General features: G+C 62.7%; 49 protein-coding genes, 1 tRNA gene and 3 pseudogenes (2 of these 53 only partly in view). 26 read left to right on the forward strand and 27 right to left on the reverse strand.

Going from position 1 to position 57,671, the window contains the following annotated elements; all coding sequences use genetic code 11:
• Positions 1–659 carry the 5' portion of an arginine deiminase gene (locus tag ACP8LP_RS08460; RefSeq protein WP_063279508.1) on the reverse strand. 553 nt of this gene lie to the left of the window's left edge, so the window shows 659 of its 1,212 coding nt (coding positions 1–659); the start codon lies at positions 657–659; its stop codon lies beyond the left edge, outside the window.
• 57 nt (positions 660–716) lie between these two features.
• Between ACP8LP_RS08460 and ACP8LP_RS08465 the strand changes: the two genes are divergently transcribed.
• Entirely contained in the window at positions 717–1,451 is a 735-nt protein-coding gene (locus tag ACP8LP_RS08465) for an SDR family oxidoreductase (RefSeq protein ID WP_063279509.1), read from the forward strand.
• A 79-nt stretch (positions 1,452–1,530) separates the two neighbouring features.
• Here ACP8LP_RS08465 and ACP8LP_RS08470 read toward each other — a convergent pair whose 3' ends face one another.
• A complete protein-coding gene (locus ACP8LP_RS08470; protein ID WP_016665956.1) occupies positions 1,531–2,334 on the reverse strand; it encodes a hydroxymethylpyrimidine/phosphomethylpyrimidine kinase in 804 nt (267 codons plus the stop codon).
• 1,858 nt (positions 2,335–4,192) lie between these two features.
• On the opposite strand from ACP8LP_RS08470, the gene ACP8LP_RS08475 reads away from it, so the two are divergent.
• The 3 genes from ACP8LP_RS08475 to ACP8LP_RS08485 all read left to right on the forward strand — a co-directional run bounded on the left by ACP8LP_RS08475 (position 4,193) and on the right by ACP8LP_RS08485 (position 5,317).
• Positions 4,193–4,390, forward strand: coding sequence for a hypothetical protein (locus ACP8LP_RS08475; protein WP_484483093.1), 198 nt, complete (start codon positions 4,193–4,195; stop codon positions 4,388–4,390).
• 478 nt (positions 4,391–4,868) lie between these two features.
• On the forward strand, positions 4,869–5,225 hold the full coding sequence (locus ACP8LP_RS08480) for a hypothetical protein (protein WP_484483094.1): 357 nt from the start codon (positions 4,869–4,871) through the stop codon (positions 5,223–5,225).
• 18 nt (positions 5,226–5,243) lie between these two features.
• A tRNA-Ile gene (locus tag ACP8LP_RS08485) sits at positions 5,244–5,317 on the forward strand.
• A 122-nt stretch (positions 5,318–5,439) separates the two neighbouring features.
• Here ACP8LP_RS08485 and ACP8LP_RS08490 read toward each other — a convergent pair.
• Together ACP8LP_RS08490 and ACP8LP_RS08495 are read right to left on the reverse strand one after the other, a co-directional pair.
• The gene (locus ACP8LP_RS08490) at positions 5,440–5,907 is read right to left on the reverse strand and encodes a DDE-type integrase/transposase/recombinase (RefSeq protein ID WP_484483095.1); all 468 of its coding nucleotides are present in this window, start codon (positions 5,905–5,907) and stop codon (positions 5,440–5,442) included.
• A gap of 99 nt (positions 5,908–6,006) precedes the next feature.
• Positions 6,007–6,276 (reverse strand): hypothetical protein, encoded by a 270-nt coding sequence (locus ACP8LP_RS08495; protein WP_484483096.1) that lies wholly within the window; start codon positions 6,274–6,276, stop codon positions 6,007–6,009.
• A gap of 247 nt (positions 6,277–6,523) precedes the next feature.
• Between ACP8LP_RS08495 and ACP8LP_RS08500 the strand changes: the two genes are divergently transcribed.
• The 9 genes from ACP8LP_RS08500 to ACP8LP_RS08540 all read left to right on the forward strand — a co-directional run bounded on the left by ACP8LP_RS08500 (position 6,524) and on the right by ACP8LP_RS08540 (position 15,237).
• Positions 6,524–6,961, forward strand: coding sequence for a VOC family protein (locus ACP8LP_RS08500; protein WP_484483097.1), 438 nt, complete (start codon positions 6,524–6,526; stop codon positions 6,959–6,961).
• A 6-nt stretch (positions 6,962–6,967) separates the two neighbouring features.
• On the forward strand, positions 6,968–7,165 hold the full coding sequence (locus ACP8LP_RS08505; protein WP_484483098.1) for a GDP-mannose 4,6-dehydratase: 198 nt from the start codon (positions 6,968–6,970) through the stop codon (positions 7,163–7,165).
• A gap of 82 nt (positions 7,166–7,247) precedes the next feature.
• The gene (locus ACP8LP_RS08510) at positions 7,248–8,549 is read left to right on the forward strand and encodes an ISL3 family transposase (protein WP_221268287.1); all 1,302 of its coding nucleotides are present in this window, start codon (positions 7,248–7,250) and stop codon (positions 8,547–8,549) included.
• Entirely contained in the window at positions 8,546–9,352 is an 807-nt protein-coding gene (locus tag ACP8LP_RS08515; protein WP_484483099.1) for a GDP-mannose 4,6-dehydratase, read from the forward strand. The genes ACP8LP_RS08510 and ACP8LP_RS08515 overlap by 4 nt, the downstream gene beginning before the upstream one ends.
• Entirely contained in the window at positions 9,349–11,235 is a 1,887-nt protein-coding gene (locus ACP8LP_RS08520) for a TIM barrel protein (protein WP_484483100.1), read from the forward strand. The genes ACP8LP_RS08515 and ACP8LP_RS08520 overlap by 4 nt, the downstream gene beginning before the upstream one ends.
• The gene (locus tag ACP8LP_RS08525) at positions 11,222–12,523 is read left to right on the forward strand and encodes an HAD-IIIA family hydrolase (RefSeq protein WP_484483101.1); all 1,302 of its coding nucleotides are present in this window, start codon (positions 11,222–11,224) and stop codon (positions 12,521–12,523) included. Before ACP8LP_RS08520 ends, ACP8LP_RS08525 begins: the two co-directional genes overlap by 14 nt.
• Positions 12,516–13,085 carry an SIS domain-containing protein gene (locus tag ACP8LP_RS08530; RefSeq protein WP_484483102.1) on the forward strand — a complete coding sequence of 190 codons (570 nt, stop codon included), beginning with the start codon at positions 12,516–12,518 and terminating at the stop codon, positions 13,083–13,085. Before ACP8LP_RS08525 ends, ACP8LP_RS08530 begins: the two co-directional genes overlap by 8 nt.
• A complete protein-coding gene (locus tag ACP8LP_RS08535; protein WP_484483103.1) occupies positions 13,085–14,080 on the forward strand; it encodes a GHMP family kinase ATP-binding protein in 996 nt (331 codons plus the stop codon). Before ACP8LP_RS08530 ends, ACP8LP_RS08535 begins: the two co-directional genes overlap by 1 nt.
• Before the next feature lie 44 nt (positions 14,081–14,124).
• The gene (locus ACP8LP_RS08540; RefSeq protein WP_484483104.1) at positions 14,125–15,237 is read left to right on the forward strand and encodes an MFS transporter; all 1,113 of its coding nucleotides are present in this window, start codon (positions 14,125–14,127) and stop codon (positions 15,235–15,237) included.
• Positions 15,238–15,535: 298 nt separating this feature from the next.
• Here ACP8LP_RS08540 and ACP8LP_RS08545 read toward each other — a convergent pair.
• The 3 genes and pseudogenes from ACP8LP_RS08545 to ACP8LP_RS08555 all read right to left on the reverse strand — a co-directional run.
• Positions 15,536–16,440: pseudogene (locus ACP8LP_RS08545) on the reverse strand (DDE-type integrase/transposase/recombinase); the annotation flags it as partial.
• Between the two features lie 168 nt (positions 16,441–16,608).
• Positions 16,609–16,950, reverse strand: a complete 342-nt coding sequence (locus tag ACP8LP_RS08550) for a hypothetical protein (RefSeq protein ID WP_435917775.1) — start codon at positions 16,948–16,950, stop codon at positions 16,609–16,611.
• Between the two features lie 352 nt (positions 16,951–17,302).
• The gene (locus tag ACP8LP_RS08555; RefSeq protein ID WP_484483372.1) at positions 17,303–17,893 is read right to left on the reverse strand and encodes an HAD family hydrolase; all 591 of its coding nucleotides are present in this window, start codon (positions 17,891–17,893) and stop codon (positions 17,303–17,305) included.
• Positions 17,894–18,097: 204 nt separating this feature from the next.
• Here ACP8LP_RS08555 and ACP8LP_RS08560 point away from each other — a divergent pair, with 204 nt between their 5' ends.
• The gene (locus ACP8LP_RS08560) at positions 18,098–18,832 is read left to right on the forward strand and encodes a DeoR/GlpR family DNA-binding transcription regulator (RefSeq protein ID WP_484483105.1); all 735 of its coding nucleotides are present in this window, start codon (positions 18,098–18,100) and stop codon (positions 18,830–18,832) included.
• Between the two features lie 597 nt (positions 18,833–19,429).
• On the opposite strand, the gene ACP8LP_RS08565 is transcribed toward ACP8LP_RS08560, so the two are convergent.
• Both ACP8LP_RS08565 and ACP8LP_RS08570 read right to left on the reverse strand, forming a co-directional pair.
• Positions 19,430–20,428 (reverse strand): magnesium transporter CorA family protein, encoded by a 999-nt coding sequence (locus tag ACP8LP_RS08565; protein ID WP_484483106.1) that lies wholly within the window; start codon positions 20,426–20,428, stop codon positions 19,430–19,432.
• Entirely contained in the window at positions 20,425–20,943 is a 519-nt protein-coding gene (locus ACP8LP_RS08570; protein WP_279187126.1) for an NUDIX hydrolase, read from the reverse strand. The genes ACP8LP_RS08565 and ACP8LP_RS08570 overlap by 4 nt, the downstream gene beginning before the upstream one ends.
• 258 nt (positions 20,944–21,201) lie before the next feature.
• Here ACP8LP_RS08570 and ACP8LP_RS08575 point away from each other — a divergent pair, with 258 nt between their 5' ends.
• The gene (locus ACP8LP_RS08575) at positions 21,202–22,971 is read left to right on the forward strand and encodes an acetyl/propionyl/methylcrotonyl-CoA carboxylase subunit alpha (protein ID WP_063279512.1); all 1,770 of its coding nucleotides are present in this window, start codon (positions 21,202–21,204) and stop codon (positions 22,969–22,971) included.
• A 56-nt stretch (positions 22,972–23,027) separates the two neighbouring features.
• Complete coding sequence (locus tag ACP8LP_RS08580; protein ID WP_171023531.1) at positions 23,028–23,750, forward strand: hypothetical protein; 723 nt, start codon at positions 23,028–23,030, stop codon at positions 23,748–23,750.
• A gap of 88 nt (positions 23,751–23,838) precedes the next feature.
• Here ACP8LP_RS08580 and ACP8LP_RS08585 read toward each other — a convergent pair whose 3' ends face one another.
• The gene (locus tag ACP8LP_RS08585; protein WP_063279514.1) at positions 23,839–25,218 is read right to left on the reverse strand and encodes an NAD(P)H-quinone dehydrogenase; all 1,380 of its coding nucleotides are present in this window, start codon (positions 25,216–25,218) and stop codon (positions 23,839–23,841) included.
• 177 nt (positions 25,219–25,395) lie between these two features.
• Between ACP8LP_RS08585 and ACP8LP_RS08590 the strand changes: the two genes are divergently transcribed.
• From ACP8LP_RS08590 to ACP8LP_RS08615, 6 genes are all read left to right on the forward strand, one after another.
• The gene (locus ACP8LP_RS08590; RefSeq protein ID WP_484483107.1) at positions 25,396–26,208 is read left to right on the forward strand and encodes a purine-nucleoside phosphorylase; all 813 of its coding nucleotides are present in this window, start codon (positions 25,396–25,398) and stop codon (positions 26,206–26,208) included.
• A 25-nt stretch (positions 26,209–26,233) separates the two neighbouring features.
• Positions 26,234–27,910, forward strand: coding sequence for a phospho-sugar mutase (locus ACP8LP_RS08595; protein WP_138237682.1), 1,677 nt, complete (start codon positions 26,234–26,236; stop codon positions 27,908–27,910).
• Between the two features lie 613 nt (positions 27,911–28,523).
• Positions 28,524–30,368, forward strand: a complete 1,845-nt coding sequence (locus ACP8LP_RS08600) for a DUF2207 domain-containing protein (RefSeq protein WP_484483108.1) — start codon at positions 28,524–28,526, stop codon at positions 30,366–30,368.
• A 266-nt stretch (positions 30,369–30,634) separates the two neighbouring features.
• Positions 30,635–31,153, forward strand: a complete 519-nt coding sequence (locus ACP8LP_RS08605; protein WP_063279554.1) for a nucleoside/nucleotide kinase family protein — start codon at positions 30,635–30,637, stop codon at positions 31,151–31,153.
• A 94-nt stretch (positions 31,154–31,247) separates the two neighbouring features.
• Positions 31,248–32,900, forward strand: coding sequence for an MFS transporter (locus ACP8LP_RS08610; protein ID WP_462581887.1), 1,653 nt, complete (start codon positions 31,248–31,250; stop codon positions 32,898–32,900).
• 729 nt (positions 32,901–33,629) lie between these two features.
• Positions 33,630–34,151, forward strand: a complete 522-nt coding sequence (locus tag ACP8LP_RS08615; RefSeq protein ID WP_231128580.1) for a 3'-5' exonuclease — start codon at positions 33,630–33,632, stop codon at positions 34,149–34,151.
• A gap of 107 nt (positions 34,152–34,258) precedes the next feature.
• Here ACP8LP_RS08615 and metG read toward each other — a convergent pair whose 3' ends face one another.
• The 14 genes from metG to ACP8LP_RS08685 form a co-directional block, all read right to left on the reverse strand.
• On the reverse strand, positions 34,259–36,043 hold the full coding sequence (metG, locus tag ACP8LP_RS08620) for a methionine--tRNA ligase (protein ID WP_063279520.1): 1,785 nt from the start codon (positions 36,041–36,043) through the stop codon (positions 34,259–34,261).
• An 85-nt stretch (positions 36,044–36,128) separates the two neighbouring features.
• Complete coding sequence (locus ACP8LP_RS08625) at positions 36,129–36,350, reverse strand: hypothetical protein (protein WP_484483109.1); 222 nt, start codon at positions 36,348–36,350, stop codon at positions 36,129–36,131.
• A complete protein-coding gene (locus ACP8LP_RS08630) occupies positions 36,347–36,538 on the reverse strand; it encodes a hypothetical protein (RefSeq protein ID WP_484483110.1) in 192 nt (63 codons plus the stop codon). The genes ACP8LP_RS08625 and ACP8LP_RS08630 overlap by 4 nt, the downstream gene beginning before the upstream one ends.
• Positions 36,539–36,601: 63 nt before the next feature.
• Complete coding sequence (locus ACP8LP_RS08635; protein WP_484483111.1) at positions 36,602–37,138, reverse strand: hypothetical protein; 537 nt, start codon at positions 37,136–37,138, stop codon at positions 36,602–36,604.
• A 288-nt stretch (positions 37,139–37,426) separates the two neighbouring features.
• Positions 37,427–38,347: an RNase H family protein gene (locus ACP8LP_RS08640; protein ID WP_063279521.1), complete on the reverse strand. Its 921-nt coding sequence runs from the start codon at positions 38,345–38,347 to the stop codon at positions 37,427–37,429.
• Complete coding sequence (locus tag ACP8LP_RS08645; protein ID WP_063279522.1) at positions 38,344–38,757, reverse strand: cytidine deaminase; 414 nt, start codon at positions 38,755–38,757, stop codon at positions 38,344–38,346. Before ACP8LP_RS08645 ends, ACP8LP_RS08640 begins: the two co-directional genes overlap by 4 nt.
• 1 nt (position 38,758) lies before the next feature.
• On the reverse strand, positions 38,759–40,117 hold the full coding sequence (locus ACP8LP_RS08650) for an ABC transporter permease (protein WP_252908218.1): 1,359 nt from the start codon (positions 40,115–40,117) through the stop codon (positions 38,759–38,761).
• A complete protein-coding gene (locus tag ACP8LP_RS08655; protein ID WP_065673806.1) occupies positions 40,114–41,376 on the reverse strand; it encodes an ABC transporter permease in 1,263 nt (420 codons plus the stop codon). The genes ACP8LP_RS08650 and ACP8LP_RS08655 overlap by 4 nt, the downstream gene beginning before the upstream one ends.
• Positions 41,373–42,962 (reverse strand): ABC transporter ATP-binding protein, encoded by a 1,590-nt coding sequence (locus ACP8LP_RS08660; protein WP_063279525.1) that lies wholly within the window; start codon positions 42,960–42,962, stop codon positions 41,373–41,375. Before ACP8LP_RS08660 ends, ACP8LP_RS08655 begins: the two co-directional genes overlap by 4 nt.
• Before the next feature lie 139 nt (positions 42,963–43,101).
• The gene (locus ACP8LP_RS08665; protein WP_484483112.1) at positions 43,102–44,223 is read right to left on the reverse strand and encodes a BMP family lipoprotein; all 1,122 of its coding nucleotides are present in this window, start codon (positions 44,221–44,223) and stop codon (positions 43,102–43,104) included.
• 192 nt (positions 44,224–44,415) lie between these two features.
• On the reverse strand, positions 44,416–45,654 hold the full coding sequence (locus tag ACP8LP_RS08670) for an aminoglycoside phosphotransferase family protein (protein WP_484483113.1): 1,239 nt from the start codon (positions 45,652–45,654) through the stop codon (positions 44,416–44,418).
• Positions 45,651–47,057 carry a hemolysin family protein gene (locus ACP8LP_RS08675; RefSeq protein ID WP_016665965.1) on the reverse strand — a complete coding sequence of 469 codons (1,407 nt, stop codon included), beginning with the start codon at positions 47,055–47,057 and terminating at the stop codon, positions 45,651–45,653. Before ACP8LP_RS08675 ends, ACP8LP_RS08670 begins: the two co-directional genes overlap by 4 nt.
• Positions 47,058–47,185: 128 nt before the next feature.
• Positions 47,186–48,334, reverse strand: coding sequence for a hypothetical protein (locus ACP8LP_RS08680; protein ID WP_051128947.1), 1,149 nt, complete (start codon positions 48,332–48,334; stop codon positions 47,186–47,188).
• Complete coding sequence (locus tag ACP8LP_RS08685; protein ID WP_484483114.1) at positions 48,331–50,541, reverse strand: NADP-dependent isocitrate dehydrogenase; 2,211 nt, start codon at positions 50,539–50,541, stop codon at positions 48,331–48,333. The genes ACP8LP_RS08680 and ACP8LP_RS08685 overlap by 4 nt, the downstream gene beginning before the upstream one ends.
• A gap of 206 nt (positions 50,542–50,747) precedes the next feature.
• Between ACP8LP_RS08685 and ACP8LP_RS08690 the strand changes: the two genes are divergently transcribed.
• The 3 genes from ACP8LP_RS08690 (at position 50,748) to ACP8LP_RS08700 (ending at position 54,519) form a co-directional block, all read left to right on the forward strand.
• On the forward strand, positions 50,748–51,599 hold the full coding sequence (locus ACP8LP_RS08690; RefSeq protein ID WP_016665968.1) for a formyltetrahydrofolate deformylase: 852 nt from the start codon (positions 50,748–50,750) through the stop codon (positions 51,597–51,599).
• Positions 51,600–51,751: 152 nt separating this feature from the next.
• Entirely contained in the window at positions 51,752–52,735 is a 984-nt protein-coding gene (locus ACP8LP_RS08695) for a malate dehydrogenase (protein ID WP_016665969.1), read from the forward strand.
• 428 nt (positions 52,736–53,163) lie between these two features.
• Positions 53,164–54,519 carry an aldehyde dehydrogenase family protein gene (locus ACP8LP_RS08700; protein ID WP_063279527.1) on the forward strand — a complete coding sequence of 452 codons (1,356 nt, stop codon included), beginning with the start codon at positions 53,164–53,166 and terminating at the stop codon, positions 54,517–54,519.
• Positions 54,520–54,604: 85 nt separating this feature from the next.
• On the opposite strand, the gene ACP8LP_RS08705 is transcribed toward ACP8LP_RS08700, so the two are convergent.
• The 3 genes and pseudogenes from ACP8LP_RS08705 to ACP8LP_RS08715 all read right to left on the reverse strand — a co-directional run bounded on the left by ACP8LP_RS08705 (position 54,605) and on the right by ACP8LP_RS08715 (position 56,818).
• A complete protein-coding gene (locus ACP8LP_RS08705) occupies positions 54,605–54,937 on the reverse strand; it encodes a DUF3017 domain-containing protein (RefSeq protein WP_016665971.1) in 333 nt (110 codons plus the stop codon).
• Positions 54,934–55,797: a bifunctional methylenetetrahydrofolate dehydrogenase/methenyltetrahydrofolate cyclohydrolase gene (locus ACP8LP_RS08710; protein ID WP_016665972.1), complete on the reverse strand. Its 864-nt coding sequence runs from the start codon at positions 55,795–55,797 to the stop codon at positions 54,934–54,936. The genes ACP8LP_RS08705 and ACP8LP_RS08710 overlap by 4 nt, the downstream gene beginning before the upstream one ends.
• Before the next feature lie 14 nt (positions 55,798–55,811).
• Positions 55,812–56,818 (reverse strand): annotated as a pseudogene (locus ACP8LP_RS08715) (hypothetical protein).
• Between the two features lie 85 nt (positions 56,819–56,903).
• Between ACP8LP_RS08715 and ACP8LP_RS08720 the strand changes: the two are divergent.
• Positions 56,904–57,671 (forward strand): annotated as a pseudogene (locus tag ACP8LP_RS08720) (alkaline phosphatase family protein); its annotated part runs 1,459 nt beyond the window's last position; the annotation flags it as partial.

Below are 57,671 nucleotides of genomic sequence, written 5' to 3' on the forward strand. Positions count from 1 at the left end.
ATGACGTCCCCACCTTCCAGGTTCTCCAGCCGCCAGCCGTAACAGTCACCGTGCCCCCGGAACCTCGGATGGTGACGATAGATGAGGTCGGTCAGTTGGGTTTCGCGGCGCCGTGCTGGCATCGTCAGGGATGTCACGGCCGGATGGTTACCCACCCAGACGCTGGAGTCGCGGGTGAAGAGCAGGTTCGGAAGCGGGTCGATGATGAAGTCCTCGGGAGCCAGTAGGCTCGTGACCAGGCTGCGGGGTGCAGCCGGTTCGACGGTGGCCAGTTCACCATTGGACAGACCGGCCATGAGCACCTTCGTCAACATCTCGCTGGACAGCTCTGACAGACGCTGGCGCAGGTATCTGCGCAGCCCGTCGCCATATCTCAAATCGGTGAGCAGATCGTCAAGGGCCTGCTGCCGAGCAACCTCGTCGTCGAGGGTTTCGCGCAGGAGCTCTCCGAGCAGGAGGACCTCGACGCCGCGGTCCTCAAGGATCGAGGCGAAAATGTCGTGGTCACGCTGGGCCTGGTCGACCCACGGCATTGCATCGAAGAGGAGCTTGTCGTTGTTGCGAGGAGTCAGTCTGCGCAATTCGTCGCCAGGGCGATGCAGGATGACTGTCCGTAACCGCCCGACTTCGGATCTGACATCGCACGTGCTTTCTGCCATGACGGTAGCCAACCACAACCCGGGATTGCTCGCTGGCAAGACGAGTACGGTTGCGTCATGGAAACCCCCACGACGTCGGAAACTTCACACAACGACCAGCACACCAAGAAAGTCCTCGTGACCGGGGCGACGCGCGGCATCGGACGGGCGATCGCCGAGGAACTAGGGCGAGACCACCACATCATCGTGGGAGGACGCCACCGCGAGGCCGTCGAGAAGGTGGTCTCTGAACTGCCTGACGCCTCCCCCTTCGTCGTCGATCTGGCTGACGAGGAGGCCACTGCGGCGGCCGTGTCTCAGCTGGACAGTCTCGATGTTCTCGTCAACAGCGCCGGGGTGAGTGCCGCGTCTCCCGGTGAGATCGCAGCTCAGAGCCGTGAGGAGTGGCGTCGAGTGCTGGAGATCAATGTCGTCGCCGTCGCCGACCTCACTCACCTCGTGCTGCCCCTGCTGAGGGCCAGCCATGGCGACATCGTCATGATCAATTCAGGATCTGGTTTCTTGCGGACCCCGGCTGGCGGCGGCGTCTACGCGGCCTCGAAATACGCCTTGCGTGCCCTCACACATGCCCTGCGTGAGGAGGAGCGTGGTGTCGTACGGGTGACGTCAATCCACCCCGGTCGTGTCGACACCGACATGCAGGTGGAACTGCAGGCCCAAGCCGGACGTCCCTACGCCGCCTCCGAGCACCTGCGGCCACAGTCCGTCGCCGTCACCGTCCGCGCGGCCCTGGAGGCCAGCCCCGAGGCCATGATCGAGGAGCTGTCAGTGCGTCCGGTCTTCCGACGCTGACCCCCAACGTCTGTGATTATGACGGATCGAGACATGACTTGACCCCGGCGGATATCCGCCGGGGTCAAGTCATGAATGATCAGGCTCGGTAATTACCTTGGTAGACGCAGTCGAACGGGGCGTTGCCGTGCATCCGGTTCTCGATGGCCGAGACGACGACCTGCTTGGCGGTGCGAGCGGCGTCCAGCGGACTGGCTCCCTTGGCGATCTCCGCGGTGATCGCGGCAGCCAGCGTGCAGCCAGCACCGGAGACGCGCTCCTGACCGACGGCGGGAACCTCGAGGACCTCGCAGTCGTGGCCGTCGTAGTAGACGTCCAGGGCGGTGCCGGTGTTCAACAGGGTGCCGGCCTTGGCGATGACGACCGGAACTCCCTGGTCACCGATCTTCTTGGCAGCGTCCTTGAGGGCCTCGACCGAGGTGATCTCGTCCACGCCGGCGAGGGTCTGCGTCTCGAAGAGGTTCGGCGTGATGACGTCGGCATGCGGCAGGATCTGCTCGCGCAGGGCGTTGTCGGTGTCGAGGGCGGCACCCGTCTCCTGGCCCTTGCAGATGAGGACGGGGTCGAGGATAACCTTGGGGAACTTGTAGGCCTCCAAGGCCTCGGCGACGACGCCGATGGTCGTCGGGGTACCGAGCATGCCGATCTTGACGGCGTCGATCTGGCCGTGGACGGCTGCAGCGGCCTCGATCTGATCATGAATGACCTGCGGATCGACCGGCACGAATCGGTGTCCCCAGTCGTTGTCGGGGTCGAAGGAGACGATGCAGGTCAGGGACGTGCATCCGAACACCCCGAGCTGGTGGAAGGTCTTGAGGTCGGTCTGGGCTCCGGCGCCACCGGAGGCCTCGGACCCGGCAATGGCTAGTGCAATCTTCGTCACGTCGGCCAGTCTAGGAGTCTTGCCCAGTGATGTCGGGAGTTGCCGGGGAGTGACCACGACATCGTCTGAAATTGACGAAACCGCCCATGGCGGCGTCGCCAGGACTCGTTCTTGACCGTCCCCTCAGGTGGGATGAAGTAGTACGCGGCAATCAGCGTGTCGTCTATCCGGCTGGCCGGGACGCGCATGTGGCGGAGAGCGGCCAGATGCTCTATCGACAGTGACCTGGCCGTCGACATGACCTCAACCATGTGCCTCACGTCGGGTTGCCAAGGGGGTCGTCGAGGAAGACGACCTCGGACTGACGGTCCAACTCACCGACTCGGACTGACGAAGCGAAGCACGGCGAGCTTGCAGGCGATCGTGGACGAATCGGCCCGGTGAACGTCGATCCCGTCAACGGTTACCGTCGCGGCCGACGGCTTCTGCAACCGGGCCATGACGGCCAGCAAGGTCGGCTTCCTCGCGTCATTGGGCTCGATGAGGGCGATGACCTTCCCACCTGTCAGGCCGAGTCACCTCATCGAGGACTTGATTGAGGATTCCCGTGGGAAAGCTCATTACTGAAGCCGACAAGGTCCCTTCCGGTTCGTCCACGGTCCCTTGAGTTACATGGGGGCTGCACGTGTCATAAGGTCCTCAAGGGATGCCCCCGTGAGGAGTCGCATAGCGGCCTACGCCCCGGAGGGCCCGTACCCCCTCGCCTCGAAGTGCGCTAGGTATCGGTCTTGTCAGACCTTCCCAAGTTAGGCTACTTCCGGTTCGCGCATAGCCAGCACCATGAGTTCGAGACGCCCCCTGGCTTCTATGTCTTCGCCGGGCATCCACCGTGCCAAGACGTCATCCTCACTCTCTCAGGAAGTGGCACGTATCGGGAGAAGAGAGCGTCCGCCATCGCGAGAACGAAGGCTTCTTGACTACCGAAGTGGCGGCGCATCGAACCATGGGGCGCGCCAGCCACGACCTCCGCAAGTAGGCGGATGCCCGCTTGGAGCAACGTTGACCGCAAGGCTTTCCCCATGCGGAGATTTTACGGCGTAAAGTGTTCTCCATATGGAGAAACAGTGATGCTCAGACGTCGTCGACGCCTCTGGCTCGAGCGTTGCCTCGAGCCAGAGCAGGTGGAAGTGCATAGCCGACTCATTGAGGAACCCGCCCAGGCCGTGTGGGAAGCGCTCTGTAAGCTCGCCCTCAGCGACCTACCGGTTGCCCACATGTTGATGCGGCTACGGGCGGGGGGCAAGAGACATCCGATCCGGGGATCCCCGCTTCTGACTCAGGGGCCTGTCCCCGCGCAGGTGTTATAGCCGCCGCGCTACGCGGTAGGGATCGAGGCTCACCGGCCATGGAGTCGTACCGATGGGCCACCCGCTTCCCTGGACGTCGTTGCCTCCGTGCAGGTCGGCTGGATAGTGACCAGCACCAGCTTCCTTCTCCAGCCCGGGGGTGAAGGCACCCTTTTAACGACGAGTATGCGCTGCCAGGCCACAAATGCCTCGAGCCGTCGCTCAATGAAGCTCTACTGGGGCGCGATTGGCTACCCGAGCGGGGTTGTGAGAAGAGAGATGCTGAGAGGGGTAGCCCTTGAGGCCCAAGCTGTAGCGAGAACGACCCCGCCCGGCACGAGTGCGTAAACGGTCGCTTCCGACCGGGGCAAACCGTGTTGTGAGGTGTCCACACGATTCAAGACAGCGCCACTCCCTAGATCTGGCGCGTGAGCATCCTCAACCGCCGATGACAGCGGGCTGGGGGGCGACGAGCGTAGGCCCGGCCTGGGCAGACATCAGGTGGACGTCTGGTTTCATGAAGTCACCGCGATTGGCACCATAGAGACTCTCGAGATGCGGAGCACCCAGTCATGGAACAGAACACGAACCCGAAGATGAGCACGGCAAGCATCATCTTGTTGTCGATCGCGGCTCTCCCCGGTCTCGTGTCAGGTATTTCGAACATAGCGGATAGGGGCCCGTCGCCGCTGCGGGCGACCGCTCTGGCGCTCCTCTACCTGTCGATCATTGCGCTGGTCGTTTACGCCTCCACGAGTCGCCGTAGTTGAGTGGCGCGTCGCACAACGCGTAGGTCATGCACCAACCGACCCAGCTGTGGCTATTCAGGACCGACGCTGGCAGCGCTCGTTCATGCCACGAGCCTCGCATCTCGTTGCGGGGTTACGGTGCGGGCGACTTACACATGGCGATGTGGCCATCAGCTGAAGGGGTGGCCACTTGCCGGAACCCTGCGCATGTGTGGAGCTTGCGCGCGCGTTCGTTGAAGCAGCGCATGGCCAACTCGAAGACTGCTCCGGGGAAGCGCATCGGGCATTGATCCACGACGATGCCCATGAGTTCGGCGCCGACCCCATGCCCGCACTCGTAAGGTCGAAGCCCACAAGAGAGGGCCACGCGGTCGTCCTCCTCACCACCCACCATCCTCTGCCGTCCCGTTCGCTCGCGAACATTCCGGACACGACCGGGTGACAACCTTCAGCGGTGACGGCAGCTATCTGGCGGTTTCGGTGCGGAGAGGATGTCTTCATGAACAACCTCGAAGCTGGAGGTGAGACGTTCAACGTCTCGCGGGCCAACGGTTCAGACGTTGCAGAGCTCGTGTCCTTGCTGGCGGACGACATTCTTGACAGCACTCGTAAGCCGGGCGAACTCGACATTTATCTCGCTGCGTTCGACGAGATTGACGCAGACCCAAACCAATTCCTCGCCGTGGTGCGTGACTCCACTGGTGACGTGTGTGGCACTTTCCCGCCCATCCTTGGCCTGGCCCGTGGTGGGGCTAAGCGTTTTCAGATTGAAGGGGTACGTCTCGCCTCCTCGGCACGGGACAGGGGCCTCGGTTCTGCCACGTTCGCCTGGGCGTACGACGATGAGAACCGGTAATCTTTCATGCGTCTCGCTGGGGCGTTAGCTCAGCTGGTCAGAGCATCGGACTCATAATCCGCTCGTCGCCGGTTCAAGCCCCACACGCCCCACGCGCTTTTAGCCCAACCGGCAGAGGCACTCGGATTAAATCCGGCCCAGTGTGGATTCAACCCCCCCACCAAGCGCACAGCCATGAACCGCCCCAGGATGTCCGGAGACATGGTTTGGTGGCTCAGGCGGTGAGCTTAAGCCGATGGTAGTGCAGGTGTTCGGCCTGGATTGGGGTGAGGTCGTCGAGGGCCTCGTGGGGTTGAACGGTGTTGTAGGAAGCGACCCCGCGGAGAGTTTCCAACTCGACGTGCTCGACGTTGCGCGACGGGTCTTCGGGGCGGATCAACTCGGCCTTGAACAACCCGATCGTCGATTCCGCGAGCGCATTGTCGTAGGAGTCATGGTTCGACCCGACGGGCGGATCCACACCTTCCCCGATGAGTCGTTGCGTCATGGCGAAACTGACGTACTGACTGCCGGCATCTGTGTGATGAACCAAGCCGTCCAGCCGGTCAACACCGTCCTGGCGGCGTGACCACAAGGCGTGCGCGAACGCGTCCAGCACGAGGTCGGTGGTCATCCGGGTCGCGGCGCGCCAGCCCACGATCCGGCGGCTGAACACGTCGACCACGAACGTGACGTAACCCACCCCGGACCAGGTCGGTACCTAGGAGAAGTCCAAGACCCACAACGTGTTCGGCCGGGCCGCCCAGAACCCGCGGTCGACCCGGTCGGCCGGGCGGGGCGTCTAGTCCGAGGCCATGACCGTGAACGTGCGGCGGCCCTGGTCAACCTCAGCCTGGAGAACCCACTTGCGCAGTTGTTCGGGAGAACCGATCCCCACCATGCTGGCCACGGACTTGATGGCCGCTGTCCCGTGTGGGTAGTCCTTCTCGGGCTCCAACACCACCCGCACAGCTCGCTCCCGCAACTGCGGGGAGTGCTTTGACGGACATGCCTGAAAGTGCTCCTTCCACCGAATCGACTCTCCAGACACCCCGGGGCGGTTCGCGCCCATGCGCTACTCGGTGGTCACCGGGTCGGTTCTACTCAGATGAATCTCTCAACCGCGTCCACGCACTCGTCTATTACCACATTGACCTAACCTATGCAATCCCGATGGCCACAGAACATCCATTTGGGCAAAACTCACGCCCGAAAGACCATAGAAGTCAGCTACGCTACCCGCCGATTGCCAATGTCTACCAAAATAGAGATCGTGCCGCCGACGACTGGCGCACAGTCACCCATCGAAGGGAATCCCAATGTTCCCCATTCCCGACCATATCGGCATAACTGTAACTGACATCATAAGTTCCGGAGATTGGTACTCGAAGCTCTTTGACTTGAAGCTCGTTGCTGAAGAAAACGTGAGCGGAGAGGCGGCCAGCGAACTTTATCGACTCAGCAGCCCGGATGCACGACTCCGGAAGTATCAGGCAGCCAATGGCTTCAGCGTTGAACTCTTCGAGTTCATTAATCCGCGCAGCATCCGGTGTCGAGACACAATTTGGCACAGCACCGGCCCAACCCACCTTGCTTTTAAGGTCACCTCGTTCGACGACGTAGCATCGCGGCTTCACGATCTACACATTCCTTTTATTATTCCTCCACAGCATCTTGAAACCCACACCTGGGCATTCATTGCCGATCCAGACGGCACACTCATTGAGTTTATTCAGTACCACACCCCATTGGAATGAGAGAATATGAAAGCACTAATCACAGGAATTACGGGATTCGCTGGCAGCTACCTAGCCGAGTACATAATCGCCGAGCACCCGGAGTGCGAGGTGGTCGGTCTAAAACGCTGGAATAGTCCTCTTGAAGACATTAAGAGTGTCATGGACAAAATCGAACTTCGAAACTTCGAACTCGGGGATCCCTTTACCGGCTCATCCCAGTGAACGGTGGGTGGTGAGGTTGTAGGCAGGGGTCGAGGCCCTCGATGATGGAGGTTCCTACCCCGTCCATACCGAGAGCCTCGATGTGTTCAACGCTACCTTCTGTCGTCCGGATCTGACTACCTTCCTCGGCTTGGCCGACCTCGGCTTGGAGGCGATCGGGCTCCGTCTCGAGGCTGGTCGTGCTGTGATTGAGTGTGTCCCGATTAGCGACGACAGTTGGTGCCATCGCTGCGGATGTCGGGGTGTTCGGCATGGGGTCGTGGACCGTTGGTTGGCGCATATTCCGTTGGGTTGGCGCCCCACGATGCTGCTGGTTCGCCTGCCCAGGTATCGCTGTCGCGGGTGTGGTTGCTGTTGGCGTCACGACCTGGAGTTGGCTGCTGGGCCGCGAGCCAAGATGACTCGTGCCGCGGTCTGCTGGGGGCTGGAAGCACTGGTGGTGGATCGGCTCTCTATCTCGCGGATAGCGGCGGCGCTCGGGGTCGCTTGGGACACCGCGAACACCGCGATCCTCGACGCCGGGCAGCAGTTGCTCATTGAGCATCCTGGCCGTCTGAACGGGATCGAAGTCCTGGGTGTTGATGAGCATGTCTGGCGCCACACTCGGCTGGGCGACAAGTACGTCACGGTCATCATCGACCTCACACCGGTCCGCGATGGCAGCGGTTCGTCCCGGCTGCTCGCGATGATTCCCGGGCGCTCCAAGGCAGTGTTCAGGACTTGGCTCGATCAGCAGTCCCAAGACTTCCGTCAAGGAGTCGAGATCGTGGCGATGGACGGCTTTACTGGGTTCAAGACCGCGGCCGCTGAGGCGATCCCTGATGCGGTCACGGTCATGGACCCTTTCCATGTCGTCAAGCTCGCCGCAGACGCTTTGGACGCGACCCGACAGCGGGTCCAGCAGGAAGTCCATGGGCATCGCGGCCGCAACCATGATGCGCTCTATCAGGCCCGGCGGCTACTCCATACCGGCTTGGATCTGCTCCGACCACGACAGATCGAGCGACTCGAGGACCTGTTCGCCTGCGATGATCACGTCGGCGTCGAGGTGACATGGAGCGTCTATCAGCAGCTGGTCTCGGCTTACCGGAGCAAGGACGCCACAGCCGGGAAGGCCTCGCTCGCCCGCATCATCGAGTCGCTGGCCCACGGGGTCCCCAAGGCTCTGCCCGAGTTGGCAAGACTTGGCAGGACGCTCAACAAGCGCCGCAGCGACGTCCTGGCGTTCTTCGATCATCCCGGCACCAGCAACGGCCCTACCGAAGCGATCAACGGACGGCTCGAGCACCTCCGCGGGACCGCTCTCGGGTTCCGTAACCTGACCAACTACATCCGAAGGGCAATACTCGACACCGGCGGTTTCAGACCCGCCTTCCACCGATGATTGGGAAGAGCCCCTTTACACTCGACCGCGCTATCACCGAGATCCAACCCGACCTGATCTTCCATCTTGCTGCCCAATCGTACGTGCCAATGAGTTTCCTCGCCCCCCATGAAACCCTTCGTGCCAACGCCCTAGGGACGGTCAGCCTTTTAGAGTCCGTGCGCAAACTCAATACTCCGGCTCGGGTGTTCATTTGCACCTCATCTGAGGTGTATGGTGAGGTACCCCTCGAAGAGCTACCCATCGATGAGAGAACGCGATTTCGACCGCAGAGTCCATACGGGATCAGCAAGGTTGCAGAAGACCTAACCGCGAGGCAATACTACGAGTCTTACGGCATCCACACCGTTCGGTCCAGGTCTTTTACACACACAGGCCCCCGAAGCAAGTCCGTCTTCGTTGCACCCACCATTGCACGGCAGATCGCTCTATGCGAAACCGGAAAAAAAGATTCGATCGAGATCGGAAACACTGAATCAATCCGCACATTTCTGGACGTTCGGGACATGGTCAGAGGCTACTGGATTATGGCCACAGAGTGCCCCGCCGGGGAATTTTACAACATCGCGGGTGACGCAACCATGACAATCGGAGAACTTGTGAGTAAATTCCAGCAGGTTGCAGGTACCAGCTTCACGGTTCGCCACGACCCAAAACTTGAGCGCCCCTCGGATGTTACGCGGCAAATTCCGTCAAGTGAAAAATTTAGAAAAGCAACCGGATGGATCCCTGAGATCCCATTCGAACAGACAATGCAAGAGATGCTTCAGTATTGGCGTAACCGCGTCGGAGTGAGTTCATGAAACAGAATGCACTCCAGTACATCCTTGATATCTCCTGCAGCTCAGGAAAAGACTTCATCTACGCCAAACGACAAGCAGGCCGCATTGCTGCAATCGGTAACGCGGCCGTCCGTCTCGAGTACATCGCTGACCCAGATTCCATCGACCCAACTAAATCTTTGATGGGCCGATTTCCACAAAGTAACCCGTTGGTCCGACCCCGGTTGCAGTTTGACGACCTTGCGACGTTGCGAGAGCACTGCCGTGCGCTACAGCTCCCCTTCATCATTACCCCCCTATCCCGCGCTTCGTTGGAAAGAGTCCTCGAACTCAGCCCCGATGGGATCTACATCTCTGGGATAATTTTCGATGATGTGCCCCTAGTCCAAGCTGCACTTCGTTCAGGAACCCCAACGTATCTATCCACCGCGGGGTTCTCTGAAAGCGACGCGATCGAACTGCTCCGCGGGTATTCTATCAGCGATAGCGACATAATTCTCCATGGCAGTTCTATGTACCCACCGCCGCTAGACTCTCTAGCAATTGGCGCACTGCAACGCCTGAAAGAGAGTGGATTTAACGTAGGATATACCAGCAACGACAATCGTCGCACTACTCTCTACACAGCCGCTGCCTACAACCCGATTGTCCTCTCTCTTCATGTTCACTGTGACCAGGCTGCTGGTGATATCCACTCAGGTTCTTGGCATCTCATGGACCTTTTATCTGAACGCGCGACTATTGATGAGATCGCGAAATCAGCTGCGGGGATCAAGATCCAGACACGTGGGGAGATGCTAGCTCAAGGGCTGATGGGCAGATCCCCTTTCGCGATCCAGTCAATCGCAAAAGGCATCCCCCCTACGGAGCACGAGGTTGATATGAGGATCCCGCCCAAAGGCATCTGCGGTCCAGAGACGCAGAGGTTGTTTCAGAACGGCCCCGCGAAAACAGTCTCGAGCGGCCGATTCGTCAAGCCCAGCGACATGTCCTTGGGCGACTTTAATGAATCCAGTTCTCCTAAATTTATGGCACCCACGGCTCACCCACATGTCAAGCGTGGAGTACCCGCCGTGATCTCGGATTTTGTGATGATGACCGATGCTTATCCTTATGATTACGTCGAGCTCCACCTACCGTCAACGCAGATCCGCCTTGAAGAAGCTGATCAGGTCCGTGCAGCTTCAGATCTTGAAATGTACGTTCACGCTCCCATCGCAGCCGAGGGAACCCTTCTCGATCTGTCGTCTCACGATGACGAATTGCGAAGGTTTTCGGTAGAACACACGCGCAGGGCGCTAGATAACGTTAGAGCGATTCATAAGAGCTTTAAAAATGCCGACTACCCGGTGCCCGTAGTTTTTCACGCGGGAGCGCTAACATTAGAGCCGCGACTGAACGACGACCAAGGATATATTGATCGATTCGCCCAATCTCTCGAAGAACTAAATCTCACAGAAATAGCACCCCTTATCGAAAATATGACGCCGTATGCTTGGAATATTTTGGGTGATGATTGGCGACCGCACCGGGGTCATACTAACGCATTCTTGGACTGCCGCCAAATCCTTGATTTCGCGAATTCATTAGGTTACCAGCTGTGTTTGGATCTCTGCCACGCATTCCTTTACTGTAACGCCTCTTCGTACCCGTATCTCGACTACGTGCGAACTCTAGCTCCAAGCGTTTCCCATGTGCACTTTTCGGATGCCCGCGGCGTTGATGGTGAGGGTTATCAAGTAGGGGCCGGTGATATTCCTTGGAAAGATGTGCAAAAGATCCTTAGGGATAGGCTGCGGAGTTGGACGCCAGAGATCTTTAACGGACATCTCGCGGGTGGCTCAGCCTTTGCTATGGCCCACGAGAAATTGGCGGACCTAGGAGCCTCGAATGAACATAGCTGACGCCGTAATATTGTGCGGTGGAAAGGGGACTCGATTAGAAGCCTCAAATCCTGGTAAGCCCAAGGCCTTGGCTGAGATCGACATCTCAGGAATGACTGTTCTCAAACATCAAGTGGGCATCTTGTATCGGGAGGGGGTCAGGAGATTTTTCCTGCTTGCTGGGTTTCGAAGTGAAATGATTGCAGCTTACGCGTCTACCCTAGAACGACAGTTTCCGGGAATCCACATCAATCTCGCTACTGAGAGCTCACCCTTGGGAACAGGTGGATCGTTGATTGCTTGTAGACATCAGCTATCCGAAGAATTCTTTCTCATCTTCGGCGATGTCGCTTTCGATTGTGATCTGCGAAATCTGGCCGACTTTCATCTTGCGTCTGAGTGGGAGATTACCGCCGTCACACACTCCAGCGACCATCCGAACGACTCTGATAGTCTATCCGCTGATACCCATGGAACCGTCCAGAAGCTTGAATTGCGGGGCACTGATCGTGCGGTGACCGTGGGGAACCGAACATTGGCAGGAATTTACGCGGTCAGTCGCTCCGCCCTGTGCGACCAATCTCGCACGGTACGCTCCTTTGAACGCGACATCTTAGATCCCTTGGTTGCTCAGGGACGCGTCGGTTGCTATCACACAGCAGAATATGTGGTGGACATGGGAACTCCAACCAGACTGAGTAAGGTCCGCCGAGATCTGGCGAATCACGTGCCCAACCGTAGAAGGCGGTTTGGTGGAGCGGGCGCTGTGATTCTGGATCGGGACATGACCCTCTGCCCCTACCCGGGGGAGGTTGTGAAACGTGAGAACTTGGAGGTGGCCCCAGGCGTCGCCCCAGCCATCAGGGCAGCGAATGAAGTAGGAATTAGGGTCTTCCTTGCGAGCAATCAGCCAGCTGCAGCGAAAGGATTCATCTCTCCGGCAGATGTCTGGGATTTGGAAGACCACTTTGAGTACCTCTTGGCCACAGAGAGCGGAGCACGACTGGACGACGTGGAACTGTGCCTACATCATCCTGATCGGGGTTTTGCAGGTGAGAATCCTGAACTCAAAAGGAGCTGCGCCTGTCGTAAGCCGGGCCCAAGAATGGTCGACAGACTAGCTGTTAGACACCACCTACAGCTTCAGGACTGCTTCATGATCGGCGACACAGATAGGGATGCCACGGTGGCGGACATCCGGCACATGAAATTCCTACGGACCGATCTCAACCGAGATCCCTATGACACTGCACGTCATATCCAATCTGCCATTACGGCGCTATTAGGAAGTTGGATGGATTATGGATGAGTATAACTTCAAGCCCATTTTAAAGCAGTATTACAGAGATGAAATTGAAATCCTGAATAATCTTGACTTACGGTCCATCGAGGTTTGCCTCGGCCTGTTGATCGATACCATATCCAGTGGGCACCGAGTATATGTTATCGGCAATGGTGGTAGCTCCAGCACAGCGTCACATATGGTCACAGACTTCAATAAAGGCGCCCGAACAGGAAATGGCAAATTTAGAATGTTCTGCCTTGCTGACAACACACCCTCTCTTACCGCCATTGCGAATGACATCTCATATGAGGAAGTGTTCGCTTATCAACTTTCAGGCTATTTCGAAGACAAAGATGTGCTTGTGGCAATTTCCGGAAGCGGCAATTCGGAGAATGTCGTGCGAGCTGCCGAACTTGTGCATAAGAGCGGCGGTCGCGTGGTGTCCTTCATAGGGTTTGATGGCGGTCGGCTCCTGGAAATTTCGGATGCCTCTGTTCATATTCATAGCCATAACATGCAGGTTGTGGAAGACGTGCATCTATCGCTGGTTCATAGCATGTTGCTCGCTTACCTTGGGGGTATTTGATGCTCCAGTCAGCGATGAGCTCAACTCCAGTTCGAGTAAGTCTTTTTGGTGGCGGAACTGATCTGCCGGAGTACTTCAATGAACGCCCCTATGGGCATGTTATCAGCACCGCAGCAAGTCGACGAGTTCATATTCGCGTCGAAGTCGCTGATAACGGACTCATCTCTTATGTTGATAGTTCTGGAATTATTCATCATGAGGAACGTGAGTCCGTCGCAGATTTGCGAATTAGGGGAAGTCTAGAAGTAGCGAGGTTCCCCTCCGGGGTTGGCTTGAAGATTAGCAGTCATTCTGATTTGCCGAGACAGGGCTGTGGTTTGGGGGCTTCGAGCAGCTTCACGGTCGGTATGCTGGCAGCACTTCACTGTCTTCTCGAAAGGGATACATCCAAAGAGCAATTGGCAATTGACTCCTACCTAGTTGAACGTGAGTTTGCTGGCGAGAGAGTGGGCATGCAGGACCAGGCTGCTGCTACTTTCGGTGGAACAAGAGAGTATTTCTTCCGGCGGGGAAATAGTATCGAACAGCGTCTTGTTGGTGGGATGTGGCTGCCAAAGCAGCTAGCCAGTTCGTTGCTTTATTACACGGGTGGAACCCGGAGGGCAGATAACGTTTTAAGAGATCAAGTGGCGCGTATGCCGAGCTGCTCTGGCTTACAGCAGTTGGATCAAATGTTAACGTGTGTATCTGAATCCCTTATTGCAATTGATCGAAATGACTTTTCTGCTCTAGCCCGCCTATGCACCGAGAGCTGGGAAATGAAGAAGAAGCTTTCTCCACTTATTTGCACGGAAGCCGCAGACACGATTCTTGGCCAAGGTCTGGATGCCGGCGCCCTTGGGGGAAAGCTGCTAGGAGCTGGGGGAGGAGGATATGTTTTATTGCTAGTCACACCAGAAAAGCGATCCAGTGTTCTCAAGGAGTTAAGTTTCTATAAGCGTCTCCCTTGCGGATTTGATGGCAGGGGCAGTTGGGCGAGAGGTGCTGCTGCATGATGGGCAGGGGTAGAGACAGCAGATTGCGACTCGGAATATTAGGCGTGTTCGCGGCTAATGGCTTTGGTAGCGCGTCATGGTCAGCAAGACTCTACCTGCTCAAATCAGCGTTAGAATATTCGAGCTGGCAGGTCGGTTGGTTGATCATGCTGGCTGGCCTAGGTGCCGTGTGCAGCTTGCCGTGGCTAAACGCTTTAGTGTTGCATTTTGGCGCGCGGTGTATCACGCGTTTCGGCTGTATCTTAGGTAATTCTGGTATTATATTGTTAGCTGTTGGGATTACTGATGCGAGTACCTTGATCTCGGCATGTGCGATACTTTGCATCGGCGCCGGTTTCGGTATTTGGGATGGTTCCATGAATGTTGAGGCTGCATGGTTTGGTTCCCAACATGAAGGTTCATCCATGTCAAGGTTCCATGCAGCGTACAGCGCGGGCGCCATATTGGGCGCACTCTTCGCTGCACTTGAAATCCGTCTCGATCTCGGAATCCTGCCGTGCTTTGTAGCGACAGCAGTCTGCCTCGTATCAGCCTGTATCGTGTCAAGCAACGCCTTGCCTCTCGTGATCGACTCGGCAAGCGAACGCGAGCCAACCCCTGATGGACGGCGATACGTGAGGGGGATTTCTGGTGTTTGGGCAATATGTCTGCTAATCGTTGCCGCCGCCGTAGGGGAAGGCGTCGGAAATGACTGGCTGGGAATCGGTGTTGTGGAGGGGCATAGTTACGCATCATGGTTTGGGGCCGTTTGTTATGGTGCGTTCCTAGCTGGAATGCTGGTGGTCCGGATAATCGGAGATGGATTGACCGATCGATGCGGGCCGAGTAGGAGTTTCTTTATCACATTCCTTTTAGGGATTGTCGGTTTGATAGTATTTACGCGTGGTACATCGGTCTCCTGTGTGCTCATTGGTGCATGTCTGTGGGGTCTTGGCATTGGTATCGCTTTCCCGCTCTGCATGTCGGCCGCCGGACATTTTGGAACCCGCTCAGTGGGGATTGTTTCCTCTTTCGCGTACGCCGCTTTCTTTTTAGCGCCACCAGTGTTTGGATTTCTGGCCAGCAGGCTCGGAATCTTATGCGCATTGGGGTTAGTGGCCATTTTCCTATTGGTCTCGCTGCCGTTCGCTCGCGCTTTGGACGTGGAATCAGGATGAGTCTCAATTGGCGCTTGGCGCGCCCCTCAACCGGTACGCAGCACCTAGTCTCTCGATTATGACACCCGAGGGGTTGATGAGGAGATGGACTGTGGAAGGTGACCATAGTGGGCTTGCGGACGGCAAAATGACGTCAAGATGACCGCTCTGAGGAGCATCCGTGCCGGCCGCCACGTTGACCGAAACCGGAACGTCCGTCCAGACCATCGCTGCGCCGCTGCAGCGGGCCTTCGCCCCGGATCGAGGACAGGTAGCGGCAGCAGGAGTGACGACGGCGGGTGTTGTAGCGGCTGATCTAGCGGAGCACTTGGCGGCGACGCAACTCCGGTTCCGCGAACGTGGAGTTTCCAGTGAAGAGTTCGCGTTTTAGGCTGGCGTTGAATGACTCGGTTAGACTGTGTGGTCCGAGTTCGTCCCGACAGCATCCATGAACTGGGCCACACCCAGTGTCCGGCAGAATGTGACGTAGGTCATCGACGTGTCGACTGACCCGTGATCGCTGTGGAAGATCGCGCCACTGATGCTGCCGCGCTCCGCGCAGGCGGCTTTCAGCGCGTCTTCGACCAGTTCGGTGCGCATGTTGTCCGCGACGGTCTAGTCTGCCAGTTTGCGGGGGTAGCAGTCGATGGCTGGGCAGATACGGGTTCCCACCACCGGCCAGCAGCAGGTAAGTGATGTCACCGACGTAGCGCTGGTTCGACGCGGTGGCGGTGAAGTCCCGCATCAATAGATCGCCGAACTGCTCGTCGGCTCCAGCGCTGCTGGCAGGCGGGGGCTGCTTTCTGCCAGGTGTAGAACGCAGAGCGGGACAGCTCCAGCACGTGGCACAACCGCTTCACCGAATGGGTGGCCTGGTGGTCGGTGACGAACTGGAAGCGGTTCACCAGTTCGTCTCCCCGACGAAATATTTGGCCGCCTTACGCGGGATGTCGCGCTCGGTCTCCACCTTGGCCTTGTCAGCGCGCAACCGCGCGTTCTCGGCCTCCAACCGGGCGCGCCGCGCCGCCATCGACTCCCCAGCGACCGCCGCGGCCGTCGCGTTGTTCGTCCGCACCCCGTTGCCCACGTCCTCGACCCACAACGCGAACGTTCCCCGGACGACGCAGGTCAGCGGCGACCTGCTTCAACGTCGCGTCCAGGGTGGTCTCGTACAAGTCAACGGCCGGCTGACGAAAACTTCATCGAGTAGTTCTTCCTGGCCATGGTCCTGATCATCTCGTTTCCTTCAGCCCATGCTGGATTCCACATTCCCACAGCCCGGGGGCATGGCCCGGAGCCACTTACACCGTTTGTAGGACACTCTGAAACCTACGGGTTGGGGCGCTTGATGACCGCACCAAGGCGGCCGTGCCACCAACTCGACCAGCGCGGTCATAACACTTGTCGGAAGGCTGCCGTGTGGATGGTGTTGGGGAGCATGGCGGTTGTGGTAGTTCGGTAGGTGCACAGGGTCGCCTTTGGGAAGGTCCATGCGGTGGAAGTTGGATGCGATCGGACCCAGGTGACCAGCTCGTGGGGTTGGAGAATTGGTCCGCGGAAATGGAGCAGTGATGCGTACCAGAGGTCTCGCTGACTGATGGGTCCTTCTCTGTGGGCGTCGGGACCGAGTTCGCGGCCGAGGGTATGCGTTCGGAACTGGTCTGCATCCCCGCCGGTCGGATCAAGGACGGCGAGGACGCCACCGGGTGTCAGCACGAGTTGTTCGAGTCTCATCGTGAGGGGAGGGTGCTGGGCACAGGCTCGGTCCAACGCGCGCGCACACCTCATAGCGAGGGGATCTCCAGGTGGTACGGGTCGCCGGTTTTCCAAGGCTCTGATTGTGATGTGTGCGCAACCTTGGGCACCGCTGCGGAGGTGTGTGGGGTCGGCCAGATCCACCGCTGTCTGGGTCAGGGAGTCCAGTGCCTGACTGGCTTCAGGTGGTGGCATCAGCACGATGCTCAGCGGCCATCGTTCTGCCCCTTGCCGCGGCGAAGGCTCGCTGGTGTGGTGCCTGTTCAGCACTGCCTCCTCGCCGAGAGCTTGCAAGACGCGGACATTCACGGCCGGTGGAGTCTCAGTGCTGTCACTGGATGGCTCCAGTGAGTCGGTTGCGCAGGTCGTGGAGGTCGTGGCACACCAGGTCGGCGTCGGTGCGTCCTCCCACGGCCGCGACGACCGTCCCGGCAGCGCGTGCTGCTGCAAGGCCCGGCTCGGAGTCCTCGACGGCCAGAGTCTGGGCAGGAACGGCCCCACAACGCTGGCTGCCCTGGATGTACCCGTCGGGGGCTGGTTTACCGTGCTCGACGTCTTCGAACGCGACCAACAGGGACGGAGCAAAGCCCGCTGCGCCGAGCCGGGCGAGGGCGAGCCGACGGGGGGCGTTGGTGACGACGCCCCATGCCATCGAGCGGCCTTCGAGCCAACCGACAAGCTCGTGGCCTCCAGTGACTGATCTCACGGTGTCCAGCTGTGTGCATTCGGCATCGAGCTGGTCGGCGACCATCGCCCGGACCTCTTCCTGGCACAGTTGGGGCAGGAAGTGCGTGACCGTTGAGGCCACGTCCCTGCCATGGCAGTAGGCCAACACATCGGCAGGAACGATGCCGTTGCGACGTGACCATGCGGTCCAGATGGACTCCACGGCTTCGGTGGAATCCACCAACGTTCCGTCCATGTCGAGCAGAACCGCCCGGATCCCGGTGAGCAGTGCGTCACGCGCCATGGCCATCCCCTGCCTGACCGTTCAACTGGCGGCACACGCTCGCCGTGACAGTCATCCCACGTGTGGTGAGTACGGCCCAGATTCGGTTCCACAGATGTGTCATGCCTTCAGCATCTATGATGAAATAATCATGTGCAACGAGTATTTCGTCAGAGAATGATCATCAGGGCGCTGGGCCCGTTCCCGATCTCCGTCGAGTCACTCGTCGAACTCACAGGGGCGTCCCCGGCGACGATCCGGCGCGACCTCACTGACCTGGAAGGCCACGGGCAACTCCGCAAGGTCCACGGTGGGGCCGTGGCGGTGGCATTGCGGGGAGCACCGATGCCGTACTCACTGCGAGCTGCCGAGAACGCGGGGGGCAAGGCTTCCATCGCCCATGCCGTCGCAGATCTGGTTGATGACGACATGGCGGTGGTGATCGACAACGGTTCGACCATGGCGGCCGTGGCCGAGGCCCTGCGAGGCCAACCCGTGACGGCACTGTGTCTCTCGTTGCGTGCAGCCCTGCCCCTCGCCGCTACCGGGACAGCCACGGTCGCCACACCAGGTGGCACAGTCATGGCGGAGAGCCTCCGTTACGAAGCCGCCTCATGCCTTCAGGCCCTGGACGGATTCCGCGCCGATATCGCCGTCGTGGGCGCGTGCTCCGCGGCACCCGGCACTGGCCTCACCGTAACCACCCACCAGGACGCCCAAGTGAAACGAGCCATCCTTCACTCCACGAACCGCACTATCCTGGCCGTCACAGGCGACAAACTGTCCAGAACTTCCAGTTTCCGATTCGGGCAGATCGACGACATCGACGATCTCGTCACCACCCCAGACGCACCTGACGCGGCCCTAGAAGCCTTCCGCGTGGCAGGAGCCACGATCCATATCGCCGCCTGAGACCAGCCCCAGCGAAAGCGCGCTTCTCGGCTAGTTAGAGAATCCCTTACAGGACCCGATCCGGCCAGGTTCTTCGCACCGGCTCGCGATGGTCGGCCAGTTCCAGGGCACGACGCCGGAACTCCGGCGACTTCGCAACAGGCATCACGAGCTCCTTCCCTGAGGCCACCATCACCTCAGAATCAGTGTTCGGAGAACCGGGTCAGGCTCCCTTTTGAGTGCACACCGGGTTAGGAATTACCCACTAGTAGCCCTTCATTCTCCGAGACCGTGACAACCACGGGTGCGCGAGGGCCCCGGTCGACCACGCCGACGTGTCGACCGGGCGGGCAAAGTCGAGAACCCTGCAGGAGGGCACATGCAGCCCCCGCTGGCCGCTGGCCAGACATGGGCGGCAGAACCGAGCCGACTGGGAATCAAGCCGTCGAGGATGTCGTTCACCGCACTCTGCGCGTAGGCCGCGAGCTTGTCGTCGGCGGCCAGCACGATCTGTCCGGCCGCGGGGCGTCTCACATGTGCCGATACGGTAAGCGGCCTTACCCAATTGATGCAATCTGAGGACAAGAGTTCTGCACTGTCAGGCGCCTATTGGTCTCCTCAGATCCAGTCTTCCTTACGGAAAACCAGGTACAGCACGAGGCTCGACACGATGATGAGCCCGACCGAGATCCACAACCCCAACGGTCGGCCATCACCCAGGAAGGGAACGTTCTGTCCGAACCACCCCGTGATGAGGGTCGGGACGGCGATGATGGCAGCCCACCCTGCCAACTTCTTCATGACGGTGTTGAGTTTGGCGTCCTGGATGGACAGATTGGTCTCGAAGATCGTCGCGACGAGGTCCCGCAGGGAATCGGACCATTCCGAGACGCGCATGGAGTGGTCGTACAGATCGTTGAAGTACGGCTCAAGGACCCGGGGAACAGCCACGGCTTCCCTGCTCGGACGGCTGATCGTCGAGACGATCTCGCGCATCGGGAGCACGACTCGACGAAACTGCACCAACTCCTTGCGCAGCCGATACACCCGCAACTGCACTTTCTGGGTGTCGATCGAGTCGTCGAAGAGTTGATCCTCGACGAGCTCCACGACGTCGTCCAGGTGCTGGACGGTGTCGAAATGACCGTCCACGAGGACGTCGAGAATGGCATGAACGATGCCCATCGGGCCGTTCGAGACCAGATCAGGGTTGGCGTCGAGGCGGTTGAGCATCTCCTTGACCTCGGGCAGGTCGTCGCGATGGACACTGACGACGCCATGTTCGAACACCCACACCGAGACCCGTGACACGATGAGGCGACTGTTGGGGTCATTCGTCTCGCCGATCGTCGCGGCGTAGGTCGTCAGGAAGAGATGGTCGGGATAGCGGGTGACCTTCGGACGCTCGCCGGGGGCCTCGGCATCCTCGACGGTGTGGAACTCCAGATCGAGTTCGTCGGCAAGGGTGTCGATGTCCTCGCGATCGGGAGCGGTGAGGTCATACCAACTCAGCGTCTGATCGTTAGCGAGTTCGTCGCTCAGAGTTTCCAGGGGGACTGATTCGGCAACGACCTTCCCGTGCTGCCACACCCGGGAGGAGAGTTGGGAAAGACTCATGGGGTCTCCTCACGTAGAGCGCCGTCGTCATCCCCATCCGAGCTGAAGATGACGTGGCCAGACGAGTGCAACGCGGTCTCGATGCGACGGCGATGACGCGGGGCCATCTCGGGCAGGTCGTCGACGTCGAAGAAACCGGTCTGACTGGACTCGTCGTCACCCACTCGCGGCTGCCCGCTGATCCATCGGCACAGGAAGTCGTGATCGAGGAACTGGCAGCGGTCGCCATTGGGGTAGATGATGGGGGCCGCGACATTGACACGGACCAGGCGGACGATCTCCGCCGTCACCCCGGTCTCTTCCCGAATCTCTCGAAGGATGGCCTCGTCAGGTCTCTCCCCCGGCTCGATGATTCCGCAGACCGGTGTCCATGCTCCGGTGTCGGCACGTTTGACGAGCAGAACCTGGGGTCCGCGTGGCCCCTGGCGCAGCACGACCGCACTACTACCGGACAGCCACAACGGGTCATGACCGATGTGACGTCTGAGGTCCACGATGAACTGCGGTGTCGCCATGACCGTCAGGCTAGCGGCCGAGTGAGCCGTGGTCCCAGATCCACGACAGCCTCGCGGCGCATTCGCGATGGCAATCCCGGTAATCCGAGCAGGAGCTGCCACCACACCTGGCCGTTGCCATCGGATCTTCCGGGTGTACCACGCGACGTCGATACGGCACTTTCGGAGCCAGAAGACGTGGACAGTGACCATGGACGAACGCTGACCCTTTAGACTCACCGTGAGGGGCACCCGCCCCGAGAGCCGATCGGAGGAACCGTGGACAGGACCATCAAGCGGGTACTCGTCGCAAACCGTGGCGAGATCGCGGTGCGCGTCATCCGTGCCGCCGAGGACGCCGGTATTACGAGCGTGGCTGTCTACGCGGACTCCGACTCCGAGGGTTTGTTCGTCAAGCTTGCCGACGAAGCCTTCGCCCTCAACGGTGTGACCCCTGCTCAGACCTACCTTGACGTGGACAAGATCCTCGACATTGCCCGTCGGGCCGAGGTCGACGCGATCCACCCCGGGTACGGGTTCCTCTCCGAGAACGCCGACTTCGCCCAGGCTGTCATCGACGCCGGGTTCGTCTGGATCGGCCCGCCGCCGGAGGCCATTCGGGCCCTCGGCGACAAGGTTCAGGCCCGTCACATCGCCCAGAAGGTCGGCGCCCCGCTCGTTCCCGGCACCGCCGACCCGGTCAACGGCCCGGAGGAGGTCGTCGAGTTTGCCAAGGAACACGGCCTGCCGATCGCCATCAAGGCCGCCTTCGGAGGCGGCGGTCGCGGCCTCAAGGTCGCCCGCTCGATGGACGAGGTCATCCATCTCTACGAGTCTGCGGTGCGCGAGGCCGTCACTGCTTTCGGACGCGGCGAGTGTTTCGTGGAGCGCTACCTCGACAAGCCGCGTCACGTCGAGACCCAGTGCGTCGCCGACCAGTACGGCACCGTGCAGATCATCTCGACCCGTGACTGCTCCCTGCAACGTCGCCACCAGAAGCTCGTCGAGGAGGCCCCGGCGCCGTTCCTCAGTGACGAGCAGCTGACCCGTCTCTACGAGTCCTCCCGAGCCATCCTCAAGGAGGCCGGATATGTCGGTGCCGGAACCTGCGAATTCCTCGTCGGCCTGGACGGGACCATCAGCTTCCTCGAGGTCAACACCCGTCTGCAGGTGGAGCACCCGGTCTCCGAGGAGGTTGCCGGAGTCGACCTGGTGCAGATGATGTTCCACGTGGCCCAGGGCGGCCACCTCGAGCCCGAGGATCCGAAACTGCGCGGCCACTCCTTCGAGTTCCGCATCAACGCCGAGGATCCCGGCATGGGGTTCATGCCTGCGCCTGGCACCCTGACCTCGTGGCAGCCGCCGTGTGGCCCCGGTATCCGCGTTGACGAGGGCTACCACTCCGGCATGACTGTTCCGGGAGCCTTCGACTCCCTCGTCGGAAAGCTCATCGTCACGGGGGACTCCCGCGAGCAGGCTCTGGCCCGCGCCGCCCGGGCCCTCGACGAGATCGTCATCGACGGTATGCCGACTGTCGTCCCCTTCCACCGTGCGGTCGTCAAGGACCCTGCCTTCACCGCAACCGACGGTCACTTCGGCGTTTTCACCGACTGGATCGAGACCGAGTTCGACAACAAGATCGAGCCCTACACCGGATCTTTGGGGGAGTCCGCCGACACCGAGCCCCCTCACGAGGTTGTCGTGGAGGTCAACGGCAAGCGGGTCGAGGTGCGCATCCCGGCATCCCTGCACGGCGCCCGTCAGGCCCCCAGCACGAAGTCTCGTCGCCCCACCCGTCGCAACCGCGCGGGACGTCACACTGCGGCAACCGGCACCTCGGTGGCATCCCCGATGCAGGGAACCATCGTCAAGGTCAATGTCGTCGAGGGCGAGCAGGTCAACGAGGGCGACCAGATCGTCGTCATGGAAGCCATGAAGATGGAGCAGCCTCTGGCCGCCCATCGCTCAGGCGTCATCCGTGACCTCAATGCCACGGTCGGCTCGACGGTCGCCTCGGGCGAGGTCATCTGTGAGATCGTCGATGAGTGAGGTTTGCAGCGTGATTTTTCTTGTGAGTGTCCATTTCAGAGAGCATTCTGGTGATCATGTCCGGTGACCTCCTGCTCTTCCTGCTGTTCTTCGTGGGGCTTGTGGCAACGACGGCATCACTGATGCGTGCCCAGCGTCAGTCCCGCGAGATGGAGGCCCGACGCGCCAAAGCCATCGAGGCCAAGGTCTCGCAGATGCGCCAGGAGACTGAGGAGGACGTCACCACCTTTGGCGAGGCCCTGCGCGATCTCGACATGGAGATGATCGGCAAGGAGGTGTCGGCCGAGGGTCGCAAGGACTGGAACACGGCCTTGGACTGCTACGACCGCGCCAAGACACTCATGGCCCAGGACAAGGGCACCCGCTCGATCCCGCTCGTCACCGAGACCCTCGAGGAGGGTCGTCACTCCATCGCCTGCGTGCAGGCCCGCGCCAATGGCGAGCCGATTCCCGAGGTGCGTCCGCCGTGCTTCTTCGACCCGGCTCACGGCCCGTCGACCACTGACGTCATGTACTCCCCCGACGGCGGAGTCGCGCGCAAGGTTCCGGCCTGCGCCGCCGACGCCCAGCGCATCCAGCAGGGGCGCTCCCCGTGGATCCGCACCGTCGACGTCAATGGCGCCCAGCTGCCCTACTGGCAGGCTGGCCCGGACTACGCGCCGTGGGTGCAGGGCTACTACCGCCGGTATGAGTCCGACCCAGTCATCAGCGGACTGGCCGTCGGTGGTCTCGGCCTTGTTGGTCTGGGGCTCTTCTCAGCCCTCTTTGACGACTTCTGATCCGTTGTCGACCCCCAGAAGGCCCCCTCGACGATTCGTCGAGGGGGCCTTCTCACGGTGTGTCTCGTGGCAGGTTCACACCACGACGTCACTCCACAAAGTTCTGCAACCGTCGGGCAGCCTCTGACACCGATCCCGACAGGGACGGGTAGACGGTGAAGTCGTGCTGGAAGGCGTCGACGGGGATCCGCTCGCCCACCGCGACCGAGATCGGATGGATGAGTTCGCTGGCCCGCGGGGAGACGACGACGCCACCAATGATGTTGCCGGTGGCAGGACGGCAGAAGAGCTTGACGAAACCGTCTTGGATTCCCTGCATCTTGGCCCTCGGGTTAGTCGACAGGTCGAGTCGGGTGGATCGGGCCTGGACCTTTCCGGAGTCGACGTCGGTCTGCGTCACACCCACCGTGGCGATCTCGGGAGAGGTGAAGACATTCGAGCACACCAAGGACAGGTCGAGGGGCTGGAGGGCCTGGCCCAGGGCATGCCACACGGCGATGCGCCCCTGCATGGCTGCCACGGATGCCAGGGCGAAGACACCGGTGCAGTCTCCGGCAGCATAGATGCCCGGCACACTGGTGCGCGAGACCTTGTCAACGGTGATGTGACCACGCGGACCGACGGCAACACCGACCTCCTCCAAGCCGAGGTCCGAGCTGTTCGGCGTTGACCCGACGGCCATCAGAACGTGGGATCCGCGCACGGTCCGGCCGTCCTCGAGACCGACAACGACACCATCACCGTCACGCACCGCAGAGACCGCGCGAGAGCGGGACAGGATCTGCATGCCGCGAGACTCGAAGACCTGCTGCAACACACGAGCTGCGTCGGGGTCCTCGCCGGGGAGCACCTGGTCACGCGAGGACACCAGGGTCACCCGGCATCCCAATGAGTCGTAGGCCGACGCGAACTCAGCACCTGTCACACCCGATCCCACTACGACGAGGTGCTCGGGGATCTCCGTCATCGAGTACACCTGCTTCCAGGTGAGGATGCGGTCCCCGTCGCAGCGAGCCGCCGGGAGCTCACGCGGGGTCGTGCCGGTGGCGAGCAGGACGATGTCGGCGTCGATGATCTCGTCATCATTGATGATGACCCGGTGCAGGTGGCCCGGGGCACCCGCGGCCAGACGGGCACGACCACTGACGAGGCGCACTCCCTTGCGCTCCAGGCCTCGACCAATGTCGTCGGACTGGGCCTGAGCCAGACGGCGTACGCGGGAATTGACGGCGTCGAGATCGACCTCGAACTTGTGGGTCTGGCGAAGGCCGAGCTCGGGTGCGCGCCGCAGGGCCGCGGTGACCTCGGCAGTGGCAATGAGGGTTTTCGAGGGAACACAGTCGGTGAGGACGGCAGCTCCTCCGATGCCGGTTTCTTCCACGACGGTGACGTCAACGCCACCTGCCGCCGCTACGTTGGCGGCCTCATAGCCCCCGGGCCCAGCTCCAATGATCACCATGGACGTCATGGCCGCATTCTTTCAGCCATGGCGAGATTTCTGTTGACATCGAGAGAAATTGCTTGCCCCGACAATGAGGTTGCTCCAACACACGTATCGACGCTGCTCCTCCGGACTCGGAAGACGGCTGCGAATGGGCCGGGGGTTCGCGCGCCCGGATCGGCGAAAACCTCTAGGGTTGACCCCATGACGACACCGGATTTCACCGATCCCCAGGCCATCGCCCGCGATGCTGCCGATGCCATCCGTTCCCGCCTCTCGCTCATCAGCGTCGATGTGGGCCTCGTGCTCGGCTCGGGCTGGTCCGCCGGAGTTGATCGCCTTGGCGAGATGATTGGACGGATCCCGCTCGGCGAACTGCCTGGATTCTCGACACCGGTCGTTGCCGGGCATGGCGGCGACCTGGTTGCTGTCAAGCTGCCCACCGGCAGGACCGCCGTCGTTCTGACCGGACGCACCCACTTCTACGAGGGACGTGGAGTCGAACCGGTTGTCCATGGAGTGCGCACCGCCGCGGCTCTTGGCGCCAGCACGATGATCCTCACCAATGGCTGCGGAGGCCTCGACCCGTCCTGGGGCCCGGGAACCGTCGTCGCCATTCGCGACCACATCAACCTCACAGGTGCCACCCCGCTGCGTGGCGCCACTTTCATCGACATGTCGAGGGCATGGACCCCGACACTGCTCGAGGTCGTCGAGAAGGTCGCCCCAGGCACCCCGACCGGCGTCTACGCCCAGTTCCGCGGCCCCCAGTACGAGACTCCTGCCGAGGTACGCATGGCTCGCACCATCGGCGCCGACCTCGTCGGCATGTCGACCGCACTTGAGGCCATCGCCGCCCGGGAAGCCGGACTCGACCTGCTCGGCCTGTCCCTGGTCACCAATCACGCTGCTGGTGTCACCGACGCCCCGCTGGACCACGCCGAGGTCATTGCCGCCGGTAAGGAGGCCGCCCCCCGGCTGGCGGGTCTGCTCGCTGACATCACGGCTGCCATCTGATCCACCCCACACCCATCGAGGAACCATGACCACCACACAATCCGAGGGGCTGTCCCCCGAGCTCGTCACCCAGGTTCAGTCCTGGCTCGACCAGGACCCTGATGAGGCCACCCGCACCGAACTGTCCGACCTGCTCACCCGTGCCCAGCACGGTGACTCCGAGGCCGTCGCGGCCGTTGAGTCGGCCTTCTCCGGCCCGTTGACCTTCGGTACCGCTGGCCTGCGTGCCGCTCTCGGACCCGGACCGTCCCGGATGAACAGAGTCGTCGTCCAGCATGCAGCTGCCGGATTCGCAGCCTGGCTGCGTGCCCACGGCGAGAAGGAGGGGTCGGTGATCATCGGCTTCGATGCCCGGCACAACTCCGACGTCTTCGCCCGCGACACAGCCGAGATCATGGCGGGGGCCGGGTTCCACGCCCTGCTGGCCGACTCCCCCATCCCGACCCCGGTAACCGCCTTCGCCATCAAGCATTACGGCGCAGTTGCCGGCGTCATGGTGACCGCCTCCCACAACCCGCCGGCCGACAACGGCTACAAGGTGTACCTGGGCGACGGCTCCCAGATCGTGCCTCCCACCGACACCGAGATCGCCCACGAGATCGAGGTCGTGTCGGCCGATCCTGTCGGGGCGATCCCGCGTGGTGACGACATCGAGCTCATCGGCGACGAACTCATCGACGCCTACGTCGCCCGTGCTGCCGAACTGACCACGGCCAATCCGGACGTCACCTGGGTCTACACCGCCATGCACGGTGTCGGAACCCGCGTCGTGCGTCACCTCGTCGAGACGGCCGGTCTGCCGGAGTTCGTCGGTGTCGCTGAGCAGCTCGACCCAGACCCGGACTTCCCCACCGTGGCCTTCCCGAACCCCGAGGAGCCGGGCGCCATCGACCTGGCCATCGCCCAGGCTCGCAAACATGACGCTGACGTCGTCATCGCCTCTGACCCTGACGCCGACCGTTGTGCCGTTGCCGCCGTCATCGACGGTGACTGGCGGATGCTCACCGGTGACGAGCTCGGAACCCTGCTGGGTGACGATGCCCTGCGTCGTGGTCTGGACGGGGTCTACGCCAATTCGGTGGTCTCGTCGACCTGTCTGGGACGCATGGCCAAGGCAGCAGGACGCGAGCACCGGATGACCCTGACCGGTTTCAAGTGGATTGGCCGCGTTCCCGGCCTCGTCTTCGGTTATGAGGAGGCCATCGGCTACTGCTGCGACCCCTCCCATGTGCCGGACAAGGACGGCATCACTGCCCTGGCGACGATCATGCGTCTGGTGGGTGAGCTCAAGGCCTCCGGCACCACGATCTCGGAGCGGCTCGACGAGATCTGGGCCACCCATGGTCTGCACCGCACCAGTCAGCTGGCCGTGCGCGTCACCGACATGTCGATCATCTCCGACGCCATGGACCGTCTGCGCAGCCAGCCTCCGGCCACCCTGCTGGGCGACCCCGTCGACGTCTGCGACCTCGACGACCCCAGCAATGGGTCCGGGCTGCCCCAGCAGAACGCCATCGAGCTGGCTGGACCTCGCGTCCACGTCGTTGCTCGTCCCTCCGGCACCGAGCCCAAGCTCAAGTGTTACCTCGAGGTGCGGGCAACTCCTGAGGAGTCGTCGACCGACCTGCCGGCTGCCAAGTCCAAGCTGGACGCCGAAATGGTCGCCCTGCGCGGGGAGATGGCCAAGGCGCTCGGGATCTGACGCGATTCTGACAAGGAATTCCGACCCAGTGTCGCCGCCCCGAATCGAGTCCGGGGCGGCCTCCCCGTCCGGATCAGCCATCGCCGGGTGATCGAAGGGGCGCAGCCCGGTGTTCCAGAAGGTATCGGTGGTGCCGTATCCGTTGGAGATGCTCGACGTATGGGCGCAATGGCTCCGGATCAGAACCCATGAAAAGGGTCCTTCCACATAAGCCGTAATAGCCACCAGTAGATTCCCCTTTCTCACCGTGTGAGGTCACTTGTACGCGGCGAATGAACCCTTTGCCCCTACATCGTCGATCGTGCGACATCCCCGGTGTGCCGTGATAGCTCGCCTTCCTACCGACCGTCTGCCTCCGATGACCCATTCCGCCGAGCTGTCACGCATCACCGAATATGACGCCGGTACCGTTCTCGACGCTGGTGGGGATGCCCAGGTCAGTCTCGACGAGGATGCTTCCGAAGGGCCACGGGAAATGGTCATCAGGTCAGCGGCACCACCGTCACCTGGGAGACGAAAAACATCTCGGATAGCGATCCCCAAGTCCACTCACTGACCACCACTCCTCTTCAGAAAGGGTGTCGGTCGAATGAGGGTGCCTCACACTGATTCCATGCGACGTACCCCATTCGCCGTATTAACAGCATTCCTGCTGACGCTTTTTGTCGCTGTGGTCCCGGCCGTTCCGGCCCATGCCCAGGGCGACGAACGCATCACGGCTTACAACGTCAACGCCACCCTTGATCGAGACGGCGACGCTCGAGTCACCCTTGACCTCACCTACGACTTCGCCGACGCGGACAGACACGGGCCTTACCTGACCTTCGTCACGAGACAGTCACTCACCGACAATCCCGGCCACGTCCGCCATGTCACCTACAGTGACATTCATGCCTCGAGCCCGTCGGGAGCTCCGGCCAACCTCCACAAGGAGAATGGCGGCGCACTACAGCTGCGCATTGGGTCTAAGGACCAGACCGTCACCGGTATGCAGAAATACCGGATCACCTACATGGTTCACGGTCTCATCGGTCGGGACAACAAGGAATCTCACCTCGACGAAATCAACTGGCGCATCTTCACCAATGTGGACGTTCCCGTAGACAACTCCAAGGTGACCATCACGGCACCCGCCAATGTGACGAAGGTCTACTGTGAGGTCGAGGACGGCGAATGCGACACCTCCTCAACGGGCACGAAAACCGTTACCTTCTCGGCCCGCAAGATTGATGCCAACAAGACCTGGCGGGTGGTGGCCGGTGTCCCTGCCGGTACCTTCACCTCCGCTGCTGACGCCACGGTGACCGAGGCCACATCGGGCTCCCGGGCCGACCTCCCGCGGTACCTCACCGTCATCCCCTACGTTGTCGCCATCGTTGCACTAGGCCTCATCGGCCTCGGGGCGTCCCTGTTCCGCAAGCGCGACATGGAATTTGCCGACGAAGCCCCTGGGTTCATTCCGGCACCTGATTTGCAGCAGGTCCGGCGTCGACGAGGAAAGGTCGAGGCGCCCATCCTCGTTCATCCGCCGGCTGGCATCACCCCGGCACAAGCAGGAGCCCTCCTCGACGGCAATGCCGACACCAATACCGTCACCGCCGGCATGCTCGACCTTGTCGCTCGGCACCATCTGTCAATCAACCAGGAAGAGCCTTCCGGCCTGGTGTTCAAGAAGCCCGAGTGGCGGTTCAACTGGCTGCGCGGGGAGGACTCGTTGGCGCCTTGGGAAGCTCGTCTCCTCGGTTCCCTCATCGGCAGCAGCAACAGCATCACCACCAGAGAACTGCGTCGCCAGAATGGCAACATTGCGCTGCCGAATGCCAAGAAGGACCTCGACGAGCTCAACGACCAGGCCGGCTACTTCACGAAGTCCCATCGCCAGGCACGGCTCGGGATCGTCGCCATCGGGGTCGCCCTGATCATCCTCGGCATACTCGGGTTCGTCTCCGGATTCCCCTTCCTTCTCGGAGGCGGAAGCGCCATTGTCTACTTCGTCCTGACCTTCGTCACGTTCGTGGCCGGTATCCTCTTCCTCGGCCTGTCCCGGAAAGTCCGACCACCTCGCAGCGCTCTGGGCACCGCGGTAACCGATCAGGTGCGGGGATTCCGCGACTACTTGGCTACCATCGAGGCGGAGCAGATCCAGATCGAGGAGGACCTCGACATCTTCTCGGCCTACCTTTCTTGGGCCGCGGCCTTCGGCATCGTCGACCGCTGGGTCACCCTGTTCGAACGGCTCGAGGCTGAGGGACGCTGGTCCCCCGACCCGATGTGGTACCCGCTGTACGGCTACGGCTATCACCACAACCGGTCCTTCACCTCGGCCTTCAACGACATGACCGAAGCGATGTCGTCGTCCATGACGGCAGCAGCGTCGTCCAGCACCTCGAGCTCCAGCTCCGGATTCTCCTCGGGATCCTCCGGCGGCTTCGGCGGTGGGGGCGGTGGAAGCTGGTGACACTCTGGACTCCCATGGTGGTCGAGGGCGACGACACCGTGCCACCGGGATCAGCGAATTCACCAGGAAACTGAGCCACGCCATGCGGTTGGCGGCGAGAGCCCTGCGAGACCAACCCCCTGAGGCGGTACTGCCTCTTCCATCGTCGGCAGATTCGTGGGCGCTCCATGGTCATGATGGGCCTACCGATAGACTGATCAGCCGTGGCGCGTACGATCATCCTGTTGGCAGGACCCTCTGGGGCCGGGAAATCCCGTCTGACCCATATGGCTGAGCTGCCTGAACTGCGCCTTGACGACTTCTACCACGATCATGACGAGCCCGGCCTCCCCCGGGTGCGCGGCATGGTCGACTGGGACGACGTCGCCTCCTGGAACCTTCCAGCGGCCGTGGAAGCCCTCGGTGAGCTCGCGGCCGACGGGCAGACCGTCGTTCCCTGCTACGACATCTCGAGGTCTCGGGCCGATGGCACCCACGTCGTCGATGTGGGAGATGCGACAGCCGTCGTCGCCGAGGGGATCTTCGCCCTCGACCTGCTCGATCCGTGCCTGCGAGCCGGCATGGAGGTCCTGCCCATCTGGTTGGATCGTCCCCGCTGGTTCAACTTCGCTCGTCGTCTCATCCGCGATCTGCGACAGCACCGCAAGTCCCCACCCGTGCTGATTCGTCGTGGTCTGGCCCTGTGCCAGGCAGAGCCTGCACTGCGATCACGGGCCATCGTCATGGGATTCCAGCCGATGAGCATGAGGCGGGCGAGTGCCACCGTCGCGTCCCTCATGGACTAGTCACCATGGGTTGAGTGCCGGAGGGTTTTCAACCTTTTGATCGATGCTGAGGAGCCTCGTGCTCCGTAGTGTCGGTGGGGTCGAAAGGAATGCCGTGACAGACAGCTCCTCCGCCGCCACCGCGGCCCAGCCCGTCCCCGGACGCTGGAAGGCCCTCGCCGTCCTCGCCGCCGGGCTCTCACTCATCATCCTGGACGGGACGATTGTCGGTGTCGCCCTGCCGACGATGATCTCGGCCCTCGACCTGGACCTCACTGACGCACAGTGGGTCAACGCCATCTACAACGTCATCTTCGCCGCTCTGCTGCTTGGCGCCGGGCGTCTCGGTGACCGGGTTGGCCGTCGTACCACCTTCGCCGCCGGTGTCGTGCTCTTCGTCGGAGGCTCCTTGCTCGCCGCGATGGCGTCAGGTTCTGGTTCACTCATCGCCTCGCGTGCCGTCCAGGGTGTTGGTGGTGCGCTGGTGCTGCCGTCCACCCTGTCCTCGGTGAACTCGCTGTTCCAGGGCAAGGACCGCGCCGCGGCTTTCGGCATCTGGGGCGCCGTCATGAGCGGTATGGCCGCTCTCGGCCCGCTACTCGGTGGAGTCCTGACCGAGTACGCCTCCTGGCGCTGGATCTTCTGGGTCAACCTGCCCTTGGGTCTGCTCGTGCTGGCGGGAATCGCCGCATGGGTGCCACAGACTCGTGGCAAGCAGGCCGAGAAGGGAGTTGACGTCGACGGTCTGCTCACCTCGGCCATCGGCTTCGGCCTGCTCGTCTTCGGCCTCATCGAGGCCACCTCGCTCGGCTGGTGGACCAAGAAGGAGACCCTCAAGGTCTTCGGCTGGTCGTGGCCGGAGAGCTGGTCGATGTCCCCGGTGCCGTGGGCGATCGCCATCGGTCTGGTCTTCATCGCACTGTTCATCGTGTGGGAAAGCCACCGCGCCAAGATCGGCCGTGACGCCCTGATCGACCTCACCCTGTTCCGTGTCGGCACCTTCTCCTGGGGCAACCTGACCGCAGCGACGGTGGCCATCGGTGAGTTCTCGCTGATGTTCGTACTGCCCCTGTTCCTGGTGAACTCGGTCGGTCTGTCGACGGTGCGCACTGGTGTCGTGCTGGCCGCGATGGCCCTGGGTGCCTTCTTCTCCGGGGCCTCGGCCCGTCACCTGGCAGCCCGTGTGGGAGCTCCTGGCGTCGTCGTCCTCGGGCTGGCCCTGGAAGTCGTCGGCGTCGGACTGCTGGCCTGGACGGTCGGCGCCCAGGCATCGACGTGGTTCGTCATGCTGACCCTGGTGGTCTACGGCATTGGCCTCGGCCTGGCATCGGCCCAGCTCACCTCGACGGTGTTGCATGACATTCCCCAGGAGCACTCGGGAGCGGGCTCGGCCACCCAGTCGACGGTGCGTCAGCTCGGCTCGGCCTTCGGTGCTGCGATCGCCGGGTCTGCCCTTGGCTCTGCAATGAGCCACACCATTCCTGACGAGGTGTCCTCGACCAGCGGTGTGCCGACCAAGGTGCTCGACAAGCTGGTCCGGGCCACCCAGGACTCGGCTGGATCCGCCATCACCGGACTGCGCAACGCCTCTCCTGACAGCCCGTTCATCCGTTCACTGGGTGACGCCCGGAACGCCGTCATCCACGGCCTCGAGACTGGTTTTGCACACGCGGCGGCATGGTCGATCGGGTTCTCCGCACTCTTCCTGGTGCTCGGCCTGCTCGGATCCTTCATGGTCATGCGTCAGGCCCGAAGGCAGGAGGCGTGACAACTCACGGGGACGTTGTCGGCCCCGAGGAATACCCTGAGCGGAATCCTTGGTCGCACCTGACCGGTGATGGTTTCTGGAAGGGCGTTCAGCATGGCATCGAGCATGACAGTGCCGCAGTGGCTGCGCAGGCTGTTGCGTCATCCCGAGCGTGCGACACCGAAAGACCTTCGCGATCTCTTCGCGATGGTGGACGACTCCGACCGGATTGTCCCGATGTACCGAGGCCGAGACAATGGCCGGTGGCGTCAGGAGATCGCGGCCCTCAAGCGTGAGGGTGACTACGAACAGGCGTTGATCCTGGCATCCGGATGCATGTTCTCGATGATCTCGATGGCACGGGAGGCCCCTGACACCGCCGACGAGTCCTGGGTCATCGAGGTGGCGAAGATCCTCCACAGGATGAGGTGCTACCCCGAGGAGGCGCGGACGATCGAGTTCTGGCTCAACCTGGGTATCGAGTCCTATCGGATCGACGAACACCTAGACCTGTGGAAACGTCGGGCCAAGGCCCAGGAACTGTGGGCCAAGGTGGAGGGACGCGATGCCACGGAATACCACGAGGAATGGAGACGTCTGGTGGAAGCCGGAAAGCGGACGAAGGACACCATGTCCTTGGACTGGCCCGTCGTCAGTCAGCCCCCGGCGCCGCACACCGTGGCCCCCATTCGGAAGGGCCGCGCGACACGGACGTCCCGACATTCCAGACTGATTCCCTCACCGGAACAGATGGCCTGCGACACCTTCGTCGCCGTGGACTTCGAGACGGCCAACCGGCAGGGCGGGGTGTCCGCATGTCAGCTCGCCATGGTCAGGGTGAGTGAAGGCCGAATCGTCGACCGATTCAACTCCCTGCTGCGTCCTCCTCCCGGATGGGACGCTTTCCAGTTCACCTACCTGCACGGCATCTCCGCAGCAGATGTCCAGCACTCCCCGATGTGGCCTGCGGTGGCCGACGAGATTTCGGAATTTGTCGCCGACTCCCCCGTCTACGCTCACAATGCCATGTTCGACTCCCGGGTGTGGCGCCAGCTCGACGAATACTTCGGCACTGTCACCCTGCCGTCCCCGTTCTTCTGCTCCTATCGGACGGCCCAACGCCTCATCCGTGGTCTGCCCAATTACAAGCTTCCGACGGTACTTCAGGCCTGTGAACCGAATTACCACCTGAATCACCACCGGGCGGACTCCGACGCTGAGGCGTGCGCCCTCATCGTCTGCCAATTGCAGCGACTGGCCAGCCAACTCTGACCTCTCGCCCCAGCCGGTACCCGCCGGGTACTACACGGAGCTGCCAAAAACTGCCCGGAACCGACGATGGTGACGTTGCCATCGTCGGTTTTTGGCAGCTCCGTGTATCAGGACTGCGGGTTGACCGGGGCCCATTCCGGACCAGTCTCGGCAAGTTTGGCGTCCAGCTTGCGGAAGATCGGGCTGGGCTTGACCAGCAGGGTTCCGACCGCGATCTCGCGACGTCCCCACGAAGCCTTCTCCGAAGCGTAGTCACCCATGAGGATGGGGGCAGCACCGTCGGTCTCGACGAGCTCGGGCTGGGCCGCCCACACGCCTTCGCCACCCAGCGCCTCGTAGATCTTCTGGGCCGAGTGCGGCATGAACGGGGTGAGCATGGTGTTGACGTCGCTGACGACCTGAAGGGCCACGTGCAGCACGGTGTTGCGGCGCTCCGGGTTGTCCTTGAGCTTCCAGGGCTCCTGGGCGGAGATGTAGGCGTTGGCCAGTCCGACGATCCTCATGGCCTCGGTGATGGCGGCCTTGAACTTGGCGTGGGCCAGCAGGTCCCCAACGGTGTCGAATCCGCCAGCCGAGGCGTCCAGCAGTTCGCGATCGGCGTCGGTCAGCTCACCGGCAGCCGGGATCTCGCCACAGTTCTTGAAGGCCATCGAGATGGACCGGTTGACGAGGTTGCCCCACTCATTGGCCAGCTCGAAGTTCACCCGCCGGACGAACTCCTCCCAGGTGAAGTCGGTGTCCTGATTCTCCGGGCCGGCCACCGCGATGAAGTAACGCAGGGCGTCTGGTCCGAACTCACGCAGGAAGTCCCCGACGAAGATGGTGGCACCACGCGAGTTCGAGACCTTCGAACCACTCATCGTGAGGAACTCACTGGAGACGATCTCGGTCGGCAGGTCGAGGATGCCGAGCTCCGCGGAAGGCTCGCCTCCCTTGTCACCACGTCCGTTGGTGCCCAACAGGATGCCGGGCCAGATGACGGAGTGAAAGACGATGTTGTCCTTGCCCATGAAGTAGTAGGAGCGGGCATCATCGTCGTTCCAGAACTCGCGCCAAGCATCTGGCTTGCCGATGCGCCGGGCCCACTCGATGGAGGACGACAGGTAGCCGATGACGGCGTCGAACCACACATAGATGCGCTTCATGGGCTCGTTCTCCCAGCCCTCGACCGGCACTTTGACGCCCCAGTCAAGATCACGGGTGATGGCGCGCGGGCGCAGCTCCTCGAGGAGGTTGTGGGAGAACTTGAGAACGTTGGGACGCCAATCGGTGCGGGTGTCGATCCAGGCCGTCAAGGACTCGGCGAGGGCGGGGAGATCGAGGAAGAAGTGCTCGGTCTCGCGGAACTCGGGAGTGGCCCCGGTGGTCTTGGAACGCGGGTTCAGCAGATCGGCCGGGTCGAGCTGACGGCCACAGTCGTCACACTGGTCACCGCGGGCGTCGTCGTACCCACAGATCGGGCAGGTGCCCTCGATGTAACGGTCCGGCAGGGTGCGGCCGGTGGACGGCTCGAAAGCACCCATCTCGGTCTTTTTGACGACGTAGCCGTTCTCGTGGAGGCGGGTGAAGATCTCCTGGGTGACGTGAGCGTGGTTGTCCGTCATCGTCGAGGTGTACAGGTCGTAGGACAGGCCAAGGCCCTGCAGGTCAGAGGCGATGATGCGGTGATACTTCTCGGCGCACTCCTGGGCCGTGAGACCCTCCTGATCAGCCTTGACCGAGATGGCGGTGCCGTGGCAATCCGAGCCGGAGACCATGAGAACTCGGTGGCCCGACATTCGCATGTACCGGGCAAAGACGTCAGAGGGGACACCGAATCCGGACACATGGCCGATATGTCGAGGCCCATTGGCGTAGGGCCACGCGACGGCGGCAAGAATGTTGGCACACATGGTGCGAAGTCTATCGGAACGCACCCTCGCGGCCGCATCGTCCCGCGGTCGGCGTCACCGCGACGTCACCGGCGTTGGTGGGCCGTCACGAGTGGAGGTGACCCCACTTGGCCAGCCGGTGACGGTGGTCGAAGACCTTGTCGACGTCGAAGAAGTCCCGGTAGATGTCGGGGGTGTGACGCATCCCGTATCCGTCGACGTGCAGTCTGCTCTGCACGACGAGGCCGAGGTCGGGCCGCTGGTCCACCGTCGTGCCGCCGGACACGTCGCAGATGACGTCGAAACCGGCCTCGCGGATGACCTTCATGAGGGGCCGTCCAAGGCGGCCAGAGAACCGAACGGGGTGATGTACAGGGACGTGGGGCCCAGGAGTTCGCCGACCTCCCGCTTCCATTTGGCGGTGTCATCGGTAACCCACTCCCGGGTCATCCATTTCGAACCCAGGTCGATGTGTCCGTAGGAGTGACTGGCGAAGGTCCACCCCCGTTTCCTCATGAGGGCGATGATGGGCTTGACGGCCTCCTGTTGGGCGGCCCGGTTGCGCTCGTGACGGTCGGTTCAGTAACCCAGGATGCCTTCGTACCCAGTGAGAGCCAGGGTCGCGGCCGCCCCGTTGAGGCTGAATTCAGGATGGGCACGCAGGTACCCGTCGAGCAGTCCGACGATGCAGTTCGTGGGTTCTTTGAACTGTCTGCCGGTCGACGGGTCCTTGCCGATACTCGACAGGTGCCCGGTCGAGTCGATGATGATCCGGTCCATGAACCCCTTGCCCAGGAGGAAACGGTTGAAGCTGAGGTCGTCGATCGACAGGACGAGGGGATTGTGACCGCGAGGCACGCGCAGCTCGGGGTTGGGCACCACAGCGTGACCGCGAGGCACGAAGCAGTCGGCCAGCGACACGAGGACGTAGCGACGGGCGCGCAGCTCGTCGAGCAGGGCGACGGCCTCCGACCTGGTGATGTACCAGTCGTCGAAGTCCTGCCCCTCCTCGCTGGCGAACGCCACGTGGGGGAAGGGGATGATCTGGTGGATGAACAGATGCTGGACGGTGCCGTGGAAGGGTTCCAGGTCGAACTCGGCCCAGTGCTCGCGCACCGGTTGCCAGTCGTCGACATGGGCGGGCGAGGTCGGCGAGATCGCGGAGGTCGGTGACCCGGGAGCCGCCCCTCGGCGGGTCGGCGTCTCATTCGGGGCGGTCGTCGCCCCGGACTCCTCGCCGGACGAGCCGCTCGCAGCCCCTCACTGGATTTCTCCGCGCATCCGGTGAGAGCCATGAGGGTGGCCCCCATGAACCAGTCACGCCTCGAGAACCGCTTGTGCACCATGCCCACGCTCTCCCCGACCAAAGACAGGACAGTCACCTCATGGCGGCAGATATGTGTATTACCGGTATCCCCCACCATCTCGTACGACCGTACCCTGATGGAAGATCAGCTTCCACCCATGAGGGCCGCGCCGCCACAGCGACGCGCGTAACGACTCCCGCGCCCCGGACCGGTGGCGCCAGCGCAGCAGGACGGTCTGCTCGGACAGCCTCACCACGCCCAGCGCCTCGATGCCGACACGGCTTCCGAGTGTCTGGCTTCGGGCCTCGGCCAGCACACGGCCCCTCGTCCAGATCCTCCCGCTCACCCCGTGTTCGACGAAGTCCTCGTCGAGCAGCTCGGTCAACGCCCTCTGACGCCGGTAGGGGTCGGGGTCGACGAGTCGGCGCTCCAAGGCGACGAGTTCGGCAGTGAGCACCTGGTCGGGATTGGCGGGGGCGGGCGGAAGGTCGAACAGCTCTGACTGGGCTTCGACGGCCTCCTGGGACCGGTCCGATCCGGCCGAGAGGGAATCGTCGGCAACTGTCATCCCCGGTCCGTGGTCGACCGGGGTGCCGTCCCGGAAAGCGGTGGCAGCGGCCCGGGCTCGCATGTCCGCGGCCTCGTTGAGGGCATGGCCCGCATGCCCCTTGACCCACTCGAAGGTGACGTCACGCCCACGCAGCTGGACGTCGATCTGCTCGAGCAGGTCACGGTTGAGGACGGGTTTTCCGTCGGCCTTGCGCCACCCCTTGCGCTTCCATCCTGGCATCCACTTGGTGCAGCAATTGATGGCGTACTGGGAGTCACACAGGATTGTCAGCGGCTCGCCGAGGCCGCCGGTGGACCGTAGCAGGTCGAGGACGGCCATGAGCTCGCCCATGTTATTCGTGCCGCGCGGCCAACCGCCCGCAGCCCAGGTGTCGTCGTCGATGTACCAGGCCCAGCCGGCTGGTCCCGGGTTGTCGAGGGAGGACCCGTCGGCGGCGGCCACGATCATGACTTCTCCTGTTGGTTGGTTACTCGGTCCAGGTCGTCGATGCCGAATGCCTGCGGCAGCACCTCGGCCATCGTCTGCACCCCTGCCGGGGTGTCGATGAGCATCGTCGGACCGCCATGTTCCCACAGCAGCTGACGACACCGTCCGCACGGCATGATCGTCGCACCCATCGCATCGACGCAGCAGAAGGCGAGGAGATGTCCCCCTCCCCCGGCCACCAAATCGCTGATCAACCCGCACTCGGCACACAGGGTGACGCCGTAGCCAGCGTTCTCGACATTGCACCCGACGACGACGCGACCATCCTCGGCAAGTCCGGCCGCGCCTACCGGGAAGTGGGAGTACGGCGCATAGGCACGCTTGGTCAGTTCACGGGCGCGACGGCGCAGCGCCTCCCAGTTGACGTCCACGTCACTCCTTGATGTACGGGGTGCCGTCGGCTGCTGGCGACCTCACCTTGCCCACCAGCCCGGCGACGGCGACGATCGTCGCGATGTACGGCAGGATGAGCAGGAACTGCGAGGGCATCGGGGCGCTGATCGTCGACAGCTCGGTGGACAGCTGTGTCACGAAGCTGAAGAACAGTGCCATGACGGCAGCCAGGCCCGGACGCCAGCGGCCCATGATGAGGGCCGCCAGGGCGATGAAGCCATTACCCACCGTGATGTCCTTCGAGAAGGATCCGACGGTACCGATGGTGAAGTAAGCACCGCCCAGACCGGCGAAGACGCCACCGACAAGCACGGCCGACCAACGAACACCGGCGACGGAGATACCGACGGTGTCGGCAGCCTCGGGATGCTCACCCACGGAACGCACCCGCAGACCCCACTTGGTGCGCCACAGCAGGAACCACACCAGCGGGATGCAGAGGAAGCCGATGTACACCAAGATCGTCTGGTCGAAGAAGATGGGGCCGAAGAACGGGATCTTGGACAGCACCGGAATCGGCACCGCCTCCATGATCGGCGCAGTGTTGTACTTCTCGGCCTCGGGCGAGAGCAGCTGAGTGTAGAGGAAGCCTGTCAGGCCGGATGCGAAGAGGTTCACCACCACGCCCATGACGACCTGGTCGACGAAGTACTTGATGGTGAAGACGGCGAGCAGGGCGGCAGTCAGCACCGAGGCGATGATCGCCGCGACGATGGCCGTGAAGACCGAGTGGGTCATCGATCCGACCAGGGCCGCAGCGAAGGCTGCAGTGAGCATCTGACCCTCGATGGCGACATTGACGACGCCGGCACGCTCGCACATGACACCGCAGAGGGCGCCGAGGACCAGCGGGGTGGCCACCGACAAGGTGCCCTGCAACTGGCCGGCCACCTGGAAGGGCAGTTCACGGCCGGCGGCCGCCCAGCTCAGGAATCCGATGATGATCGCGACGCCGGCCACCACACCGGCGGTGACGGTGAGGGTGTGACGGCTACGGCCCATGAAGAAGGCAGCGGACGCCAACAGACACGCGATGGCGCTGACGAGGACGATCGGGAAACCGGAGACGGTCAGGGTTCCCAGTTCCTTGCCGGCCAGGGCATCCGTGAAGGCGAAGTGGGCCTTGCCGGAGGTCTTGCTCAGCAGGAAGAACAGGATCACCGCCATGATGGCGATGAGCACGCCCGCCGACAGACGGTGGGTGCGACCCTCGCGGGATTCCACCCGCTCGAACTCCAGCTCCTTGTCGAGGCCCTCGCTGGCCTCGGGGGGCAGCTCCACACCAGTCTTGGTGATGTCGGACGTGGTGGGACGAGGAAAACGCGATGCCGGGCTCATGCCAGGGCCCCCTTCGTGGTGGTGTCAGCCGGGACCGGACCGCGGTCACGTTTCCTGCCTCGCTTTTCCTTGCGCGTCTTGAGGAAGGGCAGGATCGTCTTGACCAGCATCGGCGCTGCCACGAACATGACGATGACGGCCTGGATTACTCGGACGAGGTCCAGAGAGGTCTGGGTCATGGCCTGCATGCGCAGACCACCCTGGTTCATGGCTCCCCAGAACAGACCGGCCAGCACGATACCGAGCGGCTTGGAGCGGCCCAGCAGGGCCACCGTGATGGCGTCGAAGCCGATGGTTCCGACCAGGCCGATGGACAGCTGGGTCGGGGTGGCTCCCGAGATCGGGCCCAGGGCGACCTCGACCCCGGCCATACCTGCCAGGCCACCGGAGATGACCATGGTCCAGGCGATGATCGAGTTGGTGTTCATACCGGCAGTGGCCGAGGCATTCGGGTTGGCACCGACTGCGCGGATCTGGAAGCCCAGATGGGTGCGATCCAGCAGCCACCAGGTGCCCACGGCCAGCAGCAGAGCCAGGAAGAATCCCAGGTGCAACTGGGACCCGGCCAGCCGTGGGAAGGTGGCGTTCCAGTCGACGATCGGCGCGATCGGGTCGGTACGACCAGGCATCTGGAAGGCCTTCGTCGTCAACAACCACGCCAACAGACCACTGGCGATGTAGTTGAGCATGATCGTCACGATGACCTCGTTGGCGCCAGCGCGGGCCTTGAGGACGCCGGCGATGGCACCCCAGATGGCTCCGCCCACGAAACCGGCAATCACGGCGAACAGCAGGTGGATGGGCAGCGGCAGGGAGTGGAAGTTGAATCCCACCCAGGCAGCCAGCGTCGCTCCGGCAATGGCCTGGCCCTGACCACCGATATTGAACAGGCCAGCCTTGAAGCCCAGACCGATGGCAAGACCACCACAGATGAGCGGCGCGGACTGGGCCGTCGTCGCAGTGAGGGCCTGCCAGGACCCGAAGGCTCCCTGGAACAGGGCGGCGTAGGCCGAGGAGACCTGAGCCCAGGAATCGGTCAGGGCGTCAGGACGGGAGAAGAGATAGCTCCACTCCTTGTTGATCTCCGGATCTGCAGCGACCATGACGATGGCCGAGACGATGAAGGCCAGCACGAACGCGGCAATCGTCACCCACAGGTCATTCCACCGGAAGGAGCGAGGCGGCTTGGGCTCCACCTTGGTCGCGGCAGGCGCCGTCGTCTCGTTCGACGGGGTGGGCTTCGGGGATTCGGTACTCATTCCGAGACCTCCTTGTGTCCCTTGGCGACGCTGTCACACGCCTCGTCATAACTGAATCCGGCCATCATGAGGCCGAGGACGTCGCGGGGAGTTCCCGTCGGGGCGATGCCGACGATACGACCGCGGTACATCACCGCGATGCGGTCCGACAACGCCTCGATCTCGTCGAGCTCGGTGGAAACGATGAGCACGGCGGTGCCGTTGTCCCGTTCCTCGACGATCCGCTGGTGCAGGAACTCGATGGCGCCAACGTCCACGCCACGGGTCGGCTGTGATGCCACGAGCACACTCAGCGGACGCGACAGCTCGCGAGCCAGGACGACCTTCTGCTGGTTACCACCCGACAGGGAGGACACTGGAAGCGATGCCGAGGGAGTACGGATGTCGAACTCCTCGACGCGGTCGCGGGCGTTGTCAGCGATGCGCCTGAGCTGAAGGTTGCCGTGCTTAGAGTAGGCACCCACCTGGTTCAGGATGAGGTTCTCCGCGATGGAGAACTCCCCGACGAAACCGTCACGCTGACGGTCCTCGGGCACGAATCCCAGGCCAGCTCCGATGGTCTTGATCGGGGCCGCGCCGGTGGTGTCCTTGCCGTCGATGCGGATGGACCCTGAGGTCGGCTTGATGAGACCGAGCAGGGACGACGCAAGTTCGGTCTGGCCGTTGCCCTGCACACCGGCGACACCAAGGATCTCCCCGCCCTCGACGGTGAGAGAGACATTGTCGACGACGACAGATCCGAGGTCATCGGCCACCGTGAGGTTCTCGACCTCGAGACGTGGCCCGGTCGGCCTGGCCTCGTCCTTGTCGACGACCAGCTTGACGGCTCGACCCACCATCATCTCGGCGAGCTCGGCCTCGGACTGATCGGCAGAGGCCTCGCCGACGATCTTGCCGCGACGAACCACCGTGATGTCGTCAGCAATGGCACGGACCTCGCGCAGCTTGTGGGTGATGAAGACGATGGCTCGGCCCTCGTCGCGCAGGGTCTTCATGACGGCCATGAGCTCGTCGATCTCCTGCGGGGTGAGCACGGCGGTGGGCTCGTCCAAGATGAGGTACTTGGCGTCATTGGCCAGGGACTTGAGGATCTCGACGCGCTGCTGGACGCCGACCGGCAGGTTCTCGATCACCGAGTCCGGGTTGACGTCGAAGTGATAGCGATCAGACAGCTCGCGCACCTTCGAGCGGGCTCGTCCCATCGACAGCACACCGGCAGTCGATTCCTCTCGTCCGAGCACGATGTTCTCGGCCACCGTGAACACGTTGACGAGCATGAAATGCTGGTGGACCATCCCGATACCGGCCGCCATGGCCTGCTTGGGATTGTCGAAGTGCTGCTCCACGCCATCGATGTAGACCGATCCCTCGTCCGAGGGCAGCAGCCCGTACAGGATGTTCATGAGGGTCGACTTGCCGGCACCGTTCTCACCGAGCAGGCAATGGATGCGCCCGGGAACGATGTCGAGGTCGATGTGGTCGTTGGCCGTAAGCGTCCCGAATCTCTTCGTGACTCCGCGCAGACTCAGTCCTTCCTTGACTGGAGCGCGGTCGCCGGGTGGGACAGCGGTGGTGTTCATTGTCACGGGGCAGATCCTTCCACGTCTGTTCCCTGATGTCGTGTGAACCGACGACGACGCGCCGACCTCCCGTGGAGATCGGCGCGTCGTCGGCTCACGTGGTTGGCAACTCAGGAGCTGCGCGAACCGAGTTCGCGCTTCACGCTCACTTGGGCTGAGCCTTCGAGGTGATCTTGATCTTGCCGGAGGTGATGTCGGCCTTGATCGTCTTCAGCTCGTCCTTGACCTCAGCGGGGATCTTGGAGTCGAACTCGTGGAACGGGGACAGGCCGGTGCCATGGTCTTCGAGGGAGCCGATGTACGGCTTGCTGTCGAAGCTTCCGTCCTTGGCAGCCTTGATGGCGTCGAACACGGCGACGTCCATGCCCTTGTACACCGAGGTGATGATGTTGGAGCAGTAGGAGGGCTGGGTCTTGCAGCCGTCGCCGTCGACCCAGATGGCGTTGGCCTTGCCGCCGGAGGACTTCACGGCCTGCAGAGCGCCGTTGCCGGCGTTACCAGCGACCGGGAGGATGATGTCCGCACCCTGGTTGAGCAGGGCCTGAGCGGTTGTCTTACCACCAGAGACGTTCTGGAACGGGTTGGGCTGCGGAACGAACTGGCCGTCCTGCTTCTCGGCGTTCCAGCCGATGACCTGCACCGACTTGCTCTTCTGCTTGTTGTAGTAATCGACACCCTGGGCGAAGCCGTCCATGAAGATGGTCACGGTCGGGATCTTCATGCCGCCGAAGGTGGCAACCTTGCCGGTCTTGGTCAGCGAGGCGGCCAGGTAGCCGGCCTCGAAGGAGGACTGAGCGGTGTTGAAGATCAGCGGCTTGAAGTTCGACGGGGCACCCTGAGGGTTGTCGTCGACAATGGCGAACTCGACGTTCGGGTTGGCCTTGGCAGCAGCCACGGTGGGCTTCTCGAGCAGGAATCCGACGGAGACGATGATCGAGCACTTGGCGTCAACCATGGACTGCAGGTTGGTGGCGTAGTCCTTGTCGTCCTTCGACTCCACCTTGGCGGTCTTGACACCGAGGTCACTGGCGGCCTTGCTGAGGCCCTGCATAGAGGTCTCGTTGAAGGACTTGTCGTTGAAACCGGCGGAATCGGAGACCATGCAGGCCTTGAACTCACCAGAGTTCGAGTTGTCCTTTGCGCTCGCCGAGGTGGCGGTGGAACTCGACGAGGATCCCGAGGACGCATCCGGAGCCTGCGCGCACGCCGACAGCGACAGCGCTGCGGCTGCAAGAACAGCGGGAATAGCGAGGTGTGACTTCTTCACGGACTGCCTCCTGGAGCAGACGATGATCCGACGAATGGGGAGCCCATGTGGCAGGTTTCGCCGATCGGGCCATCAAACTGTAACCCTTCCGTAGCGGAATCGACACCTCAACGGACAAACTGAGCCCAGGAAGTGGGAAAATGCCACCCCACTTCTCGCCGGTGCGTCCAATTCATGGGACGAATGAGGCCATCACGCGACCTGATTGATCAGGGCCTCCGCCGCGTCGATGATCGACAGCGTCTCAGTGCCCCAGTTGGCCTCCTGGCTGCGATAAGGACCGGTGGCCAGTGATATCGCCACCGCGGCGGAGCGCAATCTCAGCTCCACCGGGTCAACTCGGGAATCGAAGACGGGCACCCAGGCCGCCAAGATCTGCCGCACCCGGTCGGCCTGGACGGCATTCATGTGTTGCACCGTCGACAGATGGGCCACCAGGCAGGCGAGATCGTCGGCCCGACGGCCCGGTCCGATGGTGTCGACGTCGAGAATCCCGCACACCTGACCATTCCAGACATGGATCTGGCCTTCGTGGAAGTCACCATGGGTGGGTTCGTTGCCCTGTGGCACACCCATCAACCCCTGGGAAATGATCCGCGCCATCCTGTCCAGGCGAGCTTGTTGATCGGGCATTGCGGCAGCGACCATGCGACAGTAGTGGTCCACCGAGTCACTCCACGAGGATCGTCGGGGCAGGTCGCACACCTGCGGAGGGAGCTGGTCGAGCAGCCCGACAAGACTCTCGGCGGTGCAGGGATTCCCGAGTTCGAAGAGGGCCTTGCTGAGAGGGTGCCCCGGCAATTCGGTCAGGAAGAGCAGATTGTCGTCAGTGATCCCGGCGACGCGGGGACTCGGCACGGACGCACGCGTGAGGAGATCATGTCGGGCCACGGTCGCCTGGAAGATGCCATCGCGTAGCACCTTGACGTAGAGGCGTCGGTTGGCGACCTCCACACATAACACCGCGCGACGCCTGGGCCGGTACCCGATCATCCGAAGGTTGATCTGATCGGCACTGACGCGACCGTCGACCAACCCCAGGTCCGAGATGATGGCCGCCATCTGCTCGGGATAGGCGGCCCGGGACAACCCCGGCAGGTCGGGATCGTCGGGGTACCGCCACACGGCGACCTCCCGCGACCCGTCAACGTAGATGTCCGCGCGAGAATCGGTCATCGCAGGACCACTGGCACGAGCACTCATACCAAAGAGCTCCTGCCGCTCCCCCGTCGGCCAGTGCACACGCGCCTGGTAGGTCGCTGTGGTGGACTGGCCGGGGTTGGCGTCGACATGGTCGAGGTGCCATTCCAGCAGGATCCCGTCGGCGTGCTCGACGGCCGCCTTCAGCAGTTCTTCGGCTTCCGGGCCGGTGAGCAGAACCGCCCCGTCAGCGTCCTTCCCCGGACCGCCGAGCCACGCAGGTCGTCTCACGCGCTTGCCGCCTCCCGCTGGGGGCGCGGGGCAGCAGAGGCTCCAGCGGTCACGATCGGAGCAGCCGGCGCGTCGAGCCTACGAATCCTCAGCCATGCAGCACGAAGACCGTCGGCCTCGGTCACCGTCAGTTCGACATTGGGAGTGGGTTCCTCGTCCTCGTTCTCCTCCTCGGCCACGAAACCGACCGGGTAGAGGTGGACGTCGACCTGGGCCCCCTTGACAGGAACCTGTCCGGTCTGGGCCATGAAGTATCCGGCGACGGTGTCGTAGGGCCCCTCGGGCAGCACCAGACCGACCTTCTCCGCGAACTCCTCGATGGTCGTCAGACCGTCGATGTCACGCTGTCGGACGTGGGCCAGATCGGAGGGCTCAACGGTGTCGTACTCGTCAGTGATGTCGCCGACGATCTCCTCGACGAGATCCTCCAGGGTGACGATGCCGGCCGTGCCGCCGTACTCGTCAAGGACGATGGCCAGGTGGGCATGGGCTCGACGCATCTCCGTGAGGGCCTTGAGCACCTTCACGGTGTCGGGCAGGGAGACGACGGTGCGCACGAGCTGGGACACCCGGCTGTTACGGATCTGGGGATCGAGCTCGAGCAGGTCACGTACGTGGACGAATCCGAGCACTCGGTCCGCCGAGCCGTCGATGACCGGGTAGCGGGAGTGGGATCCGTCCCGGACCACCTGGGCCCCTTGAACGGCCTTCATCGACCCCTGCAGGAAGTCCACCTCGGTTCGGGGCACCATGACCTCACGCAGGGACTTCTCCCCGACGGCAAAGACCTCGTCGAGGATGGTGCGCTCCTCGTCACCCAAGGTGGCCGACGAGACGACCATCGAGCGGATCTCCTCGTCGGTGACCTCCTCGCGGGCAGCTGCGGGGTCACCACCAAGGATCTTGACGACGAAATCGGTCGAGACACCCAGGAACCAGATGATCGGGCGGAACAGGGTCGCAATGCCGTTGACCATCGGGCCCAGCACCAGGGAGAATCCCTCGGCTCGTTGCATGGCCAGCCGCTTGGCGACCAGCTCTCCCAACACGATCGAGAAATAAGAAATGATGATCGTGATGATGACGAGGGCGACGGTGCCGGCAACGGAGGCCGACATTCCCCAGGACTCAAAAACCGGCGCGAGCTGATTCGCCAGTGTGGCACCACCGAATGCCGAGGCCAGGAAACCCGACAGGGTGACGCCAATCTGGACAGCAGACAGGAAGCGGTTGGGATCTGATTGCAGCTGCTGGATCGAGCGGCCGCGCGATCCACGGGTGGCCGCCAATTGCTTGACCTGGGAATCGCGGAGGCTCACCAGCGCCATCTCGGCAGCCGAGAACACTCCTCCCAGGAGGATGAACAGCAGAATGATGGCGGCGTTCTCAAGGACGTCAGCCACGGACCTTCACCATTCCTCTCGTCATGGAGGCAAGGATGAAGGTGTCGGGACTATCGCCCTCCCGGTCATCGTTGTGCATAAGACCAAGAATAAGGGTTCTGCGCGGCAAAACTCCAAGGAAGAAGTGGTCAGGGCGAAATATTGCCGCTCAGAACGTCCAAGCTCCACCACGTCGAGAGCCCCGTCACAGCAAAGACGAAAATCACCTGGACCCATCGCGGACAGCTGGACAACAGTCTCGCCACCGGCAGAAATGCCGGGAACGCGGGCAGGAGAAACCGAGCCTTCGCATTGAAGAATCCTTGCATGAGCCCCACGAAGACCACGGTGACGAGAACGTAAACCGTCAGCCAGACATTCTCCTGGTGAACCGCCGTGACGAGGCCAAGGAGGAGGTACAGGCACCATGACAGTGCGACGAGACCAAAATACCGCCAGTCACATGGCGGTTGTGACAGCTTCCCCTGAACGAATGTCCAGGTATCGGCTGGGGTACCCATCTCGCTCCCCCAGGCCTTCTGGACCAGTAGGTAGCCATTCCACTTGCCAGTTCGACAGGCGACGAGGAGGAACCATGTCAGCAATCCGAGTGGGCTGAGCGCCATTCCCACGAAGCGACGCCACCGCTGGTCGCGCTGCACCGTGGAGAACACGCTCGTCAACCATGCCAGTCCAAAGACGATGCACACCGGGGCCACGGATGCCCGGAAAAGCCCCGCGGCTCCGACGCAGGCTCCGGCAAGGAGCCACCGTTCCGACAGGATGGCCAACAATCCCAGCCCGACGAGAGCGATGAACCACCCCTCGGTGTACCCCATCGACTCGACAACGGCTCGCGGCGCGGCTCCCCAGCACACCACCAGCATGACGGCCGCCGTCGGCCCCGCAATCCGTAGACCGATGGCGGTGACGACCCCGGCGGCCAGCAAGAACCCCATCTGTCCGGCGACGAAGACGGCCGGTCGAGCGGACAGACCCGTCGTCAGCATGACGGCTCGGCCCAGTGCTGGCAGGCCTGGTAGGAAGGCGAGATCGGACGACCACGGGTCAGTGTGCCCGAAGACGGTGTGTGGCCAGTGGTATCCGCCCACAGCAATGATCGAGTACCACTTCCCGTCCCATCGGGTCAGGCGCGAAATGACCTCACCGTCCGGCGCCAGGGCCGCAACAAGGACGAGGCGTTGGGTCACCCACACGAGAAGACCGACGCCGATAGTGATGAACCACCGACATCGGTCGACGTCGTCAGGCACGGCCGGAGTCCGGCCAGTGCTCACAGGGAGTCAATGATGGCGTTGAGGGTGGTGCTGGGGCGCATGGCATCCTCCACGAGTTCCTCGTCAGGGTGGTAGTAACCGCCCATGTCCACCGGATTGCCCTGGACACCGTTGAGCTCGTCAAGGATCTGGGCCTCGCGGGCGGCCAACTCGGTGGCCACGTCGGAGAACCGGTCGGCGAGTTCGGGGTCATCCTTCTGGGCAGCCAACTCGCCAGCCCAGTATCGGGCCAGCCAGTAGTGCGAACCACGGTTGTCGATCTGACCGAGTTTGCGTGCGGGAGAGCGGTCGTTCTCCAGGAAGGCACCGATGGCCTTGTCCAGGGTGGCGGCGAGAACTCCGGCCTTGGTGCCATCGGTGGTCTGGTCGATGTGTTCGAGGCAGGCGCCCAGGGCGCAGAACTCGCCCAGGGAATCCCAGCGCAGGTAGTCCTCAGCGACGAACTGGGCGACGTGCTTGGGAGCCGAGCCGCCAGCACCGGTCTCGAACAGGCCGCCACCGGCCAGCAGTGGGACGACCGAGAGCATCTTGGCGCTGGTGCCGATCTCAAGAATCGGGAAGAGGTCCGTGAGGTAGTCACGCAGCACGTTGCCGGTCACCGAGATGGTGTCCTCTCCGCGACGGATGCGTTCCAGGGTGAACTTCATGGCCTCGGCCGGGGCAAGGATGCGGATGTCCAGACCCTCGGTATCGTGCTCGGGCAGGTATGCCTTGACCTTCTCGATGACCCGGGCGTCGTGGGCGCGATTCTCGTCGAGCCAGAAGACCGCCGGGGTGTTGGTGATGCGGGCTCGCTCGACGGCCAGACGCACCCAGTCGCGCACCGGGATGTCGCGCACCCGGCTCATGCGCCAGATGTCGCCCGTCTCGACCTGCTGGCTCGTCAGCACCTCGTCTCCGGACCGCACCTCGACGCGGCCATCGTGGACGACCGTGAAGGTCGTCGGGTGGGAGCCGTACTCCTCGGCCTTCTGGGCCATCAGGCCGACGTTCGGGACATCGCCCATGGTGGCAGGGTCGAGGGCGCCGTTCTGACGGCAGTCGTCCATGATCGCGGCGTACATCGTCGCGTAGCTGCGGTCGGGGATGCAGGCGAGGGTCTCCTGACGCTTACCCTCGGCATTCCACATGCAGCCGGAGTCGCGGACCACGACCGGCATCGAGGCGTCGATGATGACGAGGTTGCCGGCGTGCAGGTTGGTGATGCCGTGGTCGGAATCGACCATGGCCAGGGCCGGACGGGCCTGGAAGGCGGAATCAATGGCAGCCCTGACCTCTGCGGCGCGGTCGGTCGGGAGCTTCTCCAGACGGGCGTAGAGATCGCCCAGGCCGAGATCCGGGTTGACCCCGACGGAGTCGAGATCATCGCCGTACCTGTCGAAGACGTTGGCCAGGAAGGTACGCACCGCGTGTCCGAAGAGGACCGGGTCGGAGACCTTCATCATCGTCGCCTTGAGGTGGACCGACCACAGCAGGTCCTCCTCCTTGGCCAGGGCCAAGGAGGAGGCATAGAACTCGTCGAGGGCATCGACGGACATGTAGGTGGCGTCGACGACCTCTCCCTCGAGGGTCTTGATACCATTGGCGAGGGTGGTCTCGGAGCCGTCAGCCCCGACGAGAACGATGTCGAGGTCCTGGCCCTTGGAGACGAAGGACTCCTCGTGGTCGAAGAAGTCCCCATGATCCATGTGGGCGACGCGAGCCTTGACCTGATCGGACCACTTACCCATGCGGTGCGGATGGGCCTTGGCGTACGCCTTGACGGCGGCGGGGGCACGACGGTCAGAGTTACCCTGACGCAGCACCGGGTTGACGGCCGAGCCGAGCACGGCGGCGTAGCGGGCGGCTGTCTCCTTCTCCTCGTCGGTGGAGGGCTTGTCCGGGAAATCCGGCAGGTCGTATCCCCGGGACTGCAGCTCAGCGATCGCGGCCTTGAGCTGTGGGACGGAGGCGGAGATGTTCGGCAGCTTGATGATGTTGGCGTCAGGGGAGCCAGTGAGCTCGCCGAGCTCGGCCAGATGGTCGGCCACCTTCTGACCCTCGGCCAGACGATCCGGGAACTGAGCCAGGATTCGCCCGGCCAGGGAGATGTCCGAGGTCGTGATGTCGATACCTGATTCGTCGAGGAATCCCTCCACGATGGGCAGCAGGGAATACGACGCGAGGGCGGGGGCCTCGTCGATCTTGGTCCAGACGATGGTGGGCATGCACGAACTCCTGTGGTCGAGGGAACGCCGCGATGCGGCCGTCGAAGGCCCGGTGCGGCACTGTTCATCACAATAGTGGAGGAAGTGGACAAAACAGCCCGAGCAGCGATGGAACATTGCGGAACACCCCGAAGGCCGCAGCCGTCCCTCAATCCGCTCCTCGAAACTACCCTCCCCATGGGGTTGGGCCGACTACCGTACCGGTCATGTCGGAACCCCACGAGCTCGTCGTCACCTGGACCAGCCCCGATCAGCCAGGACTCGTCCATGCCGTCACCGGGGCGTGTGCTCAGGTTGGCGGAAACCTCACCGAATGCCAGCAATTCACCAGCGCCGACACCGGAAACTTCTTCATCCGGTTGCAGGTCGAGTCGGTGAGCAGCCGAGCTGACCTGGAATCCGCCGTGGCGGAACTGGCTGAGCGCTACCACGCGACATTCCGCATCGACGAGCTGGGACGTCCGGTCCGCACCCTCATCCTCGCGTCCACGGCACCTCACTGTCTGTCGCACCTGCTGTTCAACCGAGATACCGGCCGGCTGCCCATCGACGTCGTGCAGGTGATGGCCAACCATCCTGATCTCGCGAACCTGGCGGAGTTCCACAGGGTGCCGTTCCGGTGGCAGGAGGTCGACAAGGAGTCCAAGCCAGCCTTCGAGGAGGAGGTACTGCGCACCGTCGACGATCTCGACGTCGAGTTGGTGGTCCTGGCCCGCTACATGCAAATCCTCTCGCCCGAGCTTTGCGAGCAGCTGTCGGGCCGATGCATCAACATCCACCACTCGTTCCTTCCCGGCTTCAAGGGGGCCAGCCCCTACCGCCAGGCCCATTCCCGCGGGGTCAAACTCATCGGCGCCACGGCCCATTTCGTCACCGTCGACCTCGACGAGGGGCCCATCATCGAGCAGCGGGTCCAGCGCGTCGATCATTCCCAGACCGTCGCCCAACTGACGGCCGTCGGACAGGACACCGAGTCGGCGACCCTCAACGAGGCCGTGCGCCTCTTCGCCGAACATCGCACCTTCCTGGATGGCATGCGTACCGTCATCCTCAGCTGAGGGCCCGCGCAACCGCTGGGCGCACGACGGGAGAATTCTCACCGCAGCGACCTGTTCCTGATGCGAATGACTCCCCCGACCAATCTCGCGCTGCCGCCGCGAGTAGGCTTTGAAATAGCCAAGTGTCATCGAGGACTTTCAAGGAGAGATCCATGACCCAGACCCCAGTCAAGATTGCCGTCACCGGTGCTGCCGGCCAGATTTGCTACAGCCTGCTGTTCCGTATCGCCTCCGGTTCGCTGCTCGGGGACACCCCCATCGAGCTTCGTCTTCTCGAGATCACCCCGGCCCTCAAGGCCCTCGAGGGTGTCGTCATGGAGCTTGACGACTGCGCCTTCGGCAACCTCGTGAACATCGAGATCGGCGACGACCCGAAGAAGGTCTTCGACGGAGCCAACGCCGCCTTCCTCGTCGGTGCCATGCCCCGTAAGGCCGGTATGGAGCGTTCCGACCTGCTCACCAAGAACGGTGCCATCTTCACCGCCCAGGGCAAGGCCCTGAACGAGGTCGCCGCCGACGACGTTCGCGTTCTCGTCACCGGCAACCCCGCCAACACCAACGCCCTCATTGCCGCCACCAACGCGGCCGACATCCCGAACGATCACTTCGCCGCCCTGACCCGTCTGGATCACAACCGCGCCAAGACTCAGCTGGCCCGCAAGACCGGCAAGACCGTCAACGACGTGCGTCACATGACCATCTGGGGCAACCACTCCTCCACCCAGTACCCCGACGTCTTCCACGCCGAGGTCGCTGGCCAGAAGGCCACCGATCTGGTGGACGAGGCCTGGATCGAGAACGAGTTCATCCCGACCGTCGCCAAGCGCGGCGCCGCCATCATTGACGCCCGTGGCGCTTCCTCGGCCGCTTCGGCCGCCAACGCCACCGTCGAGTGCATGCGCGACTGGATGGGTTCCACCACCGAGGGTGACTGGGTCTCCATGGCCATCCCGTCCGATGGCTCCTACGGAGTGCCTGAGGGACTCATCTCCTCCTTCCCCGTAACCGTCAAGGACGGCAAGGTCGAGATCGTCCAGGGTCTCGAGATCGATGACTTCTCGCGTGCCAAGATCGACGCCTCCGTCAAGGAGCTCGCCGACGAGCGCGACGCCGTCAAGGAGCTCGGCCTCATCTGATCGACCGATCACTGAGGGACGGGCCCGGGAACTTCAGTTCTCGGGCCCGTTCTGCGCGTCATGGCGCCATTTTCGGGACTTTGAGCAGGTTGTCGTCCGTCTGGAGAGATGCACCACACCCTTGCACGAACGTGCAAGGGTCCGGGTCGCCAAGTCCGCTCACAATGATGCTTGTCACCCTGTCGCTGCAGGGTTTTCATCGGTTCTTCAGCCCTCGATACACAGTGGCAAAAGCCACAAATGACCCTTCCTCCAAAATGCACATCAGTGCACGCCCAGGTTTGCCTCCACTGCACCTCGGACCTGTTCTTGGCTTAGCTCTGGACGAACGTGAGTGGCCATTCTTATGGTCGAAACGTCAGATGTCCTGATGTCCACCGCAAGGAGGCGGATCTCCCAGGACTCCACATCCGAAGGAGCCAGCAGCCATGACCACCACAGCCGAACGTCCCGTCACCGAACCCAGCGTCGAGGACCTCGCCGGAGTCTTCAACGATGTCAATTCTGCAGTGGGCGCCGCCCGTAGGGCCTACGTCGCCTTCTCGGAATGCTCCCTGGCCCAGCGTCGCGCCTTCGTCGATGCCGTCCGCGAGGCCGCGACCCAGCAGGACCGCCTGGAGTACATGGCCAGTGCGGCCGTCGAGGAGACCAGGATGGGCAACGCCCACCACAAGGTACTCAAGAACCGCTACGCTGCGACTCGCACTCCCGGTGTGGAGGACCTCGTCATGGAGGCCCATCAGGGTGATGACGGACTCACCACCCTCGAGTACAGCCCCTACGGGGTCATCGGCGCCGTCACCCCGACGACCAACCCCACCGAGACCATCATCTGCAACACCATCGGCATGCTCTCGGCAGGTAACACCGTCGTCTTCAGCCCCCACCCGAGGGCCCGACACCTCAGCGCCTGGTTGGTCGACGTCCTCAACCGCGCGATGATGGCAACCGGCGCCCCCGCCAACCTCATCACCCTCATCGCGAACCCGACCCCGGAGACCACCAAGAAGCTCATCAGCCACCCGGACATCACGATGTTGGTGGCGACCGGTGGGCCGCAGATCGTCAACATGGTGCTCTCGAGCGGCAAGAAGGCCATCGGCGCAGGGTCGGGCAACCCGCCCGTCGTCGTTGATGAGACCGCCGACATCGCCAAGGCCGCCACGGACATCGTCCAGGGTGCCGCCTTCGACAACAACCTGCCGTGCACCGCCGAGAAGGAGATGATCGTCGTCGCCTCGGTGCTGCCGGAGTTCATGACTGCGCTGCAGGCCAATGGCGCCCAGGTCATCAGCGACAAGGATGACCTTGCCAGGCTGCGGTCCTTGCTGCTCGATCCCTCAGGCGCCAAGCCCAACACCACGTGGGTGGGCCAGGATGCTCAGAAAATCCTACGTGCCGCCGGTATCGAGCCCGAGCAGGACACCCGACTCATCACCATGGTGACCGACCCGCTGGACCCCTTCGTCCAGGTCGAGATGCTCATGCCGGTCGTCCCGGTGGTGCCCGCCACCGATTATCTCGCCGCCATTGACCTGGCTGTCGAGTTGGAGCATGGCAACCGCCACACCGCGATCATGCACTCCAAGGATGTCTCGCGACTCGACCTCATGGCCCGCCGCATCCAGACGACGATCTTCGTCAAGAATGGACCGTCCTACGCGGGTATCGGCATCAACGGTGAGGGGTTCGCAACCTTCACCATCGCCGGACCGACCGGTGAGGGGTTGACCTCGGCCCGTAGCTTCGCCCGTCGGCGTCGTTGCGTCTTGGACGCACATTGATCCAACAGTCACCTGCGCCACTACTCCCAGGTGGAGCAGAGCTGGCGCAGGTGCGTTTCTGGTGACATGTACGTTGTCGGAACTGTCACCTCGTCAGGATGACGACGACCATGAGGGATCCCAGCCCTAGCAGAAACACCGAATCCACCCACCGCGCCCGTACTGCCAGAAGTCCGGCGAGATTGTCAGGCAACACAGCCCTCAACACGCCTCCCAGCAGCACCGAGGCAGCGAAGACCACCGCCCCGCGCCTCCAGTGCCCCGTCCCCATGACGATTGCGGACGCGGCGACCCCCAGCAGGCACACGGTCAGCGCCCACCAGGACTCCAGGTGCCTCTTTGACGCGGCACGACGGTCATTGCGTCGCGGTCGTCGGGTGGCACCTCCGGTGGGCGCTTCAGGCGTCAGTCGGCTCATGAAGGATCCGCGGCGAGCCGCTCAGCCCTGTCGACGACGTTGGACAGCAGCATGGCGCGGGTCATCGGACCGACTCCGCCCGGGTTTGGCGAAACCCACGCGGCCTTGTCCCACACGTCAGGGGCGAAGTCTCCCTGGATCTTCCCCTCCGCCGACCGCGACACACCGACGTCGACGAGCACAGCTCCTTCGCGGATCATGCTTGCATCAATGAGTCCCGGAGACCCGGCCGCGCCGACGATGATGTCGGCCTGCCGGGTGTGGTCAGCGAGGTTGCGGGTACCGGTGTGGCACAGGGTGACGGTGCAGTTCTCGGTACGCCGGGTCAACAGCAGTCCCAGCGGCCGACCAACCGTCGTGCCGCGACCCACCACGCAGACATTGGCTCCCGGCAGCTCGATCCCGTGCCGGGTCAACAGCTCGACGATCCCACGCGGAGTGCACGGCAACGGAGCCGGCTCGTTGAGCACCAGACGCCCCAGGGAGGCGGGGGTCAGACCGTCGGCGTCCTTGTTGGGATCAATGAGGTTGAGAGCCCAGTTGGTGTCGATGTGGCGAGGCAGCGGCAGCTGGACGATGTACCCGGTGCAGCGCGGATTGGCGTTGAGCCCACGAATCTCCTGAGCAAGATCCTCCGCCGTGACATCTCCCGGTAGGTCGACCCGAATCGACTCGATGCCCACCTGGGCACAGTCACGATGCTTGCCGGCAACGTATTGGTGCGACGCCGGATCATCCCCGACGAGCACCGTTCCCAGCCCCGGGACAACTCCCTTGTCGCGTAGGACTGCCACAGTTTCGGCAAGCTCGGACTTGATGGCGGCGGCGGTGGCCTTGCCGTCGAGTTTCTGAGCGGTCATGGATCCTCCTTGTGTCACGGCCTCAACAGGCCACCATCTTTCCACGAGACACGGTCCCTCACCTGTCGACGACCGTGGTGACAACGTCAATGACCCGATCAATGGTGTTCACGTCCATCACCGGCGGCAGGCTGACGAGATCGTCGGGCCACTCGACGTCCAGGTGACGCGGGCGATCCCAGTGCAACGGGCCGACGACACCGACACCTCGCAATCTGTCAGCGATCTCCCCGGCATCCGGATGTTGAAGGACGACTGGACAGGAGGCTCCCGGATTGACCACACGGATCGCCCCCGTCCCGGACAGCCCGGCCACCACGTCGTCCCTGGTCCTTTCGACGAGCCGGGCGTACCCGGCCAGATCACACGCCTCGAGCTCTCGACGTGCGTCGTCATTGGGTGGTACTGGGGCCCAGCACTCGTCGGCAAGGTCCTCCACCGCCTCAAAGGTGGCCAGTCCCCGTCTGGCCAGGAACTGCCGTCGCGCGGCCGTGAGAAGCTCATCCCTCTCATCGCGTGCTCCCACCAGACCCGACAGGTCGTGAGCGGCTTTGACCCACGCGGTCTCGGGCAGGGGCAGGAGCTTTCGGGTGCTGACGACGTCGACGTCAGCCGGTGACGACGATGGCCCCAGGAAGGAGTGGGTGCGATCGACGACCACGGGAATGTGGTTTCGTCGGGTTTCTTCGAGGACCTCAGTCAAGGCCGAACCGGGCTGGATGCCAAAGGTCTCGCAGCTCAGCACCACCGGGTGTTCACGTCGTTGTCGACATGACGCGATGGTTGCGGCCACGGAGTCAGCGTCGGCCAGGAAATCGTCCCCGATCTCCACCCGTCGCACCCGGTACCCCTCCAATTGCCACGGAGTGACCATCGTCTGACAGCAGAACCATGGCACGACGAGGGTGTCCGCAGGAATCCACTGGAACGGTGCGCCACCGAGACAGTAACCGTCACGAAGCCATCTGGCGGCCACGGCAGAGGCTTGACGTCCCAGTGCCACCCACGTCGTCACTGGCATGTCATCACCACACATTCACCAGCACTTCCCTCACTGTTTACCGGCTACTCTCTCATCCTCCGACTCCTGCAGGTAGACCGGTGCCATGCACACACCGCATTCTCGCCTCACCCGATTGGTGAGCGCCTCAGTTGCTGCCGGCATGGCTGCCTTCGGGTTCGTCGCGCCGATCGCAAGCCATGCCCAGCCCGAAAACAAAGCCACACCTGGCGCATCCAGCAGCGCCAAGAAACACACCACCATCACCTCGACGAACGTTGCCAGCGGCAAGATCAAGCACGTCTGGCTCATCATCCTGGAGAACAAGTCCTACGACGCCACTTTCTCCGGACTCAACCAGAACTCCTACCTGTGGAAGGAGCTGCCGAAGCAGGGCGCTCTGCTCCCCCACTACTTCGGCACCGGCCACTACTCGCAGGACAACTACACCTCGATGGTCTCCGGACAGTCCGCCGAGATGGACCTCCAGTCCGACTGCGACGTCGCCAACACCAGTTTCGGCTCGAACGCGTCGATCATCGACCGTCACACCGGCAAGGAGTTCGGGCGCGACGACAACTACGGCCAGGTTCTCTCGTTGGCTGGTCCGAACGCAGCCGACGGCAAGAACGGTTGCACCTACCCCAAGGACGTCCCTACCCTCTTCAACCAGTTCGATGCCGCCGGCGTCACGTGGAAGGGATACGCCCAGGACCTGCGCAACCACTCCGGACGCGAGGACGGCCTGGCTGGCTCTCCCGGCACCCTGGAGAACACCCCGGACAAGAACCCCAAGGCCATGAAGCCGACCGAGGAGGACAAGGCCAAGGGCATCACCTCCTTCACCGGCGCTCAGCCTGACGACCAATACGTC

The organism is Cutibacterium sp. LaCa_89, assembly GCF_058177555.1.

Excerpts from the sequence above, each read along its gene's own strand:
- ACP8LP_RS08585 (WP_063279514.1), bottom strand. The coding sequence starts at position 25,218 with ATGACGTCCATGGTGATCATTGGAGCTGGGCCCGGGGGCTATGAGGCC.
- ACP8LP_RS08705 (WP_016665971.1), bottom strand. The coding sequence starts at position 54,937 with ATGAGCCGACTGACGCCTGAAGCGCCCACCGGAGGTGCCACCCGACGA.
- ACP8LP_RS08475 (WP_484483093.1), top strand. The coding sequence starts at position 4,193 with ATGGAACAGAACACGAACCCGAAGATGAGCACGGCAAGCATCATCTTG.
- ACP8LP_RS08695 (WP_016665969.1), top strand. The coding sequence starts at position 51,752 with ATGACCCAGACCCCAGTCAAGATTGCCGTCACCGGTGCTGCCGGCCAG.
- ACP8LP_RS08650 (WP_252908218.1), bottom strand. The coding sequence starts at position 40,117 with ATGAGCCCGGCATCGCGTTTTCCTCGTCCCACCACGTCCGACATCACC.
- ACP8LP_RS08690 (WP_016665968.1), top strand. The coding sequence starts at position 50,748 with ATGTCGGAACCCCACGAGCTCGTCGTCACCTGGACCAGCCCCGATCAG.
- ACP8LP_RS08655 (WP_065673806.1), bottom strand. The coding sequence starts at position 41,376 with ATGAGTACCGAATCCCCGAAGCCCACCCCGTCGAACGAGACGACGGCG.
- metG (WP_063279520.1), bottom strand. The coding sequence starts at position 36,043 with ATGTGTGCCAACATTCTTGCCGCCGTCGCGTGGCCCTACGCCAATGGG.
- ACP8LP_RS08630 (WP_484483110.1), bottom strand. The coding sequence starts at position 36,538 with ATGAGGAAACGGGGGTGGACCTTCGCCAGTCACTCCTACGGACACATC.
- ACP8LP_RS08515 (WP_484483099.1), top strand. The coding sequence starts at position 8,546 with ATGATTGGGAAGAGCCCCTTTACACTCGACCGCGCTATCACCGAGATC.
- ACP8LP_RS08520 (WP_484483100.1), top strand. The coding sequence starts at position 9,349 with ATGAAACAGAATGCACTCCAGTACATCCTTGATATCTCCTGCAGCTCA.
- ACP8LP_RS08495 (WP_484483096.1), bottom strand. The coding sequence starts at position 6,276 with ATGGGCGCGAACCGCCCCGGGGTGTCTGGAGAGTCGATTCGGTGGAAG.
- ACP8LP_RS08525 (WP_484483101.1), top strand. The coding sequence starts at position 11,222 with ATGAACATAGCTGACGCCGTAATATTGTGCGGTGGAAAGGGGACTCGA.
- ACP8LP_RS08700 (WP_063279527.1), top strand. The coding sequence starts at position 53,164 with ATGACCACCACAGCCGAACGTCCCGTCACCGAACCCAGCGTCGAGGAC.
- ACP8LP_RS08605 (WP_063279554.1), top strand. The coding sequence starts at position 30,635 with ATGGCTGAGCTGCCTGAACTGCGCCTTGACGACTTCTACCACGATCAT.
- ACP8LP_RS08550 (WP_435917775.1), bottom strand. The coding sequence starts at position 16,950 with ATGAGACTCGAACAACTCGTGCTGACACCCGGTGGCGTCCTCGCCGTC.
- ACP8LP_RS08580 (WP_171023531.1), top strand. The coding sequence starts at position 23,028 with ATGTCCGGTGACCTCCTGCTCTTCCTGCTGTTCTTCGTGGGGCTTGTG.
- ACP8LP_RS08530 (WP_484483102.1), top strand. The coding sequence starts at position 12,516 with ATGGATGAGTATAACTTCAAGCCCATTTTAAAGCAGTATTACAGAGAT.
- ACP8LP_RS08565 (WP_484483106.1), bottom strand. The coding sequence starts at position 20,428 with ATGAGTCTTTCCCAACTCTCCTCCCGGGTGTGGCAGCACGGGAAGGTC.
- ACP8LP_RS08625 (WP_484483109.1), bottom strand. The coding sequence starts at position 36,350 with ATGAAGGTCATCCGCGAGGCCGGTTTCGACGTCATCTGCGACGTGTCC.
- ACP8LP_RS08505 (WP_484483098.1), top strand. The coding sequence starts at position 6,968 with ATGAAAGCACTAATCACAGGAATTACGGGATTCGCTGGCAGCTACCTA.
- ACP8LP_RS08500 (WP_484483097.1), top strand. The coding sequence starts at position 6,524 with ATGTTCCCCATTCCCGACCATATCGGCATAACTGTAACTGACATCATA.
- ACP8LP_RS08600 (WP_484483108.1), top strand. The coding sequence starts at position 28,524 with ATGCGACGTACCCCATTCGCCGTATTAACAGCATTCCTGCTGACGCTT.
- ACP8LP_RS08480 (WP_484483094.1), top strand. The coding sequence starts at position 4,869 with ATGAACAACCTCGAAGCTGGAGGTGAGACGTTCAACGTCTCGCGGGCC.
- ACP8LP_RS08560 (WP_484483105.1), top strand. The coding sequence starts at position 18,098 with ATGATCATCAGGGCGCTGGGCCCGTTCCCGATCTCCGTCGAGTCACTC.
- ACP8LP_RS08595 (WP_138237682.1), top strand. The coding sequence starts at position 26,234 with ATGACCACCACACAATCCGAGGGGCTGTCCCCCGAGCTCGTCACCCAG.
- ACP8LP_RS08640 (WP_063279521.1), bottom strand. The coding sequence starts at position 38,347 with ATGATCGTGGCCGCCGCCGACGGGTCCTCCCTCGACAACCCGGGACCA.
- ACP8LP_RS08570 (WP_279187126.1), bottom strand. The coding sequence starts at position 20,943 with ATGGCGACACCGCAGTTCATCGTGGACCTCAGACGTCACATCGGTCAT.
- ACP8LP_RS08465 (WP_063279509.1), top strand. The coding sequence starts at position 717 with ATGGAAACCCCCACGACGTCGGAAACTTCACACAACGACCAGCACACC.
- ACP8LP_RS08615 (WP_231128580.1), top strand. The coding sequence starts at position 33,630 with ATGGCCTGCGACACCTTCGTCGCCGTGGACTTCGAGACGGCCAACCGG.
- ACP8LP_RS08535 (WP_484483103.1), top strand. The coding sequence starts at position 13,085 with ATGCTCCAGTCAGCGATGAGCTCAACTCCAGTTCGAGTAAGTCTTTTT.
- ACP8LP_RS08685 (WP_484483114.1), bottom strand. The coding sequence starts at position 50,541 with ATGCCCACCATCGTCTGGACCAAGATCGACGAGGCCCCCGCCCTCGCG.
- ACP8LP_RS08555 (WP_484483372.1), bottom strand. The coding sequence starts at position 17,893 with ATGGACGGAACGTTGGTGGATTCCACCGAAGCCGTGGAGTCCATCTGG.
- ACP8LP_RS08710 (WP_016665972.1), bottom strand. The coding sequence starts at position 55,797 with ATGACCGCTCAGAAACTCGACGGCAAGGCCACCGCCGCCGCCATCAAG.
- ACP8LP_RS08590 (WP_484483107.1), top strand. The coding sequence starts at position 25,396 with ATGACGACACCGGATTTCACCGATCCCCAGGCCATCGCCCGCGATGCT.